Source organism: uncultured Streptococcus sp. (genome assembly GCF_963525625.1).
In the GTDB taxonomy this organism is placed as follows: Bacteria; Bacillota; Bacilli; order Lactobacillales; family Streptococcaceae; genus Streptococcus.
Genome location: NZ_CAURLD010000009.1, coordinates 1 through 57,671 on the forward strand (window position 1 = coordinate 1; position 57,671 = coordinate 57,671).

The 57,671-nt window shown below is 43.4% G+C and carries 50 protein-coding genes and 1 other RNA gene; 8 read left to right on the plus strand and 43 right to left on the minus strand.

Annotated features, from left to right (window positions below):
• Positions 1-185 precede the first annotated feature (185 nt).
• From hpf to RYK49_RS06305, 3 genes are all read right to left on the minus strand, one after another.
• Positions 186-728, minus strand: coding sequence for a ribosome hibernation-promoting factor, HPF/YfiA family (gene hpf, locus RYK49_RS06295; protein ID WP_002893481.1), 543 nt, complete (start codon positions 726-728; stop codon positions 186-188).
• An 81-nt stretch (positions 729-809) separates the two neighbouring features.
• Positions 810-1,475 carry a ComF family protein gene (locus RYK49_RS06300; RefSeq protein ID WP_314831399.1) on the minus strand — a complete coding sequence of 222 codons (666 nt, stop codon included), beginning with the start codon at positions 1,473-1,475 and terminating at the stop codon, positions 810-812.
• The gene (locus RYK49_RS06305) at positions 1,472-2,770 is read right to left on the minus strand and encodes a DEAD/DEAH box helicase (RefSeq protein ID WP_314831400.1); all 1,299 of its coding nucleotides are present in this window, start codon (positions 2,768-2,770) and stop codon (positions 1,472-1,474) included. The genes RYK49_RS06300 and RYK49_RS06305 overlap by 4 nt, the downstream gene beginning before the upstream one ends.
• A 55-nt stretch (positions 2,771-2,825) precedes the next feature.
• Between RYK49_RS06305 and RYK49_RS06310 the strand changes: the two genes are divergently transcribed.
• Complete coding sequence (locus tag RYK49_RS06310) at positions 2,826-3,458, plus strand: YigZ family protein (protein ID WP_314831401.1); 633 nt, start codon at positions 2,826-2,828, stop codon at positions 3,456-3,458.
• 100 nt (positions 3,459-3,558) lie between these two features.
• A complete protein-coding gene (cysK, locus tag RYK49_RS06315) occupies positions 3,559-4,488 on the plus strand; it encodes a cysteine synthase A (protein ID WP_314831402.1) in 930 nt (309 codons plus the stop codon).
• A gap of 104 nt (positions 4,489-4,592) precedes the next feature.
• Here cysK and RYK49_RS06320 read toward each other — a convergent pair whose 3' ends face one another.
• From RYK49_RS06320 to RYK49_RS06380, 13 genes are all read right to left on the minus strand, one after another.
• Positions 4,593-4,955, minus strand: coding sequence for a S1 RNA-binding domain-containing protein (locus RYK49_RS06320; RefSeq protein ID WP_002901252.1), 363 nt, complete (start codon positions 4,953-4,955; stop codon positions 4,593-4,595).
• Positions 4,955-6,355 carry a bifunctional Cof-type HAD-IIB family hydrolase/peptidylprolyl isomerase gene (locus tag RYK49_RS06325; protein ID WP_314831403.1) on the minus strand — a complete coding sequence of 467 codons (1,401 nt, stop codon included), beginning with the start codon at positions 6,353-6,355 and terminating at the stop codon, positions 4,955-4,957. The genes RYK49_RS06320 and RYK49_RS06325 overlap by 1 nt, the downstream gene beginning before the upstream one ends.
• A 39-nt stretch (positions 6,356-6,394) precedes the next feature.
• Positions 6,395-7,027, minus strand: a complete 633-nt coding sequence (locus tag RYK49_RS06330; protein WP_314831404.1) for a response regulator transcription factor — start codon at positions 7,025-7,027, stop codon at positions 6,395-6,397.
• Positions 7,005-8,024: a sensor histidine kinase gene (locus tag RYK49_RS06335; RefSeq protein ID WP_314831405.1), complete on the minus strand. Its 1,020-nt coding sequence runs from the start codon at positions 8,022-8,024 to the stop codon at positions 7,005-7,007. Before RYK49_RS06335 ends, RYK49_RS06330 begins: the two co-directional genes overlap by 23 nt.
• A complete protein-coding gene (liaF, locus tag RYK49_RS06340) occupies positions 8,021-8,716 on the minus strand; it encodes a cell wall-active antibiotics response protein LiaF (RefSeq protein WP_314831406.1) in 696 nt (231 codons plus the stop codon). The genes RYK49_RS06335 and liaF overlap by 4 nt, the downstream gene beginning before the upstream one ends.
• A 145-nt stretch (positions 8,717-8,861) precedes the next feature.
• Positions 8,862-10,715: a Stk1 family PASTA domain-containing Ser/Thr kinase gene (pknB, locus tag RYK49_RS06345; RefSeq protein WP_314831407.1), complete on the minus strand. Its 1,854-nt coding sequence runs from the start codon at positions 10,713-10,715 to the stop codon at positions 8,862-8,864.
• Positions 10,712-11,452 (minus strand): Stp1/IreP family PP2C-type Ser/Thr phosphatase, encoded by a 741-nt coding sequence (locus RYK49_RS06350; protein ID WP_002903268.1) that lies wholly within the window; start codon positions 11,450-11,452, stop codon positions 10,712-10,714. Before RYK49_RS06350 ends, pknB begins: the two co-directional genes overlap by 4 nt.
• Positions 11,453-11,470: 18 nt before the next feature.
• On the minus strand, positions 11,471-12,787 hold the full coding sequence (gene rsmB, locus RYK49_RS06355; RefSeq protein ID WP_314831408.1) for a 16S rRNA (cytosine(967)-C(5))-methyltransferase RsmB: 1,317 nt from the start codon (positions 12,785-12,787) through the stop codon (positions 11,471-11,473).
• Positions 12,777-13,712 carry a methionyl-tRNA formyltransferase gene (gene fmt, locus RYK49_RS06360; RefSeq protein ID WP_314831409.1) on the minus strand — a complete coding sequence of 312 codons (936 nt, stop codon included), beginning with the start codon at positions 13,710-13,712 and terminating at the stop codon, positions 12,777-12,779. Before fmt ends, rsmB begins: the two co-directional genes overlap by 11 nt.
• An 83-nt stretch (positions 13,713-13,795) precedes the next feature.
• Positions 13,796-16,183: a primosomal protein N' gene (locus tag RYK49_RS06365; protein ID WP_314831410.1), complete on the minus strand. Its 2,388-nt coding sequence runs from the start codon at positions 16,181-16,183 to the stop codon at positions 13,796-13,798.
• A 60-nt stretch (positions 16,184-16,243) separates the two neighbouring features.
• Positions 16,244-16,558 (minus strand): DNA-directed RNA polymerase subunit omega, encoded by a 315-nt coding sequence (gene rpoZ, locus RYK49_RS06370; RefSeq protein WP_002893503.1) that lies wholly within the window; start codon positions 16,556-16,558, stop codon positions 16,244-16,246.
• Between the two features lie 25 nt (positions 16,559-16,583).
• Positions 16,584-17,216, minus strand: a complete 633-nt coding sequence (gmk, locus tag RYK49_RS06375; protein ID WP_002893505.1) for a guanylate kinase — start codon at positions 17,214-17,216, stop codon at positions 16,584-16,586.
• A gap of 186 nt (positions 17,217-17,402) precedes the next feature.
• Positions 17,403-19,016, minus strand: a complete 1,614-nt coding sequence (locus tag RYK49_RS06380; protein ID WP_072074481.1) for a ribonuclease Y — start codon at positions 19,014-19,016, stop codon at positions 17,403-17,405.
• Positions 19,017-19,380: 364 nt separating this feature from the next.
• Between RYK49_RS06380 and RYK49_RS06385 the strand changes: the two genes are divergently transcribed.
• Positions 19,381-19,863, plus strand: coding sequence for an S-ribosylhomocysteine lyase (locus RYK49_RS06385; RefSeq protein ID WP_002927480.1), 483 nt, complete (start codon positions 19,381-19,383; stop codon positions 19,861-19,863).
• Between the two features lie 58 nt (positions 19,864-19,921).
• Here the strand turns inward: RYK49_RS06385 and RYK49_RS06390 are convergent, their stop codons facing one another.
• The 5 genes from RYK49_RS06390 to RYK49_RS06410 form a co-directional block, all read right to left on the minus strand.
• Positions 19,922-21,379, minus strand: coding sequence for a cell division site-positioning protein MapZ family protein (locus tag RYK49_RS06390; RefSeq protein WP_125434979.1), 1,458 nt, complete (start codon positions 21,377-21,379; stop codon positions 19,922-19,924).
• A gap of 12 nt (positions 21,380-21,391) precedes the next feature.
• Complete coding sequence (locus tag RYK49_RS06395; RefSeq protein WP_314865251.1) at positions 21,392-22,546, minus strand: class I SAM-dependent RNA methyltransferase; 1,155 nt, start codon at positions 22,544-22,546, stop codon at positions 21,392-21,394.
• A 285-nt stretch (positions 22,547-22,831) separates the two neighbouring features.
• Positions 22,832-23,199, minus strand: an RNA gene (gene rnpB, locus RYK49_RS06400) — RNase P RNA component class B.
• A gap of 22 nt (positions 23,200-23,221) precedes the next feature.
• A complete protein-coding gene (gene gpsB, locus RYK49_RS06405; protein WP_050540601.1) occupies positions 23,222-23,584 on the minus strand; it encodes a cell division regulator GpsB in 363 nt (120 codons plus the stop codon).
• A 71-nt stretch (positions 23,585-23,655) separates the two neighbouring features.
• On the minus strand, positions 23,656-24,183 hold the full coding sequence (locus tag RYK49_RS06410) for a DUF1273 domain-containing protein (protein WP_004185623.1): 528 nt from the start codon (positions 24,181-24,183) through the stop codon (positions 23,656-23,658).
• 67 nt (positions 24,184-24,250) lie between these two features.
• On the opposite strand from RYK49_RS06410, the gene recU reads away from it, so the two are divergent.
• Together recU and pbp1a are read left to right on the plus strand one after the other, a co-directional pair.
• Positions 24,251-24,853 carry a Holliday junction resolvase RecU gene (gene recU / locus RYK49_RS06415; RefSeq protein ID WP_125342647.1) on the plus strand — a complete coding sequence of 201 codons (603 nt, stop codon included), beginning with the start codon at positions 24,251-24,253 and terminating at the stop codon, positions 24,851-24,853.
• The gene (pbp1a, locus tag RYK49_RS06420; protein ID WP_314865254.1) at positions 24,846-26,984 is read left to right on the plus strand and encodes a penicillin-binding protein PBP1A; all 2,139 of its coding nucleotides are present in this window, start codon (positions 24,846-24,848) and stop codon (positions 26,982-26,984) included. Before recU ends, pbp1a begins: the two co-directional genes overlap by 8 nt.
• A gap of 77 nt (positions 26,985-27,061) precedes the next feature.
• Here pbp1a and pepC read toward each other — a convergent pair whose 3' ends face one another.
• The 13 genes from pepC to rsmH form a co-directional block, all read right to left on the minus strand.
• The gene (pepC, locus tag RYK49_RS06425; protein WP_314865256.1) at positions 27,062-28,396 is read right to left on the minus strand and encodes an aminopeptidase C; all 1,335 of its coding nucleotides are present in this window, start codon (positions 28,394-28,396) and stop codon (positions 27,062-27,064) included.
• 78 nt (positions 28,397-28,474) lie between these two features.
• Positions 28,475-29,035 carry a GNAT family N-acetyltransferase gene (locus RYK49_RS06430; protein ID WP_268681657.1) on the minus strand — a complete coding sequence of 187 codons (561 nt, stop codon included), beginning with the start codon at positions 29,033-29,035 and terminating at the stop codon, positions 28,475-28,477.
• Positions 29,036-29,082: 47 nt separating this feature from the next.
• Positions 29,083-29,907 (minus strand): ammonia-dependent NAD(+) synthetase, encoded by an 825-nt coding sequence (gene nadE, locus RYK49_RS06435; protein ID WP_268681656.1) that lies wholly within the window; start codon positions 29,905-29,907, stop codon positions 29,083-29,085.
• A complete protein-coding gene (locus tag RYK49_RS06440; protein WP_314865261.1) occupies positions 29,904-31,364 on the minus strand; it encodes a nicotinate phosphoribosyltransferase in 1,461 nt (486 codons plus the stop codon). The genes nadE and RYK49_RS06440 overlap by 4 nt, the downstream gene beginning before the upstream one ends.
• Before the next feature lie 107 nt (positions 31,365-31,471).
• Entirely contained in the window at positions 31,472-32,386 is a 915-nt protein-coding gene (gene trxB, locus RYK49_RS06445) for a thioredoxin-disulfide reductase (protein WP_002903286.1), read from the minus strand.
• Positions 32,387-32,451: 65 nt separating this feature from the next.
• Entirely contained in the window at positions 32,452-32,676 is a 225-nt protein-coding gene (locus tag RYK49_RS06450; protein WP_002896945.1) for a DUF4059 family protein, read from the minus strand.
• Between the two features lie 170 nt (positions 32,677-32,846).
• Positions 32,847-33,590 (minus strand): amino acid ABC transporter ATP-binding protein, encoded by a 744-nt coding sequence (locus tag RYK49_RS06455; protein ID WP_125342642.1) that lies wholly within the window; start codon positions 33,588-33,590, stop codon positions 32,847-32,849.
• A complete protein-coding gene (locus RYK49_RS06460) occupies positions 33,590-34,399 on the minus strand; it encodes an amino acid ABC transporter permease (RefSeq protein ID WP_268699548.1) in 810 nt (269 codons plus the stop codon). The genes RYK49_RS06455 and RYK49_RS06460 overlap by 1 nt, the downstream gene beginning before the upstream one ends.
• Positions 34,400-34,645: 246 nt before the next feature.
• Positions 34,646-35,989 (minus strand): DEAD/DEAH box helicase, encoded by a 1,344-nt coding sequence (locus RYK49_RS06465; RefSeq protein WP_123159654.1) that lies wholly within the window; start codon positions 35,987-35,989, stop codon positions 34,646-34,648.
• A 127-nt stretch (positions 35,990-36,116) separates the two neighbouring features.
• Positions 36,117-37,118, minus strand: coding sequence for a phospho-N-acetylmuramoyl-pentapeptide-transferase (gene mraY, locus RYK49_RS06470; RefSeq protein ID WP_125329905.1), 1,002 nt, complete (start codon positions 37,116-37,118; stop codon positions 36,117-36,119).
• Between the two features lies 1 nt (position 37,119).
• Complete coding sequence (gene pbp2X, locus RYK49_RS06475) at positions 37,120-39,408, minus strand: penicillin-binding protein PBP2X (RefSeq protein ID WP_314865270.1); 2,289 nt, start codon at positions 39,406-39,408, stop codon at positions 37,120-37,122.
• Positions 39,398-39,721 (minus strand): cell division protein FtsL, encoded by a 324-nt coding sequence (gene ftsL, locus RYK49_RS06480; RefSeq protein WP_002893529.1) that lies wholly within the window; start codon positions 39,719-39,721, stop codon positions 39,398-39,400. Before ftsL ends, pbp2X begins: the two co-directional genes overlap by 11 nt.
• 7 nt (positions 39,722-39,728) lie before the next feature.
• Positions 39,729-40,679 (minus strand): 16S rRNA (cytosine(1402)-N(4))-methyltransferase RsmH, encoded by a 951-nt coding sequence (rsmH, locus tag RYK49_RS06485; protein WP_314865272.1) that lies wholly within the window; start codon positions 40,677-40,679, stop codon positions 39,729-39,731.
• 200 nt (positions 40,680-40,879) lie between these two features.
• On the opposite strand from rsmH, the gene RYK49_RS06490 reads away from it, so the two are divergent.
• Genes RYK49_RS06490 through RYK49_RS06500 form a run of 3 tightly spaced genes read left to right on the plus strand, consistent with a single transcriptional unit; the run spans position 40,880 to position 41,858 of the window.
• Positions 40,880-41,095: a helix-turn-helix transcriptional regulator gene (locus RYK49_RS06490; RefSeq protein WP_002896937.1), complete on the plus strand. Its 216-nt coding sequence runs from the start codon at positions 40,880-40,882 to the stop codon at positions 41,093-41,095.
• Between the two features lie 47 nt (positions 41,096-41,142).
• Entirely contained in the window at positions 41,143-41,685 is a 543-nt protein-coding gene (locus RYK49_RS06495) for a DUF3278 domain-containing protein (protein ID WP_125346899.1), read from the plus strand.
• Complete coding sequence (locus RYK49_RS06500; protein WP_002896934.1) at positions 41,682-41,858, plus strand: hypothetical protein; 177 nt, start codon at positions 41,682-41,684, stop codon at positions 41,856-41,858. The genes RYK49_RS06495 and RYK49_RS06500 overlap by 4 nt, the downstream gene beginning before the upstream one ends.
• A 61-nt stretch (positions 41,859-41,919) precedes the next feature.
• Here the strand turns inward: RYK49_RS06500 and RYK49_RS06505 are convergent, their stop codons facing one another.
• From RYK49_RS06505 to RYK49_RS06545, 9 genes are all read right to left on the minus strand, one after another.
• Positions 41,920-42,177 (minus strand): DUF896 family protein, encoded by a 258-nt coding sequence (locus tag RYK49_RS06505; protein ID WP_002911278.1) that lies wholly within the window; start codon positions 42,175-42,177, stop codon positions 41,920-41,922.
• 22 nt (positions 42,178-42,199) lie between these two features.
• A complete protein-coding gene (glyS, locus tag RYK49_RS06510) occupies positions 42,200-44,239 on the minus strand; it encodes a glycine--tRNA ligase subunit beta (protein ID WP_314865275.1) in 2,040 nt (679 codons plus the stop codon).
• 2 nt (positions 44,240-44,241) lie between these two features.
• The gene (gene glyQ, locus RYK49_RS06515) at positions 44,242-45,159 is read right to left on the minus strand and encodes a glycine--tRNA ligase subunit alpha (protein WP_002893545.1); all 918 of its coding nucleotides are present in this window, start codon (positions 45,157-45,159) and stop codon (positions 44,242-44,244) included.
• 342 nt (positions 45,160-45,501) lie between these two features.
• Entirely contained in the window at positions 45,502-50,022 is a 4,521-nt protein-coding gene (locus RYK49_RS06520) for a S8 family serine peptidase (RefSeq protein ID WP_314865277.1), read from the minus strand.
• Between the two features lie 258 nt (positions 50,023-50,280).
• A complete protein-coding gene (locus tag RYK49_RS06525) occupies positions 50,281-51,888 on the minus strand; it encodes a type I restriction-modification system subunit M (RefSeq protein WP_314865278.1) in 1,608 nt (535 codons plus the stop codon).
• Positions 51,889-51,946: 58 nt separating this feature from the next.
• Complete coding sequence (locus RYK49_RS06530) at positions 51,947-52,492, minus strand: hypothetical protein (protein WP_185761347.1); 546 nt, start codon at positions 52,490-52,492, stop codon at positions 51,947-51,949.
• 17 nt (positions 52,493-52,509) lie between these two features.
• Positions 52,510-53,730: a restriction endonuclease subunit S gene (locus RYK49_RS06535; protein WP_125439285.1), complete on the minus strand. Its 1,221-nt coding sequence runs from the start codon at positions 53,728-53,730 to the stop codon at positions 52,510-52,512.
• A gap of 15 nt (positions 53,731-53,745) precedes the next feature.
• Positions 53,746-56,328 carry an AbiH family protein gene (locus tag RYK49_RS06540; RefSeq protein WP_314865282.1) on the minus strand — a complete coding sequence of 861 codons (2,583 nt, stop codon included), beginning with the start codon at positions 56,326-56,328 and terminating at the stop codon, positions 53,746-53,748.
• Between the two features lie 230 nt (positions 56,329-56,558).
• Positions 56,559-57,311: a DUF6261 family protein gene (locus RYK49_RS06545; RefSeq protein ID WP_185761349.1), complete on the minus strand. Its 753-nt coding sequence runs from the start codon at positions 57,309-57,311 to the stop codon at positions 56,559-56,561.
• Positions 57,312-57,671 lie beyond the last annotated feature (360 nt).

Below are 57,671 nucleotides of genomic sequence, written 5' to 3' on the forward strand. Positions count from 1 at the left end.
ATATTAGTATATCACCCAACCACACCTCCTGTCAATACCTTTTTTCATCTTTTTTTAAAATTTTATTTTTTTACTAAGTATAAAATTAATTCTTTGTAAGTAGGGGCTTGTTTATGTCACCTGAGAGTATGACTTTCTATAATCTAAAAAGGTTGAGAAATTTGCTCTCAACCCTCTTTTCTTATTTATTTGACTTCTAACAGGCCAATATCTCCATCCTCACGACGATATATAACATTTGTGCTACTGTCCTCTGCATCGGAATAGATAAAGAAATCATGGCCCAATAAATCCATCTGCAGAATCGCTTCTTCCAAGTCCATCGGCTTCAAATCTATGTGTTTTGAACGGACAACTTTTGACGGAATTTCTTCTGCTTCTTCAGCAAAGGAATCTGTAAAAAGCTGACTTGTCGCAACTTTATTGCGATTCTTTCTTTCAATCTTGGTCTTATTTTTGCGGATTTGGCGCTCAATCTTATCTGTGACCAAATCAATTGATCCATACATGTCCTGAGAGATATCTTCTGCACGAAGAGTGATGGAGCCTAGCGGAATTGTCACTTCCACTTTCGCAGTCTTTTCACGGTAAACCTTGAGGTTCACACGTGCATCAAGTTCTTGCTCTGCTTGGAAATACTTCTCAATCTTCTCAAGTTTAGAAACTACGTAGTCACGGAGAGCATCTGTTACTTCTAGGTTTTCACCACGGATACTATATTTAAGCATATAAGTACCTTCTTTCTAAACATAAATGTTTTATTTATAATATCATTATAACGCTTTCATTCCTTTTTTGCAAATTTTTTCTTATCTTGCGATTGAAAATGTCAAAATTTCTTTCACTCCTGCTTCCAGCAATATTTGCTTAGCCAATTGCAAGGTTTTTCCAGTCGTATAAATATCATCAACCAGCAAAATTTTATCTGGCAAATCAATTCCTTTCCTAATTTCAAAAGCTTGCTGCGTCAGCAGACGCTCCTCACGTGTCTTGCTCGACTGTGCTATGGTGTCTTTTTTCTCTAAGATATTTCTATATGACAGGTTTGCAGCATCTAAAATCCCCTGCACTTGATTAAATCCTCTTACTTGAAATTTCTCTTTACTCACTGGAATCGGAACAATGGTATGCTCTCTAAACATTTTGACTGCTTTTTTAGTTGCTTTTGCAAATACAAAGCGTAACGCATAGTCTCCCTGAAACTTGTATTGACTGAAATAATCCTTCATTGCATCATTATAGTTAAATAGTGACTGATGCTGGACTTGATTGCCCTCTTCCTCCCATTTTTGGCAATCTGTACATAAATCTGATTTCCCGTTGCGAAAACAGCGAGGGCAATGCTCTTCAGATATGCGTTCAAAATTTTGATAACAAGTGGAGCAGCAGCTTGGTCCTTCTCCTTTTAATAGAAAAAGCTGCAAAAAACTACCTTTCTCCTCAATTTGCCCTTTACATAAAAGACACTCTGTCACAATCCCGCCTCCTTATTCATATCTCTCATTTCTCGAATTGCCTTTTCCATAGCAAGGGTAGTCCCATCATGAAAAAATAGCAACTGTCCCGTCGGTCTATGTATACTACGGCCAACTCGGCCTGAAATCTGAACCAGAGCGCTGCGACTGAACAAGCGATGATTGGCTTCCAAGACAAAAACATCTACACCAGGAAAGGTTACCCCACGCTCTAAGATAGTCGTTGTCACCAAAATAGTGATTTCCTTGCGACGAAACTGTTCAACAATCTCCAGACGATTTTCTGTGGTGGAGGCTACAAAAGCCAGTTTTTCAACTGGCAAAGCAATCTGCAAAGCCTGAGCAAAATCCTCTCCTCTTTGAATTTCTGCAGCAAATATCAAGAGAGGAAATTGAGTCTCCCTCTGTTTTTGTATATATTTTAAAAGCTTAGGTGCTATTTTCTTCTTCTGAAGATGTTTTTGAAAATCAGATAACCAAACTTTCTGAGGGATGGTCAAGGGATTACCATGAAATCTTCTGGGAAGACTCAGGCGTTTCAGCTCACCTTTTTTAACTCTTTTATCCAGTTCATCCGTGGAAGTGGCTGTCAGAAAAATAGTTGTAGCATCCTCTTTAACTGAACGCTCTACAGCGTGATACAGCATGAGATTATCCACATAAGGAAAGGCGTCTACCTCATCCACAATCAGCAAATCAAAAGCTTGATAAAATTTCAAGAGCTGATGGGTGGTCGCAATCACCAAGGGGCTGCGAAAATAGGCTTCTGACTCTCCATGCAGAAGGGCTATTTCACAAGAAAAGTCTTCTTTTAGGCGCCGATAAAGCTCTAAACAAACATCAATCCGCGGACTGGCCAAGCAAACAGAACCACCTCTATCAATAACTCTTGCAAGCACTTGGTAAATCATTTCTGTTTTTCCAGCGCCAGTAACAGCATGCACTAACATATTCTGCCTTTTCTCTAGCGCATCAAGTAAGCCTTTGGAGACCTTCCCCTGAAAGGCTGTTAGCTGCCCCTGCCATTTAAGTACCTGATTCTTAGGAAAATCCTCTTGAGGAAAATAGTAGAGTTTTTGGTCACTCCGTACCCGACCCAAGATTAAGCATTCTCTACAATAATAAGCTCCAACCGGCAGTTGATTTTCTTTTTCAATCAAGCTGTTGCATCGTCCGCAGAGGAACTTGCCTTTTTCTTCTTGGATACTGGGAATTTCTTTTGCTTTTGCTCGCAAGCTAGGCTCTAACTGATTTTCTGTAAATATCCGTCCTAAACAATCTTGTAACTCTAACATACTTATATATTCGTAATTTTTTTGCAAAATTCATCTTTTTTTGTAAAATATAGTTATGGAATTTAAGACAATTAAGGAAGATGGCATGGTTCAAGAGGAAATTAAAAAATCCCGCTTTATCTGCCATGTGAAAAGAGTTTACTCCGAGGAAGAGGCTCGCGCTTTTATCGCTGCTATAAAAAAAGAACATTACAAGGCCACCCATAACTGCTCTGCTTTTATCATTGGAGAAAAGAGCGATATTAAGCGGACCAGTGATGATGGGGAGCCCAGCGGAACAGCCGGAGTTCCTATGCTGGGAGTTCTAGAAAAGCATGAATTGACCAATCTTTGCGTTGTGGTTACTCGCTATTTTGGCGGTATTAAACTAGGAGCCGGCGGTCTGATTCGAGCTTATGCCGGCAGTGTTGCTCTGGCTATTAAGGAGATTGGACTGGTTGAAATAAAAGAACAGGCTGGCCTGCGCCTAAAACTGTCTTACAGCCAATACCAGGATTTTGAGAATTTTCTCAAGGCAGAAAATCTTGCTGAATACGATACTGAATTTACAGATACCGTCTCCACTCTTCTTTTCGTTGACAAAGGTGAAAGAGAGCTGCTCAAAGATAAACTGACTGAGTTTTTTAAGGGCAAATTGGAGATGATGGATCAAGGACTGCGCCAAGTAGAAGTCCCCTCGACGTTTTGACATAAAGAAAAGCTATGGCTCTCATAGCTTTTTTATATTTTACAAAGCTCTTGTTTCATTTTATACTAATTCTATTAAATTATATTGAGGTATGTATCCTATGTCACGTATTTATCAAAACATTACAGAACTAATTGGGCAAACTCCCATCGTCAAATTGAACAACTTGGTTCCAGAAGGAGCCGCTGAGGTTTATGTGAAGTTAGAAGCCTTCAATCCTGGCTCTTCTGTTAAAGACCGGATTGCTCTCAGCATGATTGAGGCGGCTGAACGCGATGGCCTTATTAAGCCTGGCGATACTATCGTTGAAGCAACCAGCGGAAATACCGGTATTGGTCTTTCATGGGTTGGAGCAGCTAAAGGATACAAGGTTGTCATTGTTATGCCAGAGACTATGAGTGTGGAGCGCCGCAAGATTATCCAAGCTTATGGTGCCGAATTAGTCTTGACTCCGGGTAGCGAAGGAATGAAGGGTGCTATTGCAAAAGCACAAGAAATCGCACAAGAACGAAATGGCTGGCTGCCACTGCAGTTTAACAATCCGGCTAATCCAAAGGTTCACGAACGAACAACAGGAGCAGAAATCATTGCTGCTTTCGGTGAAACTGGACTGGATGCCTTTGTAGGCGGTGTCGGAACTGGCGGAACTATTTCCGGAGTGTCTCACGCCCTCAAAAAAGTTAATCCGGATATCCAAATTTATGCAGTTGAAGCAGACGAATCTGCTATCCTTTCTGGTGAGAAGCCAGGTCCTCACAAAATCCAAGGACTTTCAGCTGGATTCATTCCAGAGACCTTGGATACAGCGGCCTACAACGGTATTGTCCGCGTAACTTCTGATCAAGCACTGGAATTCGGACGCTATATTGGCGGTCAGGAAGGCTTCTTAGTGGGAATATCATCTGCTGCTGCTATTTTCGCAGCTATTGAAGTAGCTAAAAAACTAGGAACTGGCAAGAAAGTCCTTGCTCTGGCACCTGATAACGGTGAACGCTACCTGTCTACTGCCCTCTATGAATTTGATGCTTAGTATTTTTGAAAAACATGTCCATTTCAACTTAGCAGTCGGCTATGAATTGAATAGCAATTCTATCTAAGCAAAATATCCTGTTCGATAAGAGAACAGGATATTTTTTAAACTTTTTCTTCTTTTAAGAATTTTTTTGCCTCTTTGATCCAGATAGGCAGCTGTCTGCCTAAAGGCTCAAAACCAATTTTACATCGGTCGTTTGAAAAGCGGTGGCGTCTAGGAAGGCGGTGCTTTTCTTCTTCCAGGGTCCGCATGGACAGACTGGACTTCCCAGAAAATTCATCATAGTCCACAACCTGTACTAATACCTGCTGGCCAATCTTTACACTATCATGGATATTTTCAATATAACCCGGACGAATTTCTGAGATATGAATCAGACCAATTGTTCCATTTTCCAGCTCAACAAAAGCTCCATAAGGCTGAATCCCAGTGATTTTGCCTTTTAATTTATCACCGATTTTCATCAGTCTTCTACCTCAATGGTCTCAATCACAACATCTTCCACCGGCTTGTCCATTGCACCCGTCTCAACAGCTGCAATCTTGTCCAAAACTTGGTAAGAGGCTTCATCAGCCAACTGACCAAAGACCGTGTGGCGCCGATCCAAATGCGGTGTTCCTCCCTGACTGGCATAGACTTCAGCAATAGCTTCAGGCCAGCCGCCGCGGCTTAATTCCTTAGCTGAATAAGGAAGATTTTTATTTTGAACAATGAAAAATTGACTGCCGTTAGTATTCGGCCCAGCATTTGCCATGGAAAGAGCTCCGCGGATATTGTACAATTCTGGTGAAAACTCATCTTCAAATTTCTCACCATAGATAGACTGACCGCCCATACCGGTACCAGTAGGATCGCCACCCTGAATCATAAAGTCCTGAATAATGCGGTGGAAAATCACACCATCATAATAACCATCTTTAGCAAGGGCAATAAAGTTAGCTACTGTTTTTGGTGCCTGTTCTGGAAACAGATGAACTTTCATGTCCCCATGATTAGTCTTGATCGTCGCTTTTGGGCCTTCTGCTGCTACAAGTTCTACTTGTGGAAAATGTAATTCTTTTTCTACCATACCTAACTCCTCTAAGGCGGCAAAAATACCGTCTTCTTCTACTGTTTTTGTAATATAATCTGCTCTTTTTCGCAGTTCTTCATGGGAAACGCCCATGGCAATGCCAATTCCGGCATAGTCAAATAATTCCAGATCATTGAGTCCGTCGCCAAAAACCATGACATTTTCAGGTTTCAAGCCCAGATGCTCGACAACCTTGGAAACTCCGGCTGCCTTGGAACCTTCTGTCGGTACAACATCTGACGAATGAGGATGCCAGCGAACCAAACGCAGATGCTCCGCTAACGCCTCTGGCAGCTGCAGGCTATCTCCTCTATCTTCAAAGGTCCAAAGCTGATAAATATCCTTGTCTAAATGAAAGTCTGGATCAACAGGCAAATCTGGATAAACCACATCAATGGCCTCTAAAATCAGAGAATTTCGATTGGACAAGGCTGCTCCATGGCTGCCGACCAGACCATAGTCAATCCCTTCCCCCTGAGCCCAAGCAATATAGGACGTCACTCTATCGGACGGGATAACCGTCTGAGAAATCACCTTTCCTTTGCTATCTTCGACATAGGCTCCGTTCAGGGTAACGAAAAAGTCTGGCTGCAAAGCTCTCAGCTCCGGTACGACACCAAACATTCCTCGTCCAGACGCAATACCCGTCAAAATCCCTTTGTCCTTCAACTGCTTGAAAACTGTCTGGATAGAGTCTGGGATAAAACCTGTATCCTTGACTCGCAGGGTATCATCTATATCGAAAAAGACAATTTTTATCTTTTTTGCCTTATACTTTAATTTTGCGTCCATATCTCCCCTTGTCCAATCTTAATCTTTTCTATTATACCATTAAAAGTCTTCTTGTGGGACAAGATGGTGCTGAAAAGCATAAACAACTGCCTGCGTGCGGTCGCTCACTTCCAGTTTAGACAGGATATTTGAGACATGGGTCTTGACCGTTTTGAGGGAAATGAAGAGCTCATCCGCAATCCGTTGATTTTCATAACCCTTGGCCAAAAGCCCTAAAATATCACGCTCACGAGCGGTCAAATCCTCGTGGAGCTCAATATGGTTACGATGATACTCCACTTTCTTACTGACCTCTGTTTCAATGGCAAATTCTCCCTTGGCCACTTTTTTGACAGCACGGAGAATTTCTTCAGCACTGGAAGTCTTGAGCATGTATCCATGAGCGCCTGCATCCAGAACAGGATAAATTTTTTCATTATCCAGATAAGAAGTCAAAATCAGAATTTTTGCTTCTGGCCACTCTTTTAAAATGGCTAGTGTCGCTTCAATCCCATTCATCTCAGGCATGACAATATCCATGATAATCACATCCGGACGACTTGCCAAAGCCTGCTCAACTCCTTCTCTGCCATTGACCGCCTCGGATACTTCTGCTATATCATCTTGGAGTTCCAGGTAACTTTTCAATCCCAATCTGACCATCTGATGGTCATCCACTAACAATATCTTCATGATCTTCTCCTTCTAGTAAAGGTATCGTGATTTCAATAGAAAGGCCTTTTCTGGGGGCGGTCAAAAGCTTAAAGGTACCCGCCATATCCCGTACACGGTCTTCCATATTTTTCAAGCCGTAGCTGAGTTCATCCTGAGCCAGCGGATCAAAACCAACGCCATTATCAGATACCTTGATTTTAAGTTCATTAGGTGCCTGATAGAGGTAAATATCTAGTCGGCTGGCTTGGGCATGCCGCAGTGTGTTGTTGATAATTTCCTGCATAATCCTAAAGACATGCTCCTCCATCTGTTTGGGTAGATGCCCAACCTGATGATTGAAGTGAACATCAATGTCGCTTTTATCAGTCAGCTCCTTGATAATCACATCCATCCCTTCGACCAGAGTCTTATTTTCCAACTCTGTAGGTCTCAGGTGGAGCAGGAGAATCCGCAAATCCTTCTGGGCTGTGTCCAGAATATCTGCAATCCCCTTGAGCTGCTTTTGCAGTTTTTCTCCATCGAGCCGTTCTACATTTCCAGCTACTCCTGAAAGAATCATATTGGCTGCAAATAATTCCTGACTGACAGTATCGTGCAAATCACGCGCAATCCGCCGCCGTTCTTTTTCGATAATTTTTTCTTCTGTCTGCAGGGTTTGATTTTCAGACTTTTGGAGATTCTCTGTCAGACGGTGAAGCCTTCTCTCGAGCTGATGCAGAGAGCGATCCAGCTCGGGCTGATCTGTCGGCTCCAGCCTCCGTCCATCCAGCAAATGCCGAAGATTTTTTTGCACATGGGCTAGCGATAGATATTGTATCAAGCGAGCTGCTATCACAATCAGAATAGTCAGTGATAAACCGATAATCACAACAAAGAAAACAAATGACTGCAACAGCTCCAAATCATTAAAGAGCTCCTGCCAAGTGAAATCAAAAATATTAAAAATATAATGAAAGATGATAAATAAGACAAAGAAAGTATAGAGGAGAATGAGAAAATAATTTGATTTCTTCACTTTCTGACAACCTCCACATTTCCTAAGAAGCTGACGAGGACAATCTTCACTGTCTTATTGGCCCGTTTATAGTCTGGTGTCGTCAGCGAAATGGTTTCGTTGCGCAGCTTGCGAGATGGATGATGCAGAAAGTTCAGTTCCCCGTAAAGAGTATTGATTTGCAGCTGAATTTCCACATCCAGTGGCACAATAATCTTGGTATCGCCAAAACCCTTTCGAATGACAATGACATTATCATGGTTGACTAAAATCACGTCTTCCAAATGAATGGTGTCTTTCCCAACGATACGTAAAAGATTGATGTCGTGGAATTGGCAGCTGTCTTTAGAAAAATGCTGCAGGTCCCCCAACCAGCGATTCTTCTCACTCTGAATTTCCACATCTTCTTCGTAAACGAGATGGGTTTCTTGATTTTCCTTATAGATATAAGGATAGGCAACAATCATCCCATAAACCAGCGCGAATAAAAGGGCAGCAATGACGTAGGGATTGAGCATAATAATGAAAAATAGCATAATCATGGAAGCGACCAGCAGAAAATTCCCTTTTTGCTTGCCGAAGTAATAATAAAGCAGTAGCAAAAAAAGGACCAAGATAATGACAACACGTGAAAAATCAGCTGCCAGCATGGTAACCAATGCCATGGATAATAAGACTGTTTCAACACAGACAAATAATTGAACCTTCCACATAGCCTTTTCCTTTCTCTACCTTCCTATTTTAACAAAATTAAACCAAAAATCCTCCGTCCAAGGCATGAAATGGGGAAATTTGTCCAGCAAAAAAGAAAAAACCATCCGTTTTAAGCTGAAAAACTTAAAATGGATGGTTTATTAATCAACCATCAGATGAGCTGGAACTAGTTCCATGTCCGCTATCTTCAGACGATGAGCTGCTCTTTGAGCTGCTGCTAGACGATGAAGATGACGAGCTAGATGACGATGGTGTCGTTGCTTCTGTCACGTAAAGAGTGATTTTTTCATTAGACTTGAGGTCGATTGTCTGACCTGCTGCTGGTGACTGGGAAGTTACCAAGTCAGCCTGAGTCGAAGTGACCGAACGGTCAACAACTCGCTCAATTCGAGAAGAAGAAATTCCCATTTGAATCAGGTAAGAACGGGCATTAGCGTAGGTGTACTGCATGCTGCCAAAGTCAGGCATGGACACACTAGTTACTTCTTTCGCCACTGTCAGCTTGATCTTATGATTAGAAGTCAAATCATAAGTCGAACCAGCTGCCGGAGACTGACGAATCACCTGACCTGGCTCGTACTCGTCCGATTCCTCCTCAACAATCTCAATTAATTTCTCAGAAACATTATAGTTTGTTTTCAGATTTTCAACTACGGCTGATTTTGCTTGACCGACATAATCTTCCATTACAAAGGTCTTGGGTCCCTTGGAAATAATCAGGTCAATCTTGCTGCCTTCGCGGCGCTGACTATTGGCCTGTGGATCAGTTTTAATGACTTTGCCAGATTCGACTTTGTCGCTGTATTCTTCCTTTTCGTCTCCGACAACCAGCTTCTTAGCTTCGATAGCGGAGCGAGCCTCTGCCACAGTCTGACCAGAAACATCTGGCACGCTGGTATTGGATGGGCTATTATAAAGAAGGACAACAAAAGCCGCCAAAACCAATAGGACTGCAAAGAAAAGTACTTTATAACGCGTTCTCAAGCGACGTTTCTTTGGAACTTTCTTAACCACATCTGGTGTCTCTTCCTTAACTTCATCCGCTTCTGTTTTAACCGGAGTTGGCTTAACAGGTGGAACTGCTGGCTGAGGTACAGGTGAGATTTTTGGCAAGGTCTTGGTGTCTGCTTTCGCAACATCATCAAAGACTAATTTCTTTTCATTACGGCGCTCATAAGATAAGCTACTGGACAAGTCAACATACATCTCTGCAACTGACTGATAGCGATCCGTCAGTTTTTTGGCTGTCGCCTTAATGACCACATTTTCTAAAGCTTGAGGCACATTAGGATTTTCAGAAATGATGGATGGCAGCGGCTTTTGGAAATGCTGCAGGGCAATCGTAACGGCACTATCTCCATCATAAGGGATATGACCAGTCAGCATCTCATAAAAAATAATCCCCATCGCATAAATATCACTCTGAACAGTTGCTTTAGAGCCACGTGCCTGCTCAGGCGATAGATAATGAACTGAGCCTAGCATTGAGTTAGTCTGAGTCAGACTTGTCTCCGCAAAGGCCACCGCAATCCCAAAGTCTGTTACCTTGGCATTACCATCTGGGGTCAAGAGGACATTTTGTGGTTTCAGGTCACGATGGACAATACCGCGTGTATGCGCCAAGCGCATCGCCAGCAAGATTTGTCCCATGATTCTGACTGCTTCTTCATTTGAAATAGGAGAATTCTCTTTGATATAGCGCTTGAGGTCAAGACCTGCCACGTATTCCATAGCCAGATACTGCTGGCCGTCTTCTTCTCCAATATCAGTAATCCGAACGATGTGCGGATGGTCCAAGTCAGCCATCGCCTTAGCTTCCCGCTGGAAACGCGCGACAGCGATAGGATCTGTCTGGTAATTGGTCCTAAGAACCTTTACCGCAACTTCCTCACCATCCAAAATCAAGTCCTTGGCCAGATAGACATCTGCCATGCCTCCGCGGCCAATCTGCTTGATGATTTTATATCGCCCGGCAAAGATTTTGCCGATTTGAATCATGCCTTATCCTCCTTGTCAAAGCGAACCAGAGCAACTGTGATGTTATCCAGTCCTCCAGCATTGTTGGCAAAGCGAATTAAGGTTTGTGTTTTTTCAGACAGGCTGATGTCGCTGGTGACAATGTCACAAATTTCACTGTCTGAAATCATATTGGTCAGACCGTCACTGTTGAGCAGAAGGTAGTCACCATCTTCCAAGGTAATCATGCCATAGTCAGGCTGTACTTCGTCTTTTTGACCAATAGACTGGGTAATGATATTCTTCTGCGGATGACGCTCTGCTTCTTCTGGAGTAATCTGTCCAGCTTTCAATAAAGCATTAACAAGCGAGTGGTCATTGGTCAGCTGGCGGTATTCATCACCGCGGATCAAGCCGATGCGAGAGTCTCCGATATGAGCATAGATAGCTTGATTATCAATGATAGCCAAGGCTTCCAAAGTCGTGCCCATACCCTTGTATTCTTCATCTTGACCAAATTGATGAATGCGCTGATTTTCCTCTTCCAAGTGCTCCGCAAACCATTCACGCACCTGATTCACCGAATCAATCTGTGTATCAACCCAGGCAGCTCCTAAGTCTGTCACAGCCATTTCACTGGCAATGTTTCCAGCTCTGTGACCGCCCATACCATCTGCCAAGATAATCAGGGTTTTGCCAGCCCGATTCACAAAAAGATTGGCATAATCTTGGTTATTTGTACGCTTTTGACCAACATCTGTTAATAATGAAATTTCCATACTGTCAGTTTCCTCCTCTTATTCCGATATCTTCCTAAATTGACTGATAAAAAATCCGTCGCTTCCATATAACTCCGGTGTAATCAAGATACAACCGTCTTTGACGATATCTTTTCTTTCATGGTCTAATAAGACTTGCTCAAAATTCGGATGACTAGCCAGAAATTTCTCGACAACCTCAAAATTCTCTTTGGCCATAATCGTGCAAGTACTATAAGCTATTATACCACCTTTACGTAGACTTTGACAAACGCTGTCTAGTATATCTAGCTGAATTTTTTGTAAATTCTCAAAATCTGCATTTTCTTTATTATATTTTATATCTGGTTTGCGGCGAATTAAGCCAATACCAGAGCAAGGAGCGTCCACTAGGATTTTATCGAAAGCATCTGGGCCAAACGTCGCAAACACCTTGGTCGCGTCTAGCTTTTTAGTGGTGACTTTATCTGCCAAGCCCAGCCGTTCCGCATTTTCTTCTACGAGCTCTAACTTATGATCGTAGAGGTCCAAGGCTGTAATGTGGCCGCCCGTCAGATAGGAAGCCATGTGGACAGTCTTGCCCCCCGGTGCACTGCAGGCATCCAGAATCTGCTCCTCACCTTCGATGGCCAGAGTTGGAGCCACCAGCTGGCTAGACTCATCCTGAATCGTAATCGCTCCGCTTTCAAAAAGCTGATGCCCAGCAAAATGCCCCTGTTTCTTAACCAAGGCTGACAGAGATAAGAGCGAATCCTCAGCCCCTAAAAGCTGGCGAAACTCTGCCTTGCGCGACATATCCGTCACGCGAATGCTGGCCTTGCTGCGAACAAAGAGACTGACAAAGATAGCCAGAGCTCTTTCTTCGCCATACTCTTCTATGAGAGCTTTGACCAGCCAGACCGGCAGAGAATACTGAATCGAATAGCGCTTATTTTTGCGCTTGATTGTTTTAAAATCAGCTACACCCTCACGCTCAATCTTGCGTAACAAGGCATTGACAAATTTTTCGCTGCCGCGCTTACGGATTTTCGCAATTTCAACAGCCTCATGAACAACTGCATGCTGAGGGATTTTATCCAGATAGAGCATCTGGTACAGACTAAGCATAAGCAGAATATAGAGCCAGTTATCCAATTTGACCCTATCCTCAATCAGATGGGACAGATACCATTCCAGAGTGATTTTCCGAGCAACTGTGCCGTAAACCAGCTCTGTTACCAGACCTTTATCTGCTTGACTCAGCGGACTTTGACTCAAAGCCCGGTTTAAGGCTATATTGGAATAGGCTCCTTCTTCAAAAACTTCTTCCAAAATTTCCAAGGCCTGCCAACGGGCCGTTTTTTGCTTACTTTCCAAAAGTATCTCCTGTGGACAGGCTGCGCCCCAGTCCATTCAAAAAATCAACGATAGCCATCTTGGGCTTACCAGCAGGCTGAACCGTCTTCAGTGAGAGGGCCCCCTGACCGGCTGCAACCACTAGCTCTTTTTTACTAATAGACAATATCTGTCCCGGCTGACCGCTGCCAGCTGCCATATCTGCTTCGTAAATCTTAAAACGTTGCCCTTGCAGCAAGGTATGAGCTACTGGCCAAGGATACATGCCACGAATTTGATTGAAAATTTGGCGGTTTGTTTTGCTCCAGTCTATCCGCTCTTCTTCTGGACTGATATTTGGAGAAAAAGTGACCTGGCTTGGATCCTGCGGCTGAGGGATAATCTGCCCTGCCCTATAAGCTGGCAGCACATCCAACAACAAATCTCGACCGATAAGCGCCAATTTTTCAAAGAGAGTTCCGACATTGTCTGTCTCTTCAATGGCTATTGCCCTGCTGGCTATCATATCTCCAGCATCCATTTCCTTGACCATTTCCATAATCGTAACACCCGCTTGCTCATCTCCATTGATCAGAGCATAGTGAATGGGAGCCCCACCTCGGTATTTAGGCAACAAGGAGGCATGAACATTCACCGCAAAGTCAACACTGTCCAGTAAGCGGCTAGGCAAAAACTGTCCAAATGCAGCTGTGACAATACCATCTGCTTCTAAGTTCATCAACTCATCTAAATCCGAGCTTTGAGCCAGCTTTTCCGGTTGATAAACCGGTAGCTTGTATTCCAAGGCCAATTCTTTTACTGGAGTCATACGTATCTCTCTTTTTCGGCCGACGGCCCGGTCCGGCTGCGTCACTACTGCTAATACTTCGTATTGACCGCTGTCCAGCAGCCCTTTTAGGACAGTCGCTGAGAAGTCCGGTGTTCCCATAAATATTATTTTCATCATTTTCAACTATTAATTCCTTCTTTGTTCCTTCCCTTATTATATCAGAAGTCGCCTGCAACTACCTTAATCTCGGCTAAAAAGCTTTACATAAAATTTTGTGGTTCATTATCAATTGTCAGACGTAAATCTTTATTGTCTCGATTCTGTGTCCAGTCCAAGACTTGATTTAGCGTCGCCTGCAGCTTGTCTTCAAAGCGATATTTGAGCAAAATCTGATAATGATAGAGATTGTGGGTACGGGCAATGGGCTTCGGCGTTGGACCCAGGATTTGCACTTTTTCTGACAGACCACTCCGCAGAATATCCATAACCTCATAGGCTTTTCGCACTGCTGTCTCTTCATCCTTGTGGGACAGGGTTAGGCCGACCGTAAAGTAATAAGGCGGATAGCCCAGCTGCCGACGGATTCCCATTTCATAAGCATAAAAACCCTCGTAATCCTGCTTCTTGGCAAACTCAATGGCATAATGATGAGGATTATAGGACTGGATAAAGACCTGACCAGCCTTTTCAGCCCGACCAGCCCGGCCCGCCACCTGAGTCAATAGCTGGAAGGTTCGCTCAGAAGAGCGAAAGTCCGGTAAATTAAGAGCAGTATCCGCATTGAGAACACCAACCAGCGTCACGTTTGGAAAATCCAATCCCTTAGCAATCATCTGGGTGCCTAAGAGAATATCTGCTTGCCCCTGACCAAAGCTTTCTAAAATGGCTTCATGGCTGCCTTTCTTACGGGTCGTGTCTACATCCATCCGCAAAATGCGGGCCTGAGGAAAGAGCTGAACCAGCTCATCATAAGCTTTCTGCGTCCCAGTCCCATAATAGCGAATGCTGCGGCTGGCACAGCTAGGACAAGACTGAGGAATATTCTTAGTAAAACCACAGTAGTGGCAGTTCATGGTCTTAGTGTCCATATGCAGGGTCAGAGAAATATCACAGTTAGGACAGCTATCAACGGTCCCACATTCCCGACACATGACAAAGCTGGAATAACCCCGTCTATTGAGCATGAGAACCGTCTGCTCTCCCTTATCCAGACGATTTTGAATAGCCTCTAGCAGGACCGGGGTGAAATTACTGGCCTCATGCTGCCCAATATAATCCCGAAAATCCACCACTTCCACTTGAGGAATCTGCGCCAGCGGATTTGCACGCTTACTGAGCAGCTGAAAACCATAGACACCACGGCTTGCTCGAGCACGGCTCTCCAAACTCGGAGTCGCCGAACCCAGCACTAAGACAGCTTGATTGTACTGAGCTCGCAGGAGAGCCACCTCTCTGGCATGATAGCGAGGATTAGAATCCTGCTTGTAGGAGGATTCATGCTCTTCATCAATGATGATGGCTCCAATATTTGTCAGCGGAGCAAAAATAGCTGAACGCGCGCCAACAACAACCTGGGCAGCTCCTCGCTCCACCTTGCGCCATTCATCATATTTCTCACCGTCAGACAGACCTGAATGCAAAATTGCAACTTGGTCGCCAAATCTAGAAATAAAGCGATCAGTAACCTGCGGAGTCAGAGAAATCTCCGGAACCAGCATGATAGCGGTCTTGCCCTGGGCCAGTGCCTCTGCGATGACCTGTAGGTAAACTTCGGTCTTCCCACTGCCTGTGACCCCTTCTAAGAGGACTGGCTGAGAATGACTCTGACCAATTTTCTGAGTGATTGCCACAACCGCTGCAGCCTGTTCATCGTTTAAGGTCAGACTTTGCTGCTGCCGCTCCTTTTGGAAATAAGCAGCAGAACGGCTGATTTCTCTATTCTCAATGCTAATAAGATTTTCTTTGATAAAATAATTGATAATATCGCGCGAAAAGTTTTCTCGCAAATCAACCAAGAGCCGGCTATCTCTTTGCTCCAGCAAGACTTCTTTTAATTCTTGTTTTTTCTTGGCTTGTCCGGGAAGGTCATGATTTTGCAGAGCGTTATGATTGACCCGATACCATTTCTCAGTCTTAATATGCTTCTTATCCGTCGCCTGATACTCCAGCCGAATGCGGCCAGTCTGAGTCAGTCGCATCAGCTTGGCCTGACTTTTCTTGTCCAAATCAGAGAAGCGAAGGCTGTCCTCCTGACCAAAGATAGCTGAGCGCTCCTCATCATTCAGCAAGTCCGTCGGATAGAGTAGTTTATCATAGCTGGAGTTGAGAAGACTAGGCAGCATGGCTTTTAAAAGGGTAATCTTATAAGAAAAGACTGACTTGCGCAGCTCATCCGCCAGCCAGAGCTGTTCCTGGTTCAGCACTGGCCTGAAATCAAGGACTTCCGCAATTTCCTTCAGTTCTTCTTGGCCTCCCGTCTCGTCAAAGCCGACCACAATCCCCTGAATCAGGCGGTTTCCCTGCCCAAAAGGGACATGGACTCGCATGCCAGCTGCCAGCATCCCTGCAAACTCTTCTGGAATAGCATAACTATAGGGCTTGTCCGTCTGCATCAGAGGAACATCCACAATAATCTTTGCTAGCTTCACATTCTCACCCCACTTTCCTAAACGTCATTACAGAAAAAATAAGATTGAGCATCCCCAACCTTAAATCTTCTCACCTTCTTCTTTTTCTTTAGCGATTTGCTCTTTAATCTTGCGTTCTTCTTCTTCCTTACGCAGGCGCTCTTCTTCTGCCCGACGGCGAACTGCCTCGCGCTTGCCTTCTGGATCTGGATGGATAACGACATTGCCGGATTCAATTTCTTCCAAAGCACGAAGAGTGGATTTAACAGACTTGAATTCCTGCGTAGCAGGAGCTCCAGCTTCAAGCTCATGAGCGCGCTTAGCTTCTAAAATAACCAAGGAATATTTTGAAGGAACCTTGTCCAGCAAAGTGTCAATAGACGGTTTTAACATCATAATTTTCTACCTAATTTCTAACTTTCTATCGAATAATCGTTTCATTTTTGGGAAGCATGTCCTGATAACGGCCGATAACACGGTCTACTCGGAAATGCTCTGCTTCAATCACGCGCTTGACACGGTCGGCAGCCAGCGGCACCTGATCATTGACAATGGCATAATCATACTCGCGCATGAGGGCAATTTCTTCTTTGGCCTTTTCAATGCGCTGAGCGATAATCTCCGCACTGTCTGTCCCACGTCCGACCAAGCGGTCTTTAAGTTCTTCTAAGTCTGGAGGAGTCAAAAAAATAAAGACGGCATCTGGAACTTTTTTCTTGACTTGCAAAGCTCCCTGAACCTCAATCTCTAGGAAGACATCAATACCTTTATCCAGCGTTTCATTGACATAAGTCAGAGGCGTCCCGTAATAATTTCCCACATACTCTGCATACTCCAGCATCTGTCCCTGACGAATCAGCTCTTCAAACTCCTCGCGAGTGCGGAAGAAATAGTCAACTCCATCCACTTCGCCTGGACGCTGCGGACGAGTCGTCATGGATACCGAGTACTGAAATTGGTTATCAGTGCTTTCAAAAATTTCTCGTCTAACAGTCCCTTTTCCTACACCAGAGGGGCCAGAAAAGACGATTAGTAAGCCTCGTTCCGTCATCATGTCTCCTTCACAGTCTTTCTATCTAGTGTAACAAAATTAGGCTGATATTTCAAGGGGATAGGAAGAAATGTATGTGTCTAGAGTTTTGAAAAGATAGGAAAATAAGCAAGCAATCATACGGAAAACAAAATAGACCAGCAGAACATTCAAGAAAAAAGCAATCTGTTACCAGACTGCATTTCTTCTTTATTTTGCGTAGTCAACGGCCCGCATCTCACGGATAACCGTCACCTTGATATTGCCTGGATATTCCAAGTTGTTTTCGATTTTTTCACGAACATCGTGAGCCAAAATCGTAATCTTGTCATCCTTAATCTTGTCCGGCTGAACCATAATCCGGATTTCCCGGCCAGCTTGTAAAGCAAAGCTATTCTTGACACCCTTGAAGCTATTAGCGATTTCTTCCAAATCTTGGAGACGCTTGATATAGCTTTCCAGAGATTCACTACGAGCACCTGGCCGAGCGGCACTGAGAGCGTCTGCTGCAGCTACGATAACAGCAATGACACTTTCTGCTTCCACATCCCCGTGGTGGCTGGCAATCGTATTAACAACGATTGGATGCTCCTTGTACTTACGAGCCAGTTCTGTCCCGATTTCCACGTGGCTACCTTCAACCTCACGGTCGATAGACTTGCCAATATCATGGAGGAATCCAGCACGGCGAGCTAAATTAGCATTTTCACCAAGCTCACCAGCGATGATACCGGAAAGTTTGGCAACTTCAATAGAGTGACGCAGGACGTTCTGGCCATAAGAAGTACGGAACTGCAAACGCCCCATGATTTTCATCAGATCAGGATGCAGGTTAGGTGCTCCGATTTCATAAGCTGCGGCTTCCCCGTACTCACGGATACGATTGTCAATTTCTAGACGGTTCTTCTCAACCAACTCCTCGATGCGGGCTGGGTGAATGCGACCGTCTTTCAAGAGTGCTTCCATGGTCATACGAGCAATTTCGCGGCGAATCGGATCAAAACCTGAGAGAGTGACTACTTCAGGCGTATCATCAATGATGACATCAATACCAGTCAGACTTTCAAAAGTTCGGATATTGCGACCTTCACGGCCAATAATCCGGCCCTTCATACTGTCATCTGGCAGATGTACCGTTGAGTTGGTTTGCTCAGCGACATAATCACCGGCAATACGCTGCATGGCTTGGACCAAGATATTCTTGGCAACCTTATCAGACCGCTCTTTGATATCTTGCTCCGCATCCCGAATCCTAGTCGCAATCTCTTTAGAAAGCTTGTCTTCGGTCTGCGTCAAAATAATATCACGCGCTTCTGTCTGCGATAGCGAAGCAACTCGCTCCAGCTCTGCTGCCTTCTGCTTTTCAAGTTCCGCTACTTGTTCTTCACGCGCATCAATGTGTTTAGATTTATCTGAGAGACTTTGTTCTTTTTGCTCCAAAGCCTTTTCTTTGTTGCTTAAATTATCGTCTTTGCGGTCAAGGGTAGAAGCGCGCTCTGTCAAGCGGCTTTCGATTTGTTTCAACTCTTGACGTTCAGACTTAAATTCTGCATCAACTTGTTCACGATATTTTCTGGCTTCTTCTTTTGCCTCCAAAAGTGCTTCTTTTTTAAGCGAACTTGTTTCTCGCTTGGCTTCTTTGACAATCAAATCAGCTTCGCGTTCAGCCTGTCCGCGTAAATTGGTTGCTTCTTGTTCAGCATTTAAAAGAGTAAGCTCTGCAGCTTCTTTAGACGATTTCATCTTAGCCGAGACACTTACATATCCAATCACTAAACCAATGATGGCAGCAAAAACAGACATAATTATAGGAAATAGGTCCATGTTTTTACTCCAAATCTATTTAATTGTTGAATTCAAAATTCCATACTATTCTATCACAAATCTAAAAAATTCACAAACCTATTTTTTGAAATTCAAGAAAGCTTTTGTCCAATTTTCACCGACAAAATCATCAAAGTTTGTAGAAGCCTGAGTACCTAAACTTTTTCAAGACATAAGCAAGATTGTTCAAATTTTTCATTTTTCTAAAACTTAAACTTTATTCCCAAATAAAATTTTTTTATGCTATAATCAGAGAAGAAAAGGTGTATATGAGACAGGCTTTTTCTTCGCTAACAAGACAAACCTATGGCTTGATATCACTAGAAAAACCTTCTCGCACTTGCTACATTGTAAAGGAGAAACCATGTCTAAAGAAGTTATCGTTGAAAGCTTTGAGCTGGATCACACCATTGTCAAAGCGCCTTATGTCCGCCTCATTGGAGAGGAAACCGGCCCTAAAGGCGATATCATTTCCAATTTTGATATCCGTTTGGTTCAGCCTAATGAAGATTCAATCCCAACTGCTGGTCTGCATACCATCGAGCATTTGCTGGCCATGCTGATTCGCAAGCGCATTGATGGTATGATTGACTGCTCACCTTTTGGCTGCCGCACTGGTTTTCATATGATTATGTGGGGCCAACACAGTTCCAATCAGATTGCTCAAGTCATCAAATCCTGTCTAGAAGAAATCGCTGAGTCAACTAGCTGGGAAGATGTCCCTGGAACAACCATTGAATCCTGCGGAAACTACAAGGATCACAGCCTTTTCTCAGCCAAAGAATGGGCCAAGCTTATTCTCAGCCAAGGAATCTCAGATGATGCCTTTGAACGCCATGTGATTTAAAAAAGTTCTCGAAATCGAGAACTTTTTTTGTGCATGTATAATGAAATCCATCAACAGACTAGAAATCGAGCGAGTCAGCATAACCCGGACCATTTCCGACGAAGTATCCAGTCTTACAGTTGATACTGAAGAGATAGGTGCCGTCTGGTTTGAAGAGGTTGTAGTAGCCGTTTCCTTTGATAATATTAACGCGTTCCAGAATATAGTTGTCTCCAGAAATGTAGCCGCGCTCACGAGAAGTTTGCAAAATCTTCTCCAGAACACCAGGATTGAATGTCCAAGCTGGATTGTTGACGTCATCAATAGCTGCTTGGTTATAAGGGACACGACTGAGGTCTCTCTGCAGATTTACTCCATTGCTAGGAAGACCATAGCCAGAGTAAGAGTTAGAAACTCCTGAACCAGAAGCAGATGCACTTGAACCGCCATTTGTACCTGCACCCGTCCCTCCTTGATCAGTAGCAGGAGCTGGAGTTGGTACCTGTTGGCCGCGTCCTTGGGCAATTGCTGCCTTTAGAACTTCATCTAACTTGGCATTGCCACTTGATACATCTGAGAAGGTCGCATTTGTATTAGCCTTGGCTTCCTTGTTCAAGACACCGTCAGTAATCGCTCCGCCGTCAAACTGTGAATTGACACTTTGGATAGCCGAAATCTGCTTGACCAAGGAATCATACTTGCTCTTGGCTGCATCATAGTCTTTGCTGCCTTTTAGCTTTTCAAGTAAGGTTTTTAATTTTTCCAAGTCACCAAATTTACTGTTTTTGACAGCAGTCTGATTGCTATCTGTGAAGAATGCAGCATACTCATCATTAAAGGATTTCAGATCCTTGGCAGTATTATCAGAGCTAGACGAAGACGAGCTCTTTTTACTGGACTGCGATGTTGAAGAGCTGGAGCTTGTAACGGTCTTGTGCCCCCAATTATGCCCCAGAGCAAAGTAAAGCCCTGTGCCCGCTACAGCAATCCCTAAAAGTCCTAAAACTGGATAAAGGAAAGCTTTTTTCTTGTAGAAAGGTGTCTTAGGAACCTGTAATTCCTTCTCATCAAGCGGTTCTGGAATAGGACCGTAAGATGTCTTTTGAACGGGAGCAGCAGGAACCGCATCTTCCTGCTCTGAGCGTTGACTGCGAGAACCTAAGGGATTTGGAGCTGCTTCTGGCTCACTTGCTGTCTCAGTGGCTGTCAACTGAGCTGCTGGAATCTCCTGTTCACTTTCAACCTCTTGCCGTCTTTCTTTGATGAAGTCGGTCAAATCAGAAGATGCTTGCTTAGCCTGAGCCGTTTCCTGCTCCTGCAGCTTTCTGATTTTCTGGGTTTCAAATTTTCCAGCTTCGATTTCCTGACGGTGCTGCTTGATATACTTATCCAGCACATTGTCGCTTTCATTCACACCGGCTTCCAGCTCCTCTTTCTTACGCGTGGCTTGGCCGACTGTCATTTCCTTGGCCTCTTCAAAATCAAGGACCGACTCTTTCTTTTCTTCTTCCGGTGAGTAGTTTTCTTCTTTCGTCACGGCAAATCCTTTCTAATCTAACTGACGTTTGACCCGCTGGCCAAAATACTGATATAAATCAACTTTTAAAGTTCCATTATAAAGTTTGCGTTTTTTATCGGCCTGACTGCCGTATTTGCTTTCAAAAGCTTCATCGCTGGTCAGGATAAATTTGCTCCAAGTTTTGAGCGGAGCAAAAGTTTCCCCCATCTCCTGATAAAGCTGAGTCACAGCCTCATCATCTAGAAGGCGCTCCCCGTATGGCGGATTAGAGATAATCACACCGTTGATCTTATCTGTATGCAAATCTTGCAGACGCATCTGCTTAAAGTGAATCTGCTCTGCTACTCCTGCTTGCTCAGCATTTTTTCGAGCTAGCTCTACCATACGGCCATCGATATCCGAGCCAGAAATATCCAGCTGGATGGTCTGATCAATCTGACTGAGTGCAGTCGAGCGAGCCTGGGCTACCAGATCTTTATCCACCCAATTCCAGTCTTCAAAGGCAAAGGAACGATGGAGTCCTGGCGCTATCTTCATCCCAATCATGGCTGCCTCGATACAAAAAGTACCAGAGCCGCAAGTCGGGTCTATCAAAGGCTTATCCGGATACCAATTGGACAGGAGTAAAATGGCCGCTGCCATATTTTCCTTAATCGGTGCACCGCCTTTATCGACACGATAGCCACGTTTGAAGAGGCTAGATCCTGTCGTATCAATCATGACCGTCGCTACATCTTTTAGGATAGAGACCTCTATCCTAAACTCAGCTCCATTTTCCTGCAAAGGAACCCCTTCCGGACGTGCATAATGCTTCTGCAGCTTCTTGACAACTGCCTTTTTAGAAATAGCCTGAACACTGGGCTCATTGTGAAGTTTTGACTTGACGCATTTAGCCTTGGCAATAGGAAATTTAGCTCCCAACGGTAGATAATTCTCCCAATCCAGAGCAAAAACTCCCTGAAAGAGCCCTTCAAAAGTCTTAGCTGGAAAACTGCCAACTACAATCTTAATCCGATCGGCCGCGCGCAGCCAGAGATTGGTTTGAATAATGGTACTGACATCACCCTCGAAGCGAACCCGGCCATTTTCGACCTGACAATCAAGTCCCAGCTCTCTGATTTCACGGCCGACGACAGCTTCTAGCCCTGCCGCTGCGGTCGCAATTAAATTAAATTTTTCTTTCATATTGGCTTTTTAAATGGATTCCAATCTATACAAACAAAGGGAGTGAGACAAAAATCGTGATTTCGTCACATCGATTTTCCTCACTCTCCCTTTTTAGATTTTGGGCTGAGAAGGTTTCACTGCCATTTATCAATTAGCTCATTCCTTGAAATATCCATCAGACAAATGAAGCAACAGCTAGTTGAACTTGGCAGAGAATAGAGCGCTCAGCCACTCTCTTGCTATTCTATTATAAAATTTAAAGAGGACAGGACTTGCCGTCCCAGCCTCAGCCTATATGCAATTTTCTGTAAGCCATGTTTTGTTCCGGAAATGACTAGGTACCATTTCCTTCGATAATCATCTGTCTACTGTTTCCAGTCAGAGTGCTATGTTCGCTTCCACGCACTCCATGCCCCGACCAAAGTTTGGGTTGCTAGCTTGAGGGGTTTACCGCGTTCCACTTCTTCTGTTTCCAGAAGAACTACGTCACTGTGGCACTTTCAGACCTAATCAGACATATCCAAAGACTTAGCCATTTCAGTCGCCGTAACGGAAAAATCCGTCCCTAGGCTTATTTCTTCGCCTAGCACAAACACTACCGGCATCACAGCCAGTGCTAGCATGGACTTTCCTCATGAAAATCTAAAATTTCCACGCGATTATCCAAAAATTGCACTGTTCTAAAAAGAACCATTATTCACGATCCAGAATTTGTTTCCCGAAAACTTCCTTTTCAAGACGGTTCAAGCGCTTCAAGATATCAAAATTAGTCGCAGAAGTCATCTGAGGGAAGCTTTCCACAGTCGACTGAGTCGCTTGTGTTGATTGGACAGGCTGAGTCGGCTGAACCGGTGCTTTTTCAACCGGCTTCGCAGCCAACTCTTCCTTGAGACGGCGATTTTCCTCACGCAGCTCCTTTACCAAGGCTGCATAAGTCTCATAATCCTTGATAATATCATCCAAAAACTCATCCACTTCGGACTTACTATAGCCGCGTACTTCGCGTTTAAAATCCTGATCAAAAATATCTTTTGCTGTAAAAATAATACTTGCCATCTTCTCTCTCCAATCTAGTTTGTCATATTCAATTATAAACAAAATGCCTAATAAAAATCAAGATTTATCATCTAATTTCCCGAAAAATTTTCGGCCACTTCATTCAGGTCATCAAATGTTAATTTTTTGATAAAATATTGTTCTTGTTTTTTCATTTCTTGGTAAAGATATTTCAGTTTTGTCTCCTGTTCTTCATCGTAAAACAAGTAGGCTCCATCTGTATTTTGAATGACGAATTGATTGTAATCACGAAACTGACTAGGATTTTGATAGGTCGGATAAGCATACTTGACGAAATCGGCTTGCTTAAAAGCAGCTAATTTTGCTTGATTAGCTTCGTTCCAATTTTCACCTTGATTCTCAAAGAGAAAGATGGTTGCCGTCTGAAATTCATAGTCCTTTTTCAGGTCGTTGGCCAGCTCCAAAACCCAAGATTCAAAGCCCAGATTTCCCATAAAAACCAGCCAATCCACTCCGTCTTCCAAAAAACGGATTAAGTCCCTCTTAGCGGCTTCTTTTATAATTTTTATTCTCATATCTTTTTCCGTCGAAATGCCGATTTCAAAGGCTTTGTAGCCTGTTATTAATAGACTGGTCATTTATTCTCCCTTAAAAAAGTTTTTTGTGGTATAATAGAGTGATGCTATTGTACCAATAAGGAGTTTTATGGTCAACTATCCGCATAAGCTAAAGGCAAAAAGCAGTATCAACAGACCTGTTCCCGGCATTGTTAACTTTGCCAATCGTGGGATGTCTTTTGAAAAGATGATCAACGAATCCAACAACTACTATCTAAGCAGAGGACTCGCTGTCATCCATAAAAAGCCTACCCCCATTCAGATTGTCAAGGTTGATTATCCGCACCGTAGCCGAGCCAAGATTGTAGAGGCTTACTTTCGGCAAGCTTCCACAACAGACTATTCTGGTGTCTACAAGGGCCATTATATTGACTTTGAAGCCAAGGAAACCCGACAGAAAAAATCGATGCCCATGAAAAATTTTCATTCGCATCAGATTGAACATATGGAGGCAGTCCTTGAGCAAAAGGGCATCTGTTTTGTCTTACTGCATTTTTCCAGCTTAAGGGAGACTTACCTACTTCCCGCTTCTTATTTAATTGAGTTTTACAAGATCGACAAGGGAGGGAAGTCCATGCCCTTAACCTACATTCAAGAGCATGGTTATCCGATTGAAATGCAGCAACTTCCCAGCATCCCTTATCTTGAAATTATCGAACAAAAACTACTAGGTGGTATTATAAATGAATAAACAAACTCTTATGCAGGCTTTGAAATATCTTGCAAGTGCACTTATAACCCTGCTTATGATTGGATTCGTGATTGGCTGTTTGGTATTTACCTACTATGCGGTCAAGGCTCCTAAGCTTTCTGAAAAAGACCTAATCGCGACCACATCCAGTAAGATTTTTGACAGCAATAACAATTTGATTGCGGACCTAGGCGCTGAAAAGCGGGTCAATGCTGAAACAAGTGAAATTCCTACGGATTTGGTCAACGCCATTGTCGCCATCGAAGACCATCGCTTCTTCAATCACCGCGGGGTGGACTTTATTCGGATTGCAGGTGCCCTTGTTAGCAATATCCGCGGAGGCCGTCAAGGTGGTTCAACTCTAACCCAGCAGTTGATTAAGCTATCCTATTTCTCAACTTCTTCTTCAGATGCGACTCTTTCACGTAAAATCCAAGAAGCTTGGCTGGCCGCTCAGCTTGAGCGTAAAGCGACCAAGCAACAGATCTTGACCTATTATGTCAATAAAGTCTACATGTCTAACAGTAACTACGGTATGCAGACAGCAGCCCGAAGCTACTATGGCAAGGATTTAAAAGATTTAAGCTTACACCAAACGGCTCTGCTGGCAGGTATGCCTCAGGCACCAAATCAATACGACCCCTACACCCATCCAGAGGCTGCAACCAACCGCCGTAATCTAGTACTTCGTGAGATGCATGATCTCAAGTACATCACAGATGAGCAGTATGAGCAAGCTAAGAATACCCCTGTAACCGACGGACTTCAAAGTTTGAAAGCTTCCACTAGCTATCCTGCTTACATGGACAATTATCTTAAGGAAGTAATTGAACAAGTAGAAGAAGAGACTGGCTACAATGTCCTGACAACTGGTATGGAAGTCTATACAAACGTCAACACTGATGCCCAAAAGAAACTCTGGGATATTTACAACACAGGAGACTATGTAGCTTATCCAGATGACGAAATGCAGGTTGCCTCCACCGTTATGGATGTGCAAACTGGTAAAGTCATTGCCCAGCTCGGTGCCCGTCACCAGTCTACCAACGTATCCTTTGGTACCAACCAAGCTGTTGAAACCAACCGTGACTTCGGTTCAAGTATGAAGCCAATCACAGATTACGCTCCAGCTCTTGAAAATGAAGTCTATACTTCAACTGCTGCTCCTATCACGGATGCTCCATATAACTTCCCGTATTCTAGCACACCAGTCTACAACTGGGATAAGAAATATTATGGCGGGATGACGATTCAATACGCTATTCAGGAATCCCGTAACGTTCCTGCTGTGAAAACGCTGGAAGCCGTTGGTTTGGATGAGTCTCTCAAGTTCCTAAATCGTATTGGGATTAACTATCCTGAAATGTTCTATGTTAATGCCTTTTCAAGTAATACCAGCAAATCCGGTAACGAGTACGGAGCCAGCAGTGAAAAAATGGCTGCTGCCTATGCTGCTTTTGCCAATGGCGGTACTTACTACAAGCCTCAGTATGTCAATCGTGTCGTCTTCAGTGACGGAACGGAGAAGACCTTCTCCAACAATGGTTCCAAGGCTATGAAGGAAACGACAGCCTACATGATGACCGATATGATGAAAACAGTCTTGCAGTCTGGTTCAGGTACAAACGCTGCTATTTCTGGGGTTTATCAGGCTGGCAAGACTGGAACCTCCAACTATGCTGACGATGAATTAGCCAAGCTGACCAAGCCTTACTACTACTCTAGTATTGTCACACCAGACGAGCTCTTCGTTGGTTACACACCTAAGTATTCAATGGCTGTTTGGACCGGCTACTCTAACCGCCTGACACCAATCCTTGATGACGGGATTAAGGTTGCAACAGATGTCTACCGCGAAATGATGCTTTACCTAGCTCAAGACGGCTCTGCTTCAGAAGATTGGGAAATGCCGGATGGTCTCTACCGCAGTGGCTCTTATGTCTATCTCAATAGTGGTACTGGCTATAACCGTTACTACAATAACCAGCAGTACTATAACTATTCTAGCTATAGCAGTTACAGTACAGAAGCTAGCTCTGACACATCAGCTTCTAGTGATCATTCTGGCGATTCAAACAATAGCTCTTCTAGCCACAATGACTCATCTTCTGGTGATGGTGGAAATGACTAGAGAGACGAAGATTAGAATACAAACTAAAAGAGTAAGAATTTTTCATTCTTACTCTTTTCTTACTCTCTCATCAAAGCTTACTTTGCCAAAGCCCCCATGGGATCCCAAGGAGCCAAGACAATAGGCTCTGCTTCATAAGCAGCTAATTCTGCTGCTGTCAGAAATTCTTTACGAACGACGATTTGATAGGTATATTCGTCCATCCAAGCGTCAGAGGCTACGAAATAGCCCTTGTTACCAACCTTTTCACCCCAAGAGTTTTCGACCTTCCATTTCTTAGCCTTACCATTTTCATCCAAGTCTACCCCTGTCAAGACCATGGCGTGGGTCATGAGGCTTTCGCTATAGTCCAAGCGGCCAGCCTTGTCCTGAGTTAGTCCAATATCCATGCTGGCAGTGAAATCGTGCATCCCTTCAGCCATAACACCTGCCTTACGATTGCTAGACTGATCAACATCCGAGCCAAACCAAACGGTCTCGCCAGCCTTCATTTGCGTAATTGCCAGCTCTTTTAGTCGGCCCATTTCAACATTCAAATAACGTACTGGCTTACTGCCAACGACATTGCCCAGCATCTCAACTGTATAGGACCTACCATAAGGCTTGTCAGCAGTCGGTGCATTGATGATAGAGACATAGTCATCTAGCTTAAGGTCGACATATTTTTGATAGAAAGTCAGAGGTGTCAATCCGCTCTCGCTATGGAAATGATTGTCCTTATCTCGATAAGAGAAGTCAAACTGGCGAGGCGGCAAGCCTAAATTCATAGCTAGAAAGTTAAAGACTTCCTGTAGGAGTTCTTCTTTTTTAGTTTGAAGTTCAGCCGATTCTGCCCCTTCCGCTCTTAATTCTCGCAAAATCTGCGCATCTTGACGCAGGAGTTTATTGAGAATCTGATTGAGCTCACGGCTGTTGCTGGAAGAAATTGACTCCGGATAGACTGACTTAGGCACGACGCCGTATTTCTCAAAAAGCGCCACGACCATATCCCATTGACCACCATCCTGCTGAGGCGTATCTAAGAGAAACTTGACCTTACGGCTAGTCAATTCTTGGTCAGCCGTCGCAATCACCTGCTCTAAAAACCAGTTGGATTTTTCATATTTATCCCAAAAGAAGGTATGGGCTTGAGATAGCTCAAAATCCTCCAGTTGGAAGTTCGCAATCATCTTGTGGCGGAAGGTATTAAGAGCTGCAAACATCCAACAGCGCCCTGAAGCTTTCTGGTCACTAACCTTGTCCTTAGTGAGATCCAGCGAAAAGACTGGCGTGTTTTCCACAGCGGCGCTTCGCTTCTCTAAGGAAGCCAAAAGACCATTGTGACTGATGGCATTTTCCATTGCTGCAAACTTGGGATTTGCCTCATAAGCAGCGTATAGCTTATCTGTAAAATCTTGTTCTAACGAATTCATAGAACCCTCCTTGTCATTATACATCTATTATAGAACTTTAAAAAAGGAGCGCAAGTAAAAAGGCTGGACAAAAGAGTCCTAGCCTTTTTCTAAATCGGATCTTAGGATTCCATAGACGGAAAAATCTTTGACTTGTCCTTTATGAAATATAGCCTGACGGAAAGTGCCTTCGTAGCTCATGCCAGCTTTGGCCATGACACGCCCAGAAGCTTGATTGGCTGTTACAAATCTTGTCGTGACACGATTAAAACCTGCACCTTGCAAGAGATAGATTAAAACAGCTTTCAAAGCTTCTGTCATCAGCCCCTGCCCCCAATAGTCTTTACTTAAAATATAACCGACCTCGCAAGCATTGACTGCCTCATCCATGTCCACCACACTAATATCACCAAGCACATGTTCAGGATTTTCTTTCAGGCAGATGGCCCACTTGTAAAAATCCATGTTTTGATAATTCTCAACCCAGCGAGCAATAGACTGTTGGGTGACTTCAGGACTCTCGTGAGCATCCCAGGTCACATGCAGCAAATTATCCGGACGAGAAGCCCAGTTGTCATACATAGCTTGTACATCCGATTCTAGAAAAGGTCTTAGTAAAAGACGTTTGGTTTCAATGGACTGTGTACCTATCTTTTTCATGGCTTCCTCGTTTCTTAGCTCAGACTAAAAAGTTGCGATAGAGATTTTCACTTCCAAAATTCGTCAAAAATCGTAATCGGCAAATGCCGTTTGTGCTGGCCTTTATGCCACCAAGACTCGATAGTTTCTTGAGCTTGGGCTGAAACGGACTTGCCTTCGAGGTAGTCGTCAATTTCATTGTAGGTCACACCCAGAGCAACTTCATCCGCAATCCCAGGTTTTTCCTCTTCCAAGTCAGCTGTCGGTACCTTTTCATAGAGAGCCGGATCCGCTCCTAAGACGGCCAAAAGCTGCTTGCCTTGACGTTTATTAAGACGGTAAAGTGGTAAGATATCTGCTCCGCCATCCCCAAACTTGGTGAAAAAGGCCGTGACATTTTCGGCTGCATGATCCGTCCCAATGACAGCCCCACTGTATGAACCAGCCAAAGCATACTGGGCAATCATACGGCTACGGGCCTTGATATTGCCCTTGTTAAAATCAGAGACTTTGGCACCCGTTGCCTCTACAGCCTTTGTCATGGCATCAGCAGATTCCTTGATATTAACTGTCAGACTGGCATCAGGCTGGATAAAAGCCAGAGCCTTTTGGGCATCATCTTCATCTGCCTGAATACCGTAAGGCAGACGGACAGCAATAAAGCAGTAGCTATCATCCCCAGTTTCAGCCCGCATTTCCTCTACAGCCAGCTGAGCCAAGCGACCAGCCAAGGTTGAATCCTGACCACCAGAAATTCCCAGAACATAACTTTTCAAAAAAGGGTGCTTCCTCAGATAAGCCTTGAGAAAGTCGACCGACTTGCGGATTTCTTCCTCCGGGTCAATCACTGGTTTGACGCCCAGTTGAGCGATAATTTCTTCTTGTAGGCTCATTTTTCTGCTCCTGTCTGGTAGGCTTTCTTACGCATCTGGTCAATCAAATCCATCTTATCCTGCCAAATATCTCTAGCCAGGTCAACTGGATAATCCTGTGGATTGAGAACTCGTTTGTACTCGTCCCAAAGTTTATCAAATTCCTTACGGGCATAGGCTTGAATCTCGGTCAGGCTCGGCTGAGAATAGACCAAATTTCCTTCTTGGAAAATATCCACCAAAAGCGGTACGGCATCAAAATTTTTGACCGTTTTTTTGATGTAGGTATAGGTAGGATGGAACATTTCCAGCTCTTCCAAGCTATTGACATCAATGCCATCATAGGTAATGTAGTCTCCCTCGGACTTCTCTTTTTCGCGGCTGGTAATACGCCAAACCTGCTTCTTGCCTGGGGTCGAAACCTTTTCAGCATTATTGGACAGCTTGATGGTATTGCGCAATTCTCCAGTCTCATCTTCAATAGCAACAATCTTATAAACTGCTCCTAAAGCCGGCTGGTCGTAGGCCGTAATGAGCTTGGTTCCCACACCCCAGACATCTATCTTGGCCTTTTGCATTTTCAAGTTGAGAATGGTATTTTCATCCAGATCATTGGACGCATAAATCTTAGCATCAGGGAAGCCAGCTTCATCTAATTGCTGCCGAACCTTCTTAGAAATATAGGCAAGGTCTCCCGAATCAATGCGGACTCCCAGAAACTTAATCTTGTCTCCTAGCTCACGCGCCACCCGAATGGCTGCCGGAACACCTAGGCGCAATGTATCATAGGTATCTACTAGGAAAACACAGTTATGATGAGTCTCAGCGTAAGCTTTAAAGGCTTCATAATCATTTCCATAGACTTGAACGAGAGCATGGGCATGCGTTCCCAAGACTGGAATATCAAAGAGCTTGCCAGCCCGGACATTGCTGGTGCCGTTCGCTCCGCCAATCACCGCTGCCCTAGTCCCCCAAATAGCAGCATCCATTTCCTGGGCCCGGCGCGTACCGAACTCCATCAGTGGCTCATCTTCGATAACAGAGCGGATACGGGCTGCCTTAGTGGCAATCAGGGTCTGAAAATTAACGATATTGAGCAGGGCAGTCTCAACCAGCTGACACTGAGCCAGTGGACCTTCCACCTGCACGATTGGTTCATTGGCAAAAACCAAATCACCTTCTTGAACAGTTCTTACTGTCAGACTCATCTTGAGATTTCGCAAATAATCCAAAAACTCTCCATGATAGCCCAAGGATTGCAAATAATCTAAATCGCTCTGGCTGAATGTCAGATTATTGAGATAGGAAATAATTCTTTCCAAGCCCGCAAAAACTGCGTAGCCGTTATTAAAAGGATTCTTACGGAAAAAAACTTCAAAAACTGCACGCTTGTTGTGAATATTTTGCTTGAAATAAACCTGCATCATGTTGATTTGGTACAAATCAGTGTGCAGAGTTAAACTATCATCTGGGTACATCTTCTTGCTCCTTTACGCTAGATACCTTTTATTATATCATAATTCCAAAAAAGCTAAGCAAATCCTGTCAATTCACTTGAATAGACATACTTGCTTAGCTTATATTTTTATGCTTGCTCTGTAAGATATTTGTAGGCTTCCTGACTGGCAATGGCACCATCGCCAACAGCCGTCGTAATCTGGCGCAGGTCTTTCTGGCGAACATCACCAACAGCGTAAATGCCTGCTACTGAAGTCTTCATCTGATGATCCGTCAGAATCCAGCCAGCCTCATCAGTGATACCCAAGTCCGCAGCAAATTCACTAACTGGATCTAGGCCAACATAGATAAAGATACCGCCAAACTCTGCCTGACTAATCTCACCTGTCTTTACATTCTTGAAGGTTACGCCAGTCACTTTACGCTCATCACCATGGATGCTTTCCACCACAGAATCCCAGACAAAGCGAATCTTTTCGTTGGCAAAGGCGCGATCCTGCAGCACTTTTTGTGCTCGCAACTCATCTCGACGGTGAACAATGGTCACACTTTTTGCAAAGCGCGTCAGGAAAATAGCTTCCTCTACCGCCGAGTCGCCTCCACCGACAACCAATAGGTCTTCATCACGGAAGAAGGCACCATCACAAACCGCACAGTAAGAAACGCCGCGGCTGTTGTAGTCTTCCTCACCAGGAACCCCCAGATGACGATGATTGGCACCAGAAGCAATGATGACTGTTTTAGCTTCAAAACGCTCATCTTCTGTAATGATTTCCTTGAAATCACCTCGGTCTTCAATTTTTTCTACTAGGCCAAATAGATGTTCAACACCCAGATTCTCCAGAGGCTCAAACATTTTCTCTGCTAGCTCAGGACCGCTGATATTAGCATAGCCTGGATAGTTTTCAATGTCAGCAGTATTGTTCATCTGACCGCCAGGAATACCACGCTCCAGCAGGGCAACTTTTAGGTTGCTGCGGGCTGCATAGAGGGCAGCTGTCATGCCGGCAGGTCCAGCTCCAATAATAATTGTATCGTACATAACTCTTCTTTCTCCTTGTTGTAACTAGAATTATTCTAACAACTTTTCTACAGTTTTACAAGCATTTAAGCTTTTAGGACAATGAGCAGGCCCAACGTCGCAAAAGACAGGACTGGAATCGTCATAATGACAATCAAAAGGACATCATACAGATGGCTCTGGCGCTCCTTGGCTGTCTTGTCCTTGCGGCGAATCATCCGCAGTCCAATCCATAAACCCGCAATGATCCCTACACCAACTGCAGTATAAATCAAGCTCTCGATATAAAGTGCAAATATTTGATCTAACATGTCAACTCCTCAAAGGTCAATCAGCCTCATAGTGCAAAGAAAGGGAACAACTCCAAATCTAGCTGTCAGCAAAAACACCCACTAGACAAGAAAGCCTGCTCCACTGCATGCTGAGACTGAAAACAAACTCAGCTGGTCTAGCCAACTGAGCCTTCACTGTCTCTATTATATCAAATATAGGTCCGTTTGTAACTAGCAAAAAATTCCTTGGTTCTTTCTTCCTTTGGATGATGAATAATTTCATCTGGTGTCCCAGACTCTATGATTTTCCCCTTGTCCAAAAAGAGTACTCTATCCGCAACCTGAGCGACAAAGGACATATCATGACTGACCAGAATCATGGTCTGGCCAGACTTGGCTGCATCAGCGATTGATTTCTCTACTTCTCCGACTAACTCAGGATCCAAGGCTGAGGTCGGCTCGTCTAGCAAAAGAACATCTGGCTTCATAGCTAAAGCCCTTGCCAAGGCTACCCTCTGCTTCTGACCGCCTGACAGATGTCTAGGATAGTGATTTTCTCGGTCTGACAAGCCAACCTTTGCTAACTCTTCCTTGGCTATCTTGGTCGCTTCTTGGTCTGACAGTTTCTTAACTACCAGCAGACCTTCCTTGACATTTTCCAGAGCAGTCCGGCGAGAAAAGAGATTAAACTGCTGAAAGACCATAGCTAGCTTGCGGCGCAGCAGCAAAATCTCATCTTTGGAAATTCTTGAAAAATCTACTTTAAAGCCGTCAATAGTAATTTTTCCGCTATCTGGCTGTTCCAGATAGTTGAGGCTGCGGAGGAAGGTTGACTTCCCAGCACCCGAAGAGCCAATCAAAGCTACCACTTCGCCTTTTTGAATGTCCAAACTGAGATCATCCAGAACCTTTTGACCTGAAAAAGTCTTACTTAAATGTGAAATATTAATCATCAGATTCCTTCTCCTTCTGCTTGCTGAAGCGATTCAAATTTATCCGGCTGCTTGATATCCATCATCTTTTCGATCCAGCGGCCAAGTTGCTCAATGAGAATATTGACTGCCCAATAAATCAGCGACACCGAGATAAAACGCTCAAAGTAACGGTAGTCTGCCCCCGCGATAGCCTGTGCCTTGGCAAAAATTTCCACTACACCAGCGCTAAAGGCCAGAGAAGTTCCCTTAGTCAAGCCGATCAGGGAATTAATCAGACTAGGTATCGCGACTACTGCTGCATTGGGGATAATGACACGCATATAAACCTGCTTGTTGGTCATCCCTAAGCTGCGAGCAGCCTCAATTTCTCCCGGATCTACGGACAAAATTGCTGCCCGGATGGTCTCACTGGCATAAGCCGCTTCGTTGAAAGCAAAGGCAACAATCGCAAAGACAGACGCTGGAATTTCGTTGATATTAAAGCTTGTGCCATACTTCTGATTGATGGCCTTGAGCAATAAAGGAATCCCAAAATAGGTCAGCATGAGCTGAACCAGCAGCGGTGTTCCTCTCAGAAAGCTAACAAAGAAAGCCTGAATCGGATACAGGACTTTGACTCGATTAATCTTGACGATAGCAAAAACCATGGCAAGCAGAATACCAAAGACTGCACCACCCGCTGTCAAGAGAAGGGTGATTGGCAGATTTTGCAAAATGCCAGGAATGGCCTCAAAAACGGCCCTTAAACTAAATAATTTACCATCTGGAATGAACTTGAGGAACTCCTCATACCAACCAGTTGTCAGAAGATAAGTTGTAACTACCATCATTACTTCCTTTTCTTGATAATGAAATATTTTAACACAATTCTAGAACAAAACAAAGAATTTGCTTCGCTTTTACTGTCTTTTAGCAGTCAAAACATGAGTAGCTAATGCAAATCTCGTGTTCCTAAATATCAAATAAGCCACACTAAGCCCAATATAAAAATAGACTAGTTTCACTAGTCTATCATATCTATCTCATAAAGACTAATATATTTTTCTTATCACAGCGATAAGAAAAGTATATCACTAAAAGGTTTGGCGCTTAGCCTTACGCTCTGCCCGGCCACGTGCACGATTCTCTGCTCGCTTGGCTTTCCGACGTTTCTCGTCCACAGCCCATTTGATTTTTTTCTTGTAGCCTGGTTTGATTTTTTTCTTTTTCTTCTTGACCAAGCCAATCATCTCAATGTCGAGTTTTTCTTGGCGTTTTTCACGATTAGCCCGACGATCCCGGTCGTAGGTATCTTCGATAGCTCCAGCCTTCAAAACCTTAGGGACAAACTGGATGCCCAATTTCTCAAGCTCTCGAATATCTGAGTCATCACTCGGTTGATAAAGAGTGATAGCTGTACCAGGAAGGCCATTCCGACCAGTCCGGCCAACGCGGTGGACAAAGAAGGACAAATCTTGTGGAATGGCATCGTTGATGACATGACTGACCCCTTCAATATCAATACCACGCGCTGCCAAATCTGTCGCAACGATATATTCAAAATCCAGGTTTTTGACTTGGTTCATGATTCGCTTACGCTCCCGTGGAGGAACCCCTCCGTGGATTTTAGCGACTTTAAGGCCCTTTTCTAGCAAATAAGCATGCAAATCGTCCGCTCTGTCCTTGGTATTTACAAAGATCATAGCCAGATAAGGTTGAAGAGCCTGCGTCAGTTGATAAATCTGCTCGTTTTTGTCGCGCCCTTTTGTCGATACCAACCAGTTATCAATGGTGTCCGAGATCACCGTTTTGGTTTTGATCTGCTCCATGACAGGGTTAGACAAATATTTCTTCAAGAAGGGTTGTAACTTTTGCGGAATCGTAGCAGAGAAGACCAAAAACTGAAGCTTCTTTGGAAGACTGGATGCAATCTTGTCTACCGTCGTCAAAAAGCCCATATCGAGAGTCATATCCGCCTCATCAACCACAAAAGTGTGAGCCTTATGAATAGCCAAGTCTCCAGAAGCGACCAAATCATAGATCCGTCCAGGTGTCCCAATGACAATATGGGGTTGGGCTACTTGGAGCTTATCGATTTGACGAGCCTTATCAGTTCCGCCAACATAGTTAGCAATCCGAATTTCCTTTTCACAGTGGCTAGCAATCTGACGAGCCGCTTGGTAAATCTGTGTGGCCAATTCCCGACTAGGTGCTGTGATGACCACTTCGACATTACTACTATCCTCATTTAAGGTTTGAAAAATTGGCAAGAGGAAAGTATGGGTCTTCCCTGATCCTGTTTTAGATTCACCGACCAGATCACGGCCTGCTAAAACAATCGGGATCAGCTTTTCTTGAACTTCTGTTGCTTCGATAAAATTAATCTCTTTTAAGGCCTCTTGGATATAGTCCTTAAACTTAAAATCTGTAAATTTCATTCTCTTATCCTTTCATCATCTCCACTATTATATCAAAAAACTCCTCTTCCCGCTCTTCTTTTGGACAGCAATTCCTCCCCAGCCAAAAAGGCTGAGATAGAAATCCCAACCTTTTATGATTCATGTCTTATGAATTGATCAGATAGTAGATCAAGAGGGTCAAGGCGCTCATTCCTGCACCGACACTCCAGAGAAAGGCATCGACCTTCCACTCAGACCATTTAGGACCATTACCTGACAGACCACCTAATTCTAAATGGTGATGGAAAGGCGTCATGCGGAAGATTCGGCGTCCTTCCCCTGTCCTTTTCTTGGTCCATTTGAAATAGGACACTTGGAGCATGACAGAGCTAGTCTCAAAGACGTAGACAATCCCAATCAAGAGCAAGGTCCACTCTACGTGGAGAGCCATGGATAGAGTCGCAAGCATCCCACCTAGTGCTAGGCTTCCAACATCTCCCATGAAAATCTTGGCCGGCTTGTGGTTGTAGACGAAGAAACCTAATAGAGCTCCAATCATACTGATGGTCACAAAAAGGATATCGATTCGTCTTTGCCAAACAGCGATGATGGAATAAGCGATCAAGCTGATGGTTACCGAAATGCTTGCCAAGCCATCAATCCCGTCCGTTAAATTGACTGCGTTTGAAAAACCAACCAACCAGAACAAGGCAAAGATAATATAGAAATGTCCCAAATAGACATCCCAACCAAAGACATTGAGAAGACTACCAGCTCCATGACGTTCAGAGAAGAGATAGAAAATGATCCCTCCCAACAATTGCAGGGCTAATTTTTGCTTGGGATTTAACCCTTCATTGATCTTACGAAAGACCTTTAAGAAGTCATCCAAGAAACCGACGATTCCATACAAGACCAAAATAAAGAGGATCAATTGAACAGGACGCGTAAAGTTCCCAGTTAGGAAGCTAAAGACAAGGGTGACAAAAACTGAAGTGATCAAGAAGACCACTCCCCCCATAGTTGGAGTGCCTGCTTTGGCTTTGTGTTGCTTCACATCTTCGTGCATTTGTTGGCCCGAAATATGGGCCCGTTGATAGAAACGGATAAAGGCAGGAATGCCAATAACCGTTAGAATAAATGATACTACTAGGGTAGCAAGTAACATATCAATCTCCTAATGTAATTGTTATTTTCTTCGTCTTCTTTAAAGCAGTTTCTACTTTGACGTTTTGTTTGCTCACACGAGAACCTTCCCCTTTATAGGTGATCTCAATGCCCGTCCATTCCGCAAATTTATCAACATTTTCCTTGGTCCATCCATACATATCCGGAACTGAATCCAAGTCATCTGTTAATAATAACACTTGCTCATTTGCTTTTAATTTCGTTCCTGCTGATACAGACATCTTTTTAATATTCTTTCCAGTTCCTAGGACAACAGGCTGGATCAGATTGCGACGCAGTTCATCTGCGAAGCCACCTGGGCTGATGGTCTGCTTCAAGTTCAATTCTTTCGACAAGGATTCTGCCGACGGCATCTTATAGGTGTCCTCTTTCGTGACCCCATCCAAGGCTTTGGTTTCCGTTACTAGATTCAACTCATCCTTCAAAGCAACCGCATCTTCCAAGACTGGATTGACTAGTTCTTGCCAACTGGTCGGACTAAAGCTGATCTCAGGTTGTTGAACCGTCACATACATGATAAAATCTGGATCCTCGGCAGGCGTCATGACTACAATGGAGTTGATATTGTTATTTTCTCCATCCAAATACCCGTTAGCCGTCGCAATTTGGGCTGTCCCCGATTTAACAGCAACATTTTGTCCAGCTACTTGGATAATGGGACCATCCGATGAATAGAGGGTACCAAATTGAGGATCAGTCCCTACCGTAATCATGTAATTACGGGTCTGTTGGGCAACCGAAGCGGGTACTGGATTGCCGACAATCTCTCTTTGTGATTTACGAGCAGTTTCATGCTTGCCGTCGTAAATCGCACTGATAAATTTAGGCTCCAACATTTCCCCATCATTTGCAATGGCAGAAAATGCACGCAACATCTGCGTTTGGGTCACCGAAATCCCTTGACCGAAAGAAGACATGGCTTGAGTGACATAGTTATCTCCTGGTAGGCCTCCAAAACCTTCGTCTCCCATTCCAAAACGTGTAGGAAGTCCGAACTTAAAGAGTTTGAGGTAATTCATCCAGACAGCATTTCCCATCTTCTGTTCTAGCTTGGTCATCCCAATGTTACTTGAAAAGGCAAAAGCTTGGGCAATATTCATATAGCGACCTTCAGACAGTCCCATATTGACATCCCAGTCACGGATGGTCGCATCTTTTACCTGTAGTTCGTTACTGTAGTATACCTCATTATAGGCTGGGAAGGTCCCATGATCAATCGCCGAAGCTAATAACATGACCTTCATGGTTGAACCAGGTTCATATTGATCTTGATAAAGAATCGTGTTCCAGGTTCTCAGATTCTTAATATCCAAGCCTTCTTTGGTATCTGCATTATAGGTTGGACGTTGCGTCGTTGCAAGGATTTCCCCTGTTTTGGCACTGACCAGGGTCGCACTGACATATTTACCTTTCACCTTTTCTTGGAAGACATCCATACGCGTTTCGAGATAGGTTTGAAGTTCCGCAGAAAGGGTTGTGTAGACATCCTTGCCATCCTCTGCCTGTACAGAGACCTTTTCCGACCCAGGGACAACATTACCATTTCGGTCTTTTTCGTAGGTCACAATTCCATTCTGACCAGCAAGAATCCTATCCAGTGCCTGCTCCATGCCAGAAGTCCCTTTTAGCGTCTTATTACCTTCCTTATCCTCCTGCAGCTGGGCAAGACCGATAAACTGGGAGGCAAAGACACCGTTACTATAACTGCGGTTGGGACTAGTAGTAAAGTCAATCCCTTCAATACCAGCAGCTTCAAAGGCTTCCCGCATGGCATTCATATTACTGTAGGTAATGCCATTGCCCTGGGCCCCGAAGGAAACCTGCTTGAGATTTTTCTGAGACAGCTGGGTTTTGACGTAGTCCTTATCCAGCTCTAGGTATTGATTGAAAATCTCTGCCACCTTATCGTACTGGGATTCTTCTACATAGAGAATCTTGCCGGTAGCTGACTTGTAACTCTTGTCAATAATGGCATAAACATTATAAGTCGTGGCATCCTCTGCAATGGGAACTCCATTTCGGTCATAAATCGTTCCACGCCGGGCAGCGACTGTGACAGTCTTTTGATGGACCACTTCTGCTCCCTTTGATAAATTAACACCGAACTTCTGGTCTGTCCCGATAATAATGGCAAAATTAATCAAGAAAACGAAAAAGAGAAAGATAGCTAAGATGCTCATGCTCTTTCCCACTTGCCGCCGATTGTATTCAGGGGTTTGCCTATTTTTCAGGGCGTATTTTTTAATTCTTTCAAAAATTCTATTCTTCATCCGTTGAACTCACCGTTTTACGATTTCCCTTCTGGAGTTTCATATCCTGAGAGCTGGCCAGCTGGGACAGCCTTTCATAGCGGGTCAGTTCATTGACTTCCTGCTTGATGTCGGCCAGTTCTGTCTGCTCCGCCTCAATCTGCGTATTGACTTCCGTCAAATCCCGGTCCACCTGCAATAGCTTGGTCTGCATAAAGACGATGCTGACCGCTAAAATAATGGCAGTCAAAACGATGGAGCCGTAAAAGGCCTTCTCAACTCGGGAAAATTTTCGCATCTGATCTTGAAGCGGGTTTGGTCTTTTTTCTGACATTTCTTCCTCACTTGTGTATCTTACGGGCCACGCGCAGCTTAGCGGAATGAGCCCGGTTATTGCTTTCTAATTCTTCTTTGCTTGGTAAAATTGGTTTGCGGCTGACCAGCTCCAGCTTAGGCTGCAGTTCATCAGGGATAAAGGGCAGGCCCTTGGGAACATCCACTGTTGACGCTTCCTTGAAAAGCTGCTTGGTCAGACGGTCTTCCAGTGAATGAAAGGTAATGACCGCAATCCGGCCGTCTACCGCAAGCAGATCAATGGCCTGCTGAATAGACTCATCCGCCGCTCCCAGCTCATCATTGACCTCAATCCGAATGGCCTGAAAAATCTGCTTGGCTGGATGGCCTTTCTTCTTCAGCTCCTTAGCTGGCTTAGCTGACTTGATAATTTCAGCCAGTTCTGTCGTTGTTTCAATAGGCTTGATACTTCTAGCCTGCTCAATCTTGCGAGCAATCTGCTTAGAAAACTTGTCTTCGCCATATTTAAAAAAGATTCGTACCAAATCCTGATAGCTATAATGATTGACAACCTCAAAAGCTGTCAAGGCTGCATCGAGGTTCATGCGCATATCCAAAGGCGCATCCTGTTTATAGGAAAAACCACGCTCACGCTGATCCAGCTGAGGGCTGGAAACGCCTAAGTCATAACAAATCCCATCAATTTCTTCCACATCGGCTTCTTGCAAACGGCTCTTGAGGTGGCGGAAATTGTCCTTGATAAAAGTCACCATCCCCCGCTCTACATAAGGAGCCAGGCGCTTTTTAGCATTGTCAATAGCTGTCTGGTCCTGATCAAAGGCATAAAGATGCCCCTCATCCCCGAGCTGGCTCAAAAGATATTCGCTGTGACCAGCACCCCCAAGGGTCGCATCGATATAGATGCCGTCAGGCTTAACCGCCAACTGGTCAACCGTTTCATGAAGAAGAACCGTAATGTGATGAAATTCGTTTGTCATATCTTACTTATTATATCACATTCAAAAGCAAAAAAAAATTTAAAAGAAAAAGTAAGCGGATGAAATCCTTTTTTAAATTTTTTGTCAGATATACTTGACACTTTTTCCAAAAAGTATTATACTAGCATAAAATAAAAGTCAAATATAACTGACAAACTGTCTGGAAGTTATCAGTTATAGTATTAGAAAGGAAGGGTGTAATGAATCGTGTCAAAGAATTTCGAAAAGAAAAAAAGATGTCTCAGCTAGAGTTGGCCAAGTCTATCGGGGTATCGCGGCAAACTATCAATATGATTGAAAATAACAAATACAACCCCACCCTCGAGCTCTGTATCAATCTGGCTAGAGCGCTGGATACTGACCTCAACGCCCTCTTTTGGGAGCCCCAGCTGACAGATGAAGATTCTGAGGACTAAGAATTCTTCCCTGTAGCAAATTTCATACCTAAAGAAAGGACACAAACATGAAAAAAGAAACATTCTCAGACAAGATGATTAAACGATTTTACGGCATTACTGGACCTTTGGACGAGCAAAAGCGCCAACAGGCTGAGCATCTAGGAAATATAGGCTTTATCTGGCTTTTCTTTATTCTGATTTTTGGCAATGCCATCGCCTTTCCCCTAGCCTTTCGCTGGCCCAAAATTATCGCTGTTGCCTATCCTATCCTGCTGGAAATCCTTATCCTCGGCTTCTGTGTCTATATAGTCATTCAAGCACGGCGCAAAGGAATTGATGACCTAGAGCTAGAACTTCAGGATGAAAAAGAAGAAAAAGCCATGAAACACGCTGGTCTCAAAGCAGGTTTCTCTTATTGGTTGCTCTTTTACCCTCTCTTTAGCATCATGATAGCTGTCATGGAAAAGAAAGATATCCTACAAGTTCTGCTTCAACCTAAACTCATTATAACTGGATTAGCTGCTGGTCTTGGATTTGGACTGATTATGCATTTCATTGCCAAAGGAAAGATTCGTCAAGCACAAAAAAAGGAGGAAGAAGACCTATGAGACTCAATCTCAAAGAAAAAATGGATCTAGGCATTCTGTCCCTCATTACTGCCATCGCTGCCTATTTCTTTTTCCGTATCACGGAGCCTTGGATTTTCTGGCTGGATGTAGCAATCATCGTTAGCTGCATCTATATAGCTCTCCGCATTTTGAAAAAACATAAACAAGAATAAAAGAATCCCTCGACAGGAACTTTCTAGCTTCCTAGCGAGGGATTCTTTTATTTATATCTACTTAAGACTCTGGGTCATCCAGACTACGGCCGTGAAGGCCTTTCTCGCGCTGAACTTGACGCAATTTTTCAGGAGTGATATCATTGCCATCCTCGTCGACAATCTTGATGCCTTCGATGTGATGACGAACAGAGCGACGGTAGCCTTCGATATACTCTTCACGAAGCTTGGCTTGTTCCACTTTTTCCTCAGCAGTTAGACCTTCAGCTTTTTTCTTTTTAGCCAGTTCATTAATACGGGCAATTTTTTTAGGATCCATGATTCTACCTCTCTCTTACCTTTTATTTGGTATTAATCTGATTAAACTGCGCCATTTGTCCCGCCTTGGCTGTCAACGACGCTAGGAGAGCTAGGCGATTGTTACGCACAGCCTCATCTTCTGCCATGACCATGGTATGGTCAAAGAAAGCATCAATAACTGGACTGAGGGCAAAGAGTTGGTCCAAATTGGCAGCTAAGTCAGATGTCAGCTCCACTGATTCAATGGCCGCAGCCAAGTCTTTTTCCTCTTGATTTTCAAAGAGTGCTGGATTGACAGCTGTCTGCCCTTGGGCTTTCTCAGCTAGATTAAAGACCCGAGACAGGCTTTCGACTGCTGACTTGAAGTTGTCTTCCTGAGCTTTTTCTGCTAGGAGTGCAGCTGTTTCTACCAAATCGCGTACGACAAAGTTAGTGCTTTGAAGAACAGCCGTCACGATGTCTTTGGGAATGCCTCGATCCATCATTTTCTCAACACGAGCACGGAAGAAGTCCAGCACGGCCTCTTGATTGTCATAGCTTAGACTATCAAACTTGAGTTCGTAAAGTCGACCAAGAAGCTGAGCCAAGTCGATGTTCCAGCCAAACTTGTCCAAGATACGCACAACCCCCTGAGTCGCACGGCGCAAAGCATAAGGGTCATTGGAACCGCTCGGAATCAAGCCAACTGAGAAGAAGGACAGAATGGTGTCCAGCTTATCAGCCAGCGCCAAGACCGCTCCGACCTTGGTATCAGGCAATTCGCCATCAGCTGAAGTCGGCATATAGTGCTCCCGAATAGCAGCTGCTACCGCAGCATTCTCACCAGCCAGAAGAGCATACTTCTCACCCATGATACCTTGCAGCTCATCAAATTCACCAACCATGCCAGTCAGCAGGTCAAACTTATAAATAGCCGCTGCGCGAGCCAAATCAGCTGCCTCATCAGCATCCAATCCTGCTTCTTGCGCCAAGAGAGCAACAATCTTACCAGTCCGCTCCATGTGCTCTGCCAGAGAGCCAATTTTTTCATGGAAGGTCACATTGCTCAGTTTGTCAACCAAGTCGGCAATAGCTAGTTTTTGGTCTTCCCGCCAGAAGAATTCCCCATCTTCCAGACGAGCTACCAAGACTTTTTCGTTTCCTTTTATGACATTTTCTAAATGCTCTGCATTTCCGTTACGGACAGAGATGAAGTGTGGCAAAAGCTTGCCTTCACTATCGCGCACAACAAAGTAACGCTGGTGCTCTTTCATGGAAGTCACCAAAACTTCTTCTGGCACCTCTAAATATTTAGCATCAAAATTACCTAGGAAAGCAGTTGGATATTCTACCAGATTCAAGACTTCATTGAGCAAGTCTTCGTCAATCTCGATAGAAACCCCGTGCTCCTCTTCCAGTGCTCGAATCTGCTCGACAATCATATCTCCCCGCTCAAGAGGATTGGCAATGACAAACTGAGCCCGTAGATCGTCTTCATAGGAATCTGCTGAAGCAATCTCTGTTTCTTTCCCCAAGAAACGGTGTCCACGGCTAGTACGGCCGCTCTTGATGTCCAAGAAATCCAAATCAAAGGCCCGCTCATCTAAGAGTACAGTTAAGGTGTGGACCGGGCGGATGTATTCAAAGGTGTTGTTGGCCCAGTGCATGCTGACAGGGAAGGTCAAAGCTTGCAGAACTTCCGTCACCGCTGGGATAATCTCCTCTACCGGACGACCGACCTCTTCCTTGGTTACATAGACGTATTCCTCACCCTTAATTTCGCGGAAAGTAATGTCCTCAACTGTCAATCCCTTGCCACGAACAAAGCCTTCTGCAGCCTTGGTAAAGTTGCCGTCAGCGTCCAGAGCAATTTTCTTAGAAGGGCCTTTGAAATCTTCGGTCAAATCAGACTGCTTATCCGCCAAGCCAACCACGCGCACCGCCAAACGGCGAGGCGTAGAGAACATTTCAATTTTCTCAAAGGTCAGACGATGGTCTGTCAGAAAGGCTCCCATCTTGTCGCGCAGCTGCTTCATGCTCGGTGTCACGACATAAGCTGGCATTTCCTCCAAGCCTAATTCAACTAATAAATTTTTTACCATGATTATTCTCCCTCCTCTGCCAAGAGTTTCTCGCGAGTCTCCGCATCCAAAAGTGGATAGCCCAGACGCTTGCGCTCAGCCACAAAGGTCTTGGCCACAACACGCGCCAGATTACGAATACGGGCAATATAACCAGCCCGTTCTGTCACAGATACAGCGCCACGCGCATCCAAGAGGTTAAAGGTATGCGAGCATTTGAGAACATAGTCATAGGCCGGGTGCACCAGATGCTCGTCCAGACAGCGCTTAGCTTCCGCTTCAAACTTCTCAAAATTCCCCAAGAGCAAGTCTTGATCGCTGACCTCAAAGCTGTACTTAGAATGCTCATATTCAGGATGAGTGAAAATTTCGCCGTACTTAACGCCATCAGCCCACTCAATGTCATAGACAGAGTCCACTTCTTGGATATAAGAAGCCAGACGCTCCAGACCATAAGTCACCTCAGCAGTCACCGGTTGAGTTGGTAGGCCTCCGACCTGCTGGAAGTATGTGAACTGAGTGATTTCCATACCATCCAGCCAAACTTCCCAGCCTAAACCAGCTGAGCCAGTTGACGGGTTTTCCCAGTTATCCTCGACAAAGCGAATATCGTGCTCCAGCGGATTGATCCCCAAGAGCTCCAAAGACTGCAAGTAAAGTTCTTGGATATTACTTGGCGATGGCTTCATAACCACCTGAAATTGGTGGTGCTGATAAAGACGGTTAGGATTTTCCCCATAGCGTCCATCTGCCGGCCGGCGAGACGGCTCTACATAGGCCGCATTCCAAGGCTCTGGCCCAATAGCCCGCAAGAAGGTATAGGGACTCATGGTTCCCGCACCCTTCTCATTATCATACGCCTGCATGAGCATACAGCCCTGGTCGTTCCAGAACTGCTGTAAAGTCAAAATTATTTCCTGAAAGGTAAGTTTCTTGGACATTAGTTACTCCTTTTGTTTGTTTAGATTTCTTGTGCTAGGTCTGTCCTCTGTTCTGTTTAAATAAGCAAAAGAACCACATCCGACAGTCCTAGGCTATTCACCTAGGGGCGTCAAGACGCGGTTCCACCCTAATTTATTACTTCATTACTTTTAAAATTATAACCGAAAGCGCCATCTGCACTGCTTCCCTATCCGGCTCACACTATCCCGAACTCGCTAAAAAGTAGACAATGAGAATTCTTTCTAAAAAAGATTATAGCAGAAAATAGACCTAATGTAAAATACTTATCGAAAAATCCCTCAAGTTTCAACTTAAGGGATTTTAACTGACTTGAAAACCAATTAGACTTGTTTAGGTTTTTTCGGTTTTACTACTCTTGGCTTTCTGCCATCAAGCTTTCTCTTGGCTGCTCTGAGATTGGCAATGGCTTCTTTGACATCTTCCTGGCTGGCACCTGGATTATCCAAAACTTCCTTAGCCTGTGCATAAGCTTCTAGATAAGCCGCCTTAACCGCGTCAGTCGCATAGATAAACTTATTGCTGATGGCTTGATAATGCACCTCATCATCGACTAGCTTCTTGAGATTGGTAAAGTTAGTCGCCTTACCATCCAGCTTCTTCTCTGCTGTAGTCAGCTGAGCTAGGGCTGTATCTATTTGCTCCTGGGTCACCTTGTCCTGCACCAAGAGCAGAGCAACTGCTTGGAATGCCTTGTCATATGCACGGCGAGTCCTATCCTTAGCATTGGCATAAGCCCCTGTCTTAGTAGTAGCTGCATAAGCCTCTACTGCCGCTTTAACCGCAGCAATATCAGAGTCCTTGCCGTCTAGATCAGCAGATGCTGTTTCTAGTTTTGCTCTTACGTCATCAACTTGCGCTTGGGTCAGTTTGCTTGTCAAAGCTTCCTTGGCTGCTTGATATGCTTGGTCGTAGGCTGTGCGCTTCGCTGCAGAAGCATTGTAATACTGAGCAGTGCCGACTAGACTAGACTGCTGATTGACAGCCGCCAGCAAGCCCGACTTGACAATAACTCCCAGCTTGAGCAGGTTATTCTTGCCTTCTTTGACCTCGACAGTCGGCTCATTTTCCCAGAGCTCATAACCAGTCGGCAGGTTGACAAAGACAGAGTAGAATCCAGCTGCTACGGATCTTCCAAAGGCATGCTTGCCAAACAGTTCTGCTGGAAGTGTATAGGCATCGCCATTGTTATTCTTGAGAACCACTTGGGTATTCTTCGGAACAGCTTGATCAAAGGCAACGCTGACCGGTGCAAAGACCAACTTCTTGACTAGAAACTCAATCGTCTTAAAGCTATCTTGGGCTGTCAGCTCAAACTCCTGAGTCAGATCGCTGTAGAAACGAAGCCCATCCTTATCATAAGTAAAGATCTCTGCTGTATAGCGGCCAAATGGCAGAGCGTTGATTTGCTTGCCCTTGTCCAGTTCGACATACTTGCCCTTGCTATCCTTGATCCGATAGACAAAGGTCGACGATACATCTTGATGCGTATTAGCATCTACCAGAGCGACACGGATACGACCATCATTTTCAGCACTGACTAGCTCTGATAGAGCTATGGCATCACGGTTGCCCGCATAGTCCTCTACCACATAGAAAATCTTAGACTTGTCCACTCCTTTTGGCAAGGTGTAGCTGCCATCTGCATTGGCTGAGATGTAAACTCGACGCTCGTAATCACGCTCAATGCCAAAATCATCCACGGCCTTATAGGTCTCTTTCCCTTTTTCATCTGCCTGCAGATAGAAGACCTGTTCTCTCAAAACACCTCCGTTGCCGACATCTTTTGGCTTGCGAGCCGTAAAGGTTTCCGCACCATCCTTGGTACCGATATAGCCTGAGCTAATCAAAGGCTTCTGCGTATCAATCTGCAGGTTAAAGGTAATCTGCTGCTCTTTAGCACCTGGTACATCTGGCGTATAGCGAACCACATAGGTATAGAGTCCATCCTCCAGCTTATCACCCTTGCTATCACGACCATCCCAGTATGTATCTTCTAGTAGGTAGGACTTAGGATTGTCTGACTGACCACTATAATAGTTCTTGCGGCCTTCTCTAATCGTGCTGCTCTGCCAGATTGGGAAGCGATAGTCCTTATCATCTGCCGTATAGACACTAGCTGTCAGATTATTGATATTGCGATAGAGAACTGTCCGATACTGGATGCTGTCTTGATTGCCATCACCATTAGGTGAGAAGGCCAGACGAATCTTGCCATCCGCTCCCAGCTGCAGCACATGCTTACCATCAGCATTTTCTGCAGTTCCCAGTACAATTGAGCTGCGAGCAGCTGTTCGACCGGTAGAGTAGAGTGTATCATTTGACTCTGTCACAAGGGAAGAGACATTGTCATCAGACAGAATACTCTTGTCCTCTGGCACTGGGTAATAGAAACCTGACTTACCTTCTTGGACTAGATCATAGATTGGTCTTTCTACAGCTGGCAGATTTTGGAATTGCCCACGGAAGCCCATAAATGGCAGACTAACAACATCGCCGTCATCCGCTGGATCGACAAAACGGACAAAACCTTCGAGGAAATAACCGTTTGGCATCTGCTTGAGCAACTCTTCCGCAAACTTAGCAGTATTTACCTTGACCGTCACTTTCTGGCTGCTGTGAGCCTTGACGGTGACTTCTGGCCAAACCGTTTCGGTTAGTTTGCGAGGTGTCAGGGTAAAGTAGCCATCCTTGACCGCATCCGTGTTGGTATTGACAATCATCTTCAGCGTCCGGTCCTTATCAGTGATATTATGAACCGTAACATCAAAGGTGAAGCTGTCTTGGACATTGCCCAAGGAAACGCTAGGATATTGATTGTCCCCTGTTACATAGAGGCCGGTAGAGATAGCCGCTGCCGTATCTACGATACCAGCTCCCTGCTGACGCGGAGAGGTGTAGACACCAGTTTCCTTGTTGACATGTAGCTTAGCTGTGGACATGATGAGGGCTTTGACCAAATCAGCATTCTGAGCAGGCGTCAAGTCTGGATAGTGCTGAAGGAGATATTCCTTGACTAGAGCCGCTACACCAGCCACATGAGGCGTAGCCATACTGGTTCCCTTCATAGAGCCATAGGTATTGTCATTAAGCGAAGAGTAGATATCGCCACCTGGTGCGGTCACATCTGGCTTGAGCAAACCATCTGTCGTTACACCCCAACTAGAGAAGTCAGACAGACTACCTGCTCCTGGATGCGGCCGATTGACCTTAAGACCATTAAAGACCACCTTGTAATTACCAGCTGCCAAAGCTTCTCCATATTCCTTACTGATAAAGGCTGACGGAACCTTTTTAGATTCACTGTCTAGGCTCATCGTTAGGTTAGCTCCGTCGACATTATTGTAGATCAGAGCACCAACAGCACCATGGCTGATAGCATTTCTAACCTTTTCAGCAAAGGTAAAGGAACCACGCTGGATAAGAGCCAGCTTCCCTGTCAGATCCTTACCAGCAAAGTCCTCTTCACGGCCAAGACCAACATGGACATACTCATATTCCTTGCCCTTTTCAAAGGTTGCATTTGTCTCACCCATGGAGTAGCTGAAATGACCGTTCAAAAGCTTATCGTTCTTTTCCAGACCACGCACTTCCATGACTTCCTCTGTCAGAACAGTGTTATTGACAGAAGCGACTGAGATAGAGCTTTCTACTGTTGAAGGACTGCCAACTAGACCATAGTCTGGATTTTCAACCAGAGGTTTAGAGTATTCACTTCCGAAGGTGTTGTCATTACCCGCTGCAATGATCACGCTCACCCCCTTGGCCCGAGCGCGCTCAATAGCGGCCTGCAGACTAGGGCTGACATCAACCGTTGAACCTGTTGCTGAACCTAGACTCATATTGATGGTATCAGCTCCCAAAGCTACTGCATCATCAATGGCTTTGATATAGATAGCGTCGCTAGTTGTGCGTTGACGGTCTGAGAAGACCCGCATAAACATAACTTGTGCTTCTGGCGCAACACCATAGACATACTCATCATTAGGAGCTTTCTTGTTGGGATTTCCCGCTGTAATCCCTGTTACGTGCATACCATGCGAGTAACTGTTCTTTTCCTTGATATTGTCATCACCATCGATATAGTTATAGGCATAGACAACCTTGCTGTTGTACCACTTCCCGTAGTCAATACCGGCCTTTTTCTTAGCCTCTTCCAGAGCTGCCTCTGTCTGATACTTGGCCTTTGACGGGTCAGAGATCTTCAGAACCTCATGGTGGACATCCAGACCTGAGTCGATAATGGCTACCACACGGCCTTGACCTTTATAACCTTGAGACCAGGTCTGAGGAACCTTGATAATCTCATTGGTACTGATGCTGCTTGGTTTAGCATCCCGAGAAGTTGGTGACTCTGCTACTGCATCAGGATTAGCAGCAGACTTGTCTGAGTTTGCGGCTTCCGGAGACTCTACATTCGGACTAGCTGGAGCTGTCGGCTTGGTCTCTGTAGTAGATGGTTGAGTTACCTTCTCAGCACTTGAAGAAGCCTCTTCCGATGAAGAAGTCGCTCCTTTCTCTACAGGAGTTGCAGATGCTTCCTTAGCCTCTGCCGTAGAAGGCTGGCTAGCATGCTCTGTACTTGAAGCAGCCGATTCAGAAGAAGCTGGCGTTGCTTTCTCCACAGTAGCTGAACTTGCTGGCTGACTCTCAGGTGTTGCTGCTTGAGAAGCAGACTCAGTCGCTGATACCACAGCAGCAGTCGGCTGACCTTGCCCTGACGAACTAGCTGTCGTCTGCTCATCCGCCTGAGCCTGTCCCGCACCAAAAACCAGAGCAGTTCCCAACAGAACAGAAGCCAAACCGAACTTGTATTTACGGAGTGAAAAACGTTGTCTTTGCATAGAAGTCTCCTTATCTTTATTTATAAACCATATTATAATAAAAATTTTCTGACAATTCATACACTCCTAACAAATGTAACAAAAACGTAATAATGACGAACGTTATAGTCAAGAAAAGCTATATGATAAAGTTTCAATCATCTATTTATTTGAAATACAGAACAAATACATCTTAAAATCCGGAAATAAGAAAAACCAATCAGAACTAGCGCGGAATGGACCAGTTTGATTGGTTTGTTATGGGATGTTTATTAAATATTATTTCTCAAACTCAGCCAAAAACTTCTCTAGTTCTTCCTGAGCTTCAGGCGTTGTGCCTCTGAGCTGGCCCAGCATGTCTACAAGTTCAGCTGTTTTACTTTCAATCTCCTTATTAGTACGATTAATCTTAGTCACAATCTCAGTCAATGGCTCGACTTCTTCTTCCTCAAAAGTATCTACGTAGCGAGGAATATTAAGATTGTAGTCATTTTCGACAATTTCTTCAAAGCTGGCCAGATGGGCAAACTTATCTACGTCTTCCCTAGCCTTATAGGCTTTCAGAATCTTGTCAATATGAGCATCCGTCATAATATTCTGGTTCTTGCCCTTGTCAAACTCCTTAGACGCATCAATGAAGAAAACATCACGGTTCGTCCGATCTTTCTTGAGAATGATGATAGTCGTTGGAATGCTGGTATTAAAGAATATATTAGCAGGGAGTCCAATGACTGTATCAATTGCCCCTTCCTCTAGAAGAGCCTTACGAATCTTACCTTCGGCATTGCCCCTAAAGAGGACACCATGAGGCAGGACGATAGCCATGACACCGCCGACCTGCTTGAGGTGATAAAAGCCATGTAGGAGAAAGGCAAAGTCTGCCTTAGACTTAGGCGCCAGAGCACCAAAACCAGAGAAACGTGGATCCTGCAGGAAACCATCTGCTGCTGACCACTTGGCTGAGTAAGGCGGATTCATCAGTACTCCGTCAAAGTTGGTCGGCTCCTGGGTCGGCCAGTCTTCATCCAAAGTATCAGCATTATGGAGAAATTGGTTCTCAATCGGAACGCCGTGCAGAATCATATTCATCCGAGCAAGGTTATAGGTAGCAGTATTAAGCTCCTGGCCGAAGTAAGAGACAGTCCCTGCCTCATGAGAATAGCGCTTGGCATTGAGCAGCAGCGATCCTGAGCCCATGGTCGGGTCATAGAGAGTGAAGCCTTTCTGATCTTTACGCCCTAGAAAAGCAATCTGGGTCATGAGCTTTGCGACGGGCTGAGGCGTATAAAACTCGCCGGCTTTCTTGCCCGAGTCAGTCGCAAACTGGCCGATCAGATATTCATAGGCATCGCCTAGCATATCGCCAGCATGACCTGCCACATCTAGGACAGCCAGCTCCTTCATAACCGCAGCTACTGTTTGATTTTGCTTCTGAGGCGTTGCTCCTAACTTTTTGGAATAGAGGTCAATGTCCTCGAAGAGATTTTCAAAGAGCTCATCGCTCTGCTCAATATTACGAAAGCCCTGGGCTAGATGCTCCAGCTGGAAAGTACCGCTATTGACCTGCAGCACCAAGTTCGTAAAGGTCAGATCTGGCTCCATGGCATAGGACAGCTCCTGCTTGATGACATCGATTAGATCAGCCTTGGTCTCCTCATCCTCATAGTAGCCACGGTAATTATCCAGCGCCTGCTCCAAGTCTTCCGTTTCCTCCCCCATGGTCTCTGCCACGAAAAAGAGCAGCTTATCGGACAGGTACTTATAAAAGACCATGCCTAGCAGATAAGACTTGTAGTCATTAGCATCCATCTTTGAGCGAAGCACATCTGCTGAGTTCCAGAGGGCCTGATAAAGCCCCTGGGATGTTTGAATTGTTTCTTGTGTCATAAGTTTCTTTCTAGTTGTTAGGGTGTTAGTAGAGAAATTGAGATAGTAGAATCAAGTTCTAGTATATAATTTTATCACCAATGATATTTTCGAGATAAGGTCGTATATTATTTATAATTAGCGCATTTATTTTCTTTTGTTGCTGTTGAGATGGTGGCTTTTTTTGATTAAACATTTTAATAAGAAAATTATAATCATTAATTGGTGTATAATCGTTGTATATACTAGGTTGAAAAGCGCCATTTTGGTAAAGATATTCAATTAATTTACGAGAAAAATATTCTGAAGATAAGGTAATAAATTTATTATCTCGAATGGCGTGCAGAAGAGAGAACAGCTTTTCATGTACAGTTGTAAAGTCGTTCAGATCCTGTCTATCAAACTTATTGATACACCGACTACCAATTGGCACTAATTCATTACCATTGTTATTCTTAATCGTATAGCAATATTTAATACATTCTTTTCCACAAATACATGAAGATAATAAGTTTTCATCCTCATAACAATCAACTATCTCCCATTCATGGACTGCATCATTCCAATTATTGCTTTCTGAATTATTTATAACTTTTAAAATTAGATTATCGTTATATGAACTCATCTGTAAAATCTCCATCTTTAATTTAACATATCCTGCAAAAGCTTTTTCTTCAAGGTTTCCAACTGAGAAATCATATCTTGGTATGAATTGATAAGAGTGTCAAGATTAGAGAAGAAATTAGCAATATCTAGTTGCTCTTTTGGTTCAGGGAACATAAATTTTAAACTAGAAAAATCTTTAAAACTGATGCTTTTACCATCACGTATTCCATAAGTAACTGTTTCAAGCAATTTAATAAAACTTTTAGAAGTTAGAATACAGTTCCAGAATTCTGAACAGTGACTATCTTTTTCAACAAAGTCAATAATTGTATAGGCCGGCGAAGTAATACCCTCAATTTTTGAAAGAGCAAATCCACCTTGAAACGATCTTAAATGGATGACAAACTGATTTGGCTTAACTACTTTATAATTTATTAAAGTAGTATTATCGTACTTGATATCAATACCAATTTCATCGCGTAATACCATTCCATTAACTTGTGAAGCAGAAAGAACAGGCAAATCCGCTCTATTTTTTTCAGAAACAGATTTAAAGATTTTATCAGCTCTATCTCGCTTCCACTCCCCACCAAATCCAGCCAAACGAATTTCTGGAACATTCTGACCACTCTTGGGAAACATCTTGGACAACATGGAAGATTTTAAGTCCTGATAGTTGGTGAGTTTTTCCTTATAAACAGCCAACAAATCGTCTAGAGTGCGAAAGAGGGAGCCAATAGCGGATTGTTCTTCTAAAGAAGCAGGAATAGTCATTTTCATGCTCTTCAGTATTGATGTAGATAAATTACCAATTGCACCATTTCCTCCCTGAATAAATTGTAATACCTTTTTATACTCCTTAGAACTCATCCAGGCATTTACAAAAGTATTCTGTTCAGCCTTAATAGCTAGCATGAATCCCCCATGAACAGCCAACTCATCGTCTGATAAATTTTTAACAATCGCATGTTTTCCCACCAACTTTGTTGAACCGTTAGCAGCTGTTACTAAAATATCGCCATTGCTTATTCTAGGAATATTTACTGCTCCCTTATCAACAAAAACATCATCGTCTGATATAACAAAAGTATCTTCTGCGATGTTTGAGCTTCTTAAAACTCTAACACCATTGTTCCTCACGTCACTGGGTTTATAGGTCAGTCCCCTTCTAATTTCTACTTGTTCTATCAACAAGGACTTCTGCCAAGCATCTTCAAAATCAGCGTATCTTAACTTGGGTAACGTATTTTCTTCCATCTATTCAATCTCCATTCATAAACGATATCTTTCATGCAAGTCAGCTGCAAATTTTTTAATTGCAACATTGAGTTCTTGTCGATAATGCAACTTATTTTTATTGTTCTTATCGGGAAACTCGTTATAATTTGCTGAATTTCTTAAATCCGTTTCACCAAGCTGCTTGCCATTCTTATTTCCAGTATCAAAATTTAACACATAAAAAGTCAATGCTTGTCTATCAACTGCCCATTTTTTAGCAAATTCACTAATTTCTTTTTCGATTCTACTAGCTTCTCTACAATTAATATCTCTCGAATCATCAGAATGTAGCAATTTATTTTCAGTAAGATAATCTAAAATCATTTTCGAAACCTTATCCACAGTTTCAATAGCTGTATTTCTAACTTCTGCTTCTCGAGGAAAAGAAGTCTCAAAGCTCTTTACATTCGCGTTTTCTTCAACAACTTTCTTATGTGGAGTTGTCATAGCAAGACCAATCCCCGGCCCTAAATCATCAAACAGCACATCACCTGAGGGTAACGCTACTTCAGATTTTGTTTGACTAACTTCCTGTTTCAATCTTTGTGTACTTTGTTCCCTCAACCATAATTTTATAAGTTCTGTTTGTTCACCATTATAAGTGATTTGTTGCGTATTAGGAATAACATCAAAAAGCAATTCCCGACTTTCATCAATGGCTGATAACTCTATCTCTTTCAGATTTGATAAATGTTTTGTCTTTTTGTTTTCGTTTTTATCATCGCTCTTGAAGTTAAAAAGAGAAGAAAATTTGTATACTTCCTTTTCTTTTCCTAGTTCCGTAAAAGATACATCTATCAGCTTAAGAACCCTAATACTTGTCGAAAGAGTGATACCTGATAAACTAGGTTCACTGTCCACTTCTTGAGCATCTAATATAAAGGTTGATACATTCGGAAAATCTACTTTAAGACCAAATCCGCCTGTAATTGGATAATCTAACTCAACATAACGACTGTTTTGTGAAAAAAACATCAACGAATCTTTTGTATTAATATTCAAATTCCCATGGACAATAATTTTTTTTAAAGTTTTGCTAATTGTATTATTTTTAGCATCTATATTAATTTGAGTTGTATCATTATTATTTTCACTTATTTCTAAATATTCAATATTTTGAAGACGGCTTATATCGATATCATCTACAACTACTTCGTCACCAGAATAAAAACTACAATCTCTAATTTTTAATTTTTGGCAATTTTCAGCATTTAGAATGAGAGTTGTTAATTTGTCAATACTTAATGAAGAATTCGTAATTTCGATACGCTTACTTTTTTTAACACATGTGACAAATTCTTCCATTTCAAACAAGTCGTCTAGAACTGGCTTATCATTATTGATTTCTTTTACTTTATCAAGTATTATATTTAATCCGTCGATGTTAGTTTCTTGTATATCTAAAAAACTTAATATTTTTTTAAAAGCTTCACACTCTAAACGACTAGAAATTTTAATGTATTGAAACTGATTAAATATAAAAAGTTTATTAGTTAAGATAAATTTATCAAAAGGAACAGTGATTGGCAATGATGTATTAAATATTCTTTTTAATAGCTCAATGTCAGTATTACCTAGCTGAATTGAATTAGGATTATTAACTCCAAATTCTAGATTTTGTTCTTTAGTATCAATCAAAATATCATAGAAAGGTACTAAAACTATTTTTTCTAAAATTTCTGAGCTCAACACCTTACTAATCATCTGCAACTTAATTAGATAGTCATTACCGTAATAAAATAAGTAGATTCTTTTAGATTTTTCAAAAACTTTAGATAAAAACGGTAAGTCACTTCCGTATATAGAATGTCCTATTATAAATGTATCAACTGAATTCTCTTGATAATTATTTATTTTTGCTAATAATTGTGTACGTTTTTCAAATAAATCTGTATCTTTTTTAATCCGAATAAGTTTATCATTGTCCATAGACCCCGGAACATTGAAAACGGTAAATTTTTCATTGCCAGTGAATCCACCACCAAAAATGATATTCTTTTCAAATAAGGAGCCGTGTACTTGAAAATAACTTGAACTTTTATTCACTCCAGGTTGTACTAACCCTAAGTCAGATAAAGTCCTCGTATAGTTAAAATTTATAACATCCGCTTCTTTAAAAATATTTTTGTAAACTTCATTAACTCCCAACCCCTTATTATTATTTCTTCGTGCTCTGTAATAATTATACCAGCTCTCATAGGTATCGGATAAATAATCCGAAAACAATTCTTCCAACTCTTTAAGATAGCCATTAATTTCAGTTATACTATATCTACTTCTGATTTCGTCATCACTATTGTAAGTTATTTCATTTATCTCTTTAATGTGACTTTCAAAAATAGACTCTAAATCATTCCAATTCAATGATTTACCATCAAACTTTTGCAAAAACAATTTATTAAAATTATAGATATCTTCGTTAGTTTCAAGTTTTTCTTCTAATCTTATATGTTCCACAAAGTTATTATATGAACTACGTATTCCAGCGCTAATATCAAAACCATTTCCAACGATAATCATTTTGTGATTAGTTGTTTTGAAGCTGGTTATTTTAACATTCTCTTTTTCATTTTCCATAATTTCCTCGGCCATTACACAAATACCTTTCTATATAAAACAAATGGTTAAATGTTTAAAACTCACTTCTATGAAAACCACACCTCTATCATTATATCAATTATCCCATATTCTATAAAGCATTTATATAAAAATCCAATGTATTATATCGACTTTCACCCTCACATTCCCTCACTATTGTCTATTACACGCAAAAATCCCCTAGAATTTATAATTCTAAGGGATTTTTCTTATCCTGTTACTTCCGGAGTCTGTTCCGGTTTGGTTTTCTTATTTGGACTGGCCAGGCGGCGCTTGCTGTCTCGGATAGTATTGAGATCCTTGAGGAGTTTGGCAAAGTGGGCTTTCTCGGGGTAGGCTTCTGCGGAGGCTGCGGTATAGCGCATAAAGAGGTCATAAGTGCGGGATATTTCCGCGCGCAGTTGCTTGGTCTTACCGACTTCCTTGCTGGACTTGGCTGCACGCGCTAGGGCTTCGGCCTTATCATAGTCTTCCTGAGCAGTCGTCACTGCGCTAATCACTGGTGAGAATCCCAGCGTACTTACTGCCGCATTGTAGGGCTCTTCCTTGAGGGTTTTGAGGAGACTCTTAATCTCAGCAGTAGCTACATCGTTATTATGCTTGGTGATATCCTTGTATTTAGTCAGGACTGGATCCAGTGTCTCATGGGCTTCCTTGAACTTCGCTTCCTTTATCTTAGCAAATCCCCTATGCAGGGTAAAAAGTCCGACCAGAGCGCTGTCCCGCTCCTTATCTACCTCTGCCAGACTCGTGGTCTGCTTCTTTTCCACGCTGGCTAGCTGTTCTTGGAATTCTTCTAGCTTGCTCGCAAAGGGCTCCAAGTGCGTGCTATACATCTCTTCGTTCTTGTTGGACTTGACAAAGTCTGTGATGATTTGACGAGAATCTGTCATCAAACTTTCAAACTCACGGTGAGTAAAGTTGCTATAGGTCAGGGGACGAATGGTGTAGTTAATAGTCATAATAAAACCTCTCCAATAATTTGATGAACTAAGTATAGCATGTGACAATAAATCTTTTGCAAGGCTGCCCTGAAATGTCATTTTTTATCCCTGAAATACCACTTTTTCAAAATCAAAGACATAAAATATCCCCACCCGATGATTTCTTTAACTTCGGATGGGGATTATTTCTCTTAAAAAATGAATTATCAAGGCATTTCACGCTTAGAACACTTTAAAATTTTAACAAACGCTAGTATTCGAACTTTAGAAAGCTTGTAAATTATAACAAACTACAACATACGACAGATAGAAAGCCTGGGTTTTCTCACAAACAGGACTATTCGAAAGTTAGATTATCCAAATATTTTAGTAAGTGCT

Bases quoted from the DNA above. Each gene is read 5' to 3' on its own strand.
- hpf (WP_002893481.1), bottom strand. From the start codon at position 728: ATGCTTAAATATAGTATCCGTGGTGAAAACCTAGAAGTAACAGATGCT.
- RYK49_RS06305 (WP_314831400.1), bottom strand. From the start codon at position 2,770: ATGTTAGAGTTACAAGATTGTTTAGGACGGATATTTACAGAAAATCAG.
- RYK49_RS06310 (WP_314831401.1), top strand. From the start codon at position 2,826: ATGGAATTTAAGACAATTAAGGAAGATGGCATGGTTCAAGAGGAAATT.
- cysK (WP_314831402.1), top strand. From the start codon at position 3,559: ATGTCACGTATTTATCAAAACATTACAGAACTAATTGGGCAAACTCCC.
- RYK49_RS06320 (WP_002901252.1), bottom strand. From the start codon at position 4,955: ATGAAAATCGGTGATAAATTAAAAGGCAAAATCACTGGGATTCAGCCT.
- RYK49_RS06325 (WP_314831403.1), bottom strand. From the start codon at position 6,355: ATGGACGCAAAATTAAAGTATAAGGCAAAAAAGATAAAAATTGTCTTT.
- RYK49_RS06330 (WP_314831404.1), bottom strand. From the start codon at position 7,027: ATGAAGATATTGTTAGTGGATGACCATCAGATGGTCAGATTGGGATTG.
- liaF (WP_314831406.1), bottom strand. From the start codon at position 8,716: ATGTGGAAGGTTCAATTATTTGTCTGTGTTGAAACAGTCTTATTATCC.
- pknB (WP_314831407.1), bottom strand. From the start codon at position 10,715: ATGATTCAAATCGGCAAAATCTTTGCCGGGCGATATAAAATCATCAAG.
- RYK49_RS06350 (WP_002903268.1), bottom strand. From the start codon at position 11,452: ATGGAAATTTCATTATTAACAGATGTTGGTCAAAAGCGTACAAATAAC.
- fmt (WP_314831409.1), bottom strand. From the start codon at position 13,712: ATGATGAAAATAATATTTATGGGAACACCGGACTTCTCAGCGACTGTC.
- rpoZ (WP_002893503.1), bottom strand. From the start codon at position 16,558: ATGATGTTAAAACCGTCTATTGACACTTTGCTGGACAAGGTTCCTTCA.
- gmk (WP_002893505.1), bottom strand. From the start codon at position 17,216: ATGATGACGGAACGAGGCTTACTAATCGTCTTTTCTGGCCCCTCTGGT.
- RYK49_RS06380 (WP_072074481.1), bottom strand. From the start codon at position 19,016: ATGGACCTATTTCCTATAATTATGTCTGTTTTTGCTGCCATCATTGGT.
- RYK49_RS06385 (WP_002927480.1), top strand. From the start codon at position 19,381: ATGTCTAAAGAAGTTATCGTTGAAAGCTTTGAGCTGGATCACACCATT.
- RYK49_RS06395 (WP_314865251.1), bottom strand. From the start codon at position 22,546: ATGAAAGAAAAATTTAATTTAATTGCGACCGCAGCGGCAGGGCTAGAA.
- gpsB (WP_050540601.1), bottom strand. From the start codon at position 23,584: ATGGCAAGTATTATTTTTACAGCAAAAGATATTTTTGATCAGGATTTT.
- RYK49_RS06410 (WP_004185623.1), bottom strand. From the start codon at position 24,183: ATGACCAGTCTATTAATAACAGGCTACAAAGCCTTTGAAATCGGCATT.
- recU (WP_125342647.1), top strand. From the start codon at position 24,251: ATGGTCAACTATCCGCATAAGCTAAAGGCAAAAAGCAGTATCAACAGA.
- pbp1a (WP_314865254.1), top strand. From the start codon at position 24,846: ATGAATAAACAAACTCTTATGCAGGCTTTGAAATATCTTGCAAGTGCA.
- pepC (WP_314865256.1), bottom strand. From the start codon at position 28,396: ATGAATTCGTTAGAACAAGATTTTACAGATAAGCTATACGCTGCTTAT.
- RYK49_RS06430 (WP_268681657.1), bottom strand. From the start codon at position 29,035: ATGAAAAAGATAGGTACACAGTCCATTGAAACCAAACGTCTTTTACTA.
- nadE (WP_268681656.1), bottom strand. From the start codon at position 29,907: ATGAGCCTACAAGAAGAAATTATCGCTCAACTGGGCGTCAAACCAGTG.
- RYK49_RS06440 (WP_314865261.1), bottom strand. From the start codon at position 31,364: ATGTACCCAGATGATAGTTTAACTCTGCACACTGATTTGTACCAAATC.
- trxB (WP_002903286.1), bottom strand. From the start codon at position 32,386: ATGTACGATACAATTATTATTGGAGCTGGACCTGCCGGCATGACAGCT.
- RYK49_RS06450 (WP_002896945.1), bottom strand. From the start codon at position 32,676: ATGTTAGATCAAATATTTGCACTTTATATCGAGAGCTTGATTTATACT.
- RYK49_RS06455 (WP_125342642.1), bottom strand. From the start codon at position 33,590: ATGATTAATATTTCACATTTAAGTAAGACTTTTTCAGGTCAAAAGGTT.
- RYK49_RS06460 (WP_268699548.1), bottom strand. From the start codon at position 34,399: ATGGTAGTTACAACTTATCTTCTGACAACTGGTTGGTATGAGGAGTTC.
- RYK49_RS06465 (WP_123159654.1), bottom strand. From the start codon at position 35,989: ATGAAATTTACAGATTTTAAGTTTAAGGACTATATCCAAGAGGCCTTA.
- mraY (WP_125329905.1), bottom strand. From the start codon at position 37,118: ATGTTACTTGCTACCCTAGTAGTATCATTTATTCTAACGGTTATTGGC.
- pbp2X (WP_314865270.1), bottom strand. From the start codon at position 39,408: ATGAAGAATAGAATTTTTGAAAGAATTAAAAAATACGCCCTGAAAAAT.
- ftsL (WP_002893529.1), bottom strand. From the start codon at position 39,721: ATGTCAGAAAAAAGACCAAACCCGCTTCAAGATCAGATGCGAAAATTT.
- rsmH (WP_314865272.1), bottom strand. From the start codon at position 40,679: ATGACAAACGAATTTCATCACATTACGGTTCTTCTTCATGAAACGGTT.
- RYK49_RS06490 (WP_002896937.1), top strand. From the start codon at position 40,880: ATGAATCGTGTCAAAGAATTTCGAAAAGAAAAAAAGATGTCTCAGCTA.
- RYK49_RS06495 (WP_125346899.1), top strand. From the start codon at position 41,143: ATGAAAAAAGAAACATTCTCAGACAAGATGATTAAACGATTTTACGGC.
- RYK49_RS06500 (WP_002896934.1), top strand. From the start codon at position 41,682: ATGAGACTCAATCTCAAAGAAAAAATGGATCTAGGCATTCTGTCCCTC.
- RYK49_RS06505 (WP_002911278.1), bottom strand. From the start codon at position 42,177: ATGGATCCTAAAAAAATTGCCCGTATTAATGAACTGGCTAAAAAGAAA.
- glyS (WP_314865275.1), bottom strand. From the start codon at position 44,239: ATGGTAAAAAATTTATTAGTTGAATTAGGCTTGGAGGAAATGCCAGCT.
- glyQ (WP_002893545.1), bottom strand. From the start codon at position 45,159: ATGTCCAAGAAACTTACCTTTCAGGAAATAATTTTGACTTTACAGCAG.
- RYK49_RS06520 (WP_314865277.1), bottom strand. From the start codon at position 50,022: ATGCAAAGACAACGTTTTTCACTCCGTAAATACAAGTTCGGTTTGGCT.
- RYK49_RS06525 (WP_314865278.1), bottom strand. From the start codon at position 51,888: ATGACACAAGAAACAATTCAAACATCCCAGGGGCTTTATCAGGCCCTC.
- RYK49_RS06530 (WP_185761347.1), bottom strand. From the start codon at position 52,492: ATGAGTTCATATAACGATAATCTAATTTTAAAAGTTATAAATAATTCA.
- RYK49_RS06535 (WP_125439285.1), bottom strand. From the start codon at position 53,730: ATGGAAGAAAATACGTTACCCAAGTTAAGATACGCTGATTTTGAAGAT.
- RYK49_RS06540 (WP_314865282.1), bottom strand. From the start codon at position 56,328: ATGGAAAATGAAAAAGAGAATGTTAAAATAACCAGCTTCAAAACAACT.
- RYK49_RS06545 (WP_185761349.1), bottom strand. From the start codon at position 57,311: ATGACTATTAACTACACCATTCGTCCCCTGACCTATAGCAACTTTACT.